Source organism: Streptomyces sp. NPDC051310 (genome assembly GCF_044455245.1).
Lineage (GTDB): Bacteria > Actinomycetota > Actinomycetes > Streptomycetales > Streptomycetaceae > Streptomyces.
Genome location: NZ_JBITEO010000013.1, coordinates 112,889 through 167,709 on the forward strand (window position 1 = coordinate 112,889; position 54,821 = coordinate 167,709).

Consider the following 54,821-nt stretch of genomic DNA (forward strand, 5'->3'; position numbering starts at 1 on the left):
GCGCGGGCCGCGGAGGACAGCCGGTGCGCGATGACGAGCCGGGTGCCCGGCCGGACCTCCCGGGCGAGCGCCCGCTCGACCTCCCGCTCGGTGAGCGTGTCCAGGCTGGACGTGGCGTCGTCGAGGATCAGCAGCCGTCCCGCGTGGGCGAACGCCCGCGCCAGGCCCAGGCGTTGCAGCTCCCCGCCCGACAGCGGCGCCTCGGTGAGCGGGGTGGCGTAGCCGTCGGGCAGCCGCCGTATGAAGCCGTCCGCGCCGGCCGCCCGCGCGGCCGCCCGCAGCGCGGGGCCCGTCGGTGTGTGCGCGCCGAAGGCGAGGGCGTCGGCGACCGTGGCGCCGAACAGGGCCGGCCGGGCGAAGGCGTACCCGACCTCGGCGCGCAGCTGTTGCCGGCCCAGGCGGTGCAGGGGGACGCCGTCGAGCAGGACGCTCCCCTCGTCCGGGTCGGTCAGCCGGCCGGCGACGGCGGCCAGCAGCGACTTGCCGGACCCCGAGCGGCCGACGACGGCCGCCCGCGTGCCGCCCGGCACCACGAGGTCGACGCCGCGGAGCACGGTCTCGCCGTCCCGTACGACGGTGACGCCGTGCAGTTCGAGCGTGCCCGGGCCGTCGGCGGGGAGGTCCCGGTCGTGCCGGTCCCCGCGCGCCGGTGCGGGCAGGGCCATCGGCCCGGCGGTACGGCGGGCCGCGCCGCGGCCGCGGACGAGCGCGCCCAGCAGCCCGGCGACCGCGCCGACGCCCGCGGCGAGCGCGGCGTACCGTGACGCCGCCAGCAGTTCGCCGACGCCCATCGCGCCGGAGGCGAGGCGCAGACCGCCCACGGCGAGGACGAGGCAGACCAGCAGCGGCATCAGCACGCCGCTGCGGGCGACGGCCCTGCCGTAGACCAGCCACATCGCCCGCCCTTCCGCGGCCAGGTCCGGCAGGGTGGCGAGGATGCGCCGCCGCTCGTGCGCGGCGGTGCCGGCGGCGGCGACGGTGCGGGCCCCCGCGAGGGCCTCGACGAGCCGGTCCGCGATGCCCGCCTGCACGGCCTGGTAGCGGGCGACGCTGTCGGCGGAGTGCGCGGCGAAGGCGCGCAGCAGCAGGAGCAGGAGCGGGACGCCGGCCAGGAAGGCCGTCGCGGTCCGCCAGTCGATGAGGAAGAGCGCGGCCAGGGCGCCCAGCGGCGGGAGCACGGACGCCACCGCGCTCGCGGCCGTCGCGGGCACGGTGCCGGCCTCCGTGGCGTTGGCGGTCAGCCGGGTCGCCAGGTCGCCGGGCGGGAAGCGGGCGGCGTGGTGCGGTGCGGAGCGCAGCAGCCGGTCGAGGCCGCGGGTGCGGAGCCAGGCGGTGGTACGGGCGTTGGTCACGCCGGTCAGGAGGGCGACGGCCGCGTCGAGCAGCAGGTCGGCGGTGATGAGGACCGCGGCCAGGGCGACCCAGCGCGGGGCGTCGGGGTCGCGGGCGAGGAGGAGGTCGAGGGTCCGGCCGAGCACGGCGGGCTCCGCCAGGGTGGCGGCGGCGGAGGCGAGGGAGCACGCGAGGATCGCCGCGGCGAGGCCCGCGCTGTGCCGGGCGGCCGCGAGGAGCACGCGATCGGCAGCACGCTCGGGAGGCATCGTGACGGTTCCTTCCTCCTCGTCCGGCCGGTACGCCTTCCGCGGCGGGTGTGCATGGTTCCCGGGGCCGGGCCCCGAAGGGCCCGGCCCCGGGCGGGGGTTGCCCGCCCGGGGCCGGGACCGGTCAGCCGCGTGATGTCGGCACCGCGCGGCCTGACCGGTACCGCGTCAGTTGCAGGTCGTGACGCTCAGGCTGCTGTCACCGCAGAGCAGCAGGCTGGCCCGGCTGCCGGTGGCGACGTCGCCCGTGGCCTCTTCCTTGGGGGTCTCCATCGACTGCAGGTCGAGAAGCGTCATGATCGATTCCTTTCCTTCATGGGGACGGTGTTCTTCTTCACGGTCCCTGGTTGGGACCGGCTCTGGGGCCGCCGGAGCGGCGGGAGGAACGGCAGGTGCGCGCGGCCGTCGGTCGCGGCGCTGCCGAGGGCCAGCAGACAGCCGGCGGTGCCCGTGGCGAGGTCCATGGACAGCCGCATCATCTGCTCGCCGGGGAAGGCCAGATGCCCCTGGTACGGCACGGCGTGCCGGGCGAGGGCGTCGATCTGGCGGCGTACGTCGGAGTCCTGCGTTCCGGGCCCGGGCACGGTGGTGCGGCTCAGGTACAGGACCATGCCGGCCGCTCCCCGGAACAGTCCGGGCTGGGCGTAGAACGTGGCCTGGGCGGCCCGTACGATCTCGCGCCGCGCCTGCTCGAAGCGCTCGTCGGCGCGGTGGGCGGCGAAGTCGTCGAGCACCATGCCGATGCCCACGCTCCCGGCGCCGAGGTACGGCATGGTCCGCCACCCCTCGTCGACCTGGAGCGTGCCGCCGGCGCCGTGGACGCAGCGGTCGAGGTCGCGGCGGAGCGCGTCGGCGGCGAGGTCCAGCAGGCCGGTGTCGCCGGTGCGTTCGTACAGGCGCAGGAAGAGCAGCGCGGGGCCGGTGGCGCCGTGGAGGAGCCCGGCGCGCGAGATGCGGGGCAGGGCGCGGGCGGTGAGGTCCGCGCAGCGCAGGGCCGCGTCCCCGAGGCCGAGGGAGTCGAGGGCGAGGCCGAGGCCCGCGAGCCCGCTGTGCAGGTCGGGGGCGATGTCGTCCCAGGGCGTGGCGAGGGTGAGTTCGGCCAGTTCGAGGGCGCGTTCGGGGTGTCCGAGCCGCTCCAGGGTCCAGGCGATGCCGGCGAGGCCGTCGTACAGACCGAGGGGGGTACCGGAGGGGGGCTCCTTGGTGCGTTCGAGGAGCCACTCCTCGGCGGCGGTCCCGCTCGGGGCGCCGGTCTCGGCGAGCGCGTACAGGACGCCGGCGGCACCGTAGCCGAGGGTCAGTCCGCCGCCTGCGGTGGCGAACTGGGCGATGTCGCCGGGGAAGAAGCGGTCTTCGCGGTCGGGCGTCGCCGAGGCGGTGACGGCGCGGACCATCGAGTCCCGGCTGCGGGGCCAGTCGCCCGGTTCGACGGGCAGGTACGGGCCGGTTCGTGCGCCGGGGCCGTCCTTGAGGATCTCCGTCACGGCCTCGTCGAGGAAGCGGCGCGGCACGGGGAAGTGGGCGGCCGCGATGTCGGCCAGGTGCCGGGCCTTGTGCGGGTCCAGCGGGAAGAGGCTGGTGAGCGGTATGAAGAGGGCGATCCGCAGACAGGCGAGCGCGTAGCGGTCGACGTCGAAGCCGCGCCGGTCGGCGGGGGCGACGAAGGCCGGGTTGGCGACGGTCTGCCGGCGGCCCTCGTCGATGTGCGCCGCGGCCTCGAAGTCGAGCAGCACGACGGACGACTCGTCCTCGGACACCATGATGTTGAACAGGTGCAGGTCGTTGAAGACGACGCCGCGGGCGTGGACCGCCTCGACGGCTTCCTCCACCAGCCGGTGGATCCGCAGGGCCCACTCGGTGTAGGCGGCGAGCGCCTCCGGGTCGGGGTCGGCCTCGATCAGGGGGTGGCGGCGGGCGAAGAAGGTGTTGAGGGGTCTGCCCTCGACGTACTCCATCGCGAGGAAGTGGTGGTCGCCGAGGACGAAGCTGTCGCGCACCTCGGGTGTGCAGGGCAGTCCGCCGAGCCGCTCCAGCGCGGTGCGCTCACGGTGCAGCCGGGTGACCGCGTCCGCGCCGTCGGCGGCCAGCCCGGCGTGCGGGCGGGCTTCCTTGAGGACGACCTGCTCGCCGGTGGCGGTGTGGCGGGCGACGTAGACGCCGCCGCCGTTGGAGAAGTGCAGGGCGCGCTCGATGGTGTACGGGATGTCGGCGAGGGTCACGGCGCGCCGGGCGTCGAGGTGCGGCTGGAGAAAGCCGGGCAGGCTCACCCAGGGCGGTGTCCGGAAGACGGGGCCGCGCAGGTCGGGGACGAGCCGCCCGTCGGGGTCCGCGACGGCGGGGACCAGGTCGCCCTTGTCGTCGTAGCAGTGGCGCTGGGTGAAACTGCCGTAGCGGAGGTGGACGGGGCCGTCGGCCCAGCGCAGGTCGCTGAGGATGTACGGGCCGTCCTCGCCGGCGAGGAGGGCGTCGAGGTCGCGGGCGACCCGGTGGCACTGCTCGTCGTCGGCGGGGTAGACGGTGATGAACTTGCCGCTGGCCGCGCGGTCGGCGTACTTGGCGTTGCGGGTGTGGAGCAGGTAGCGGCTCGGGACGAACTTGAAGGCGATCCGGTGGGTGAAGCAGTACTCCGCCACCCGCGCCAGAATCGATTCTGCGTTGTCCAGGCGGGCCGAGACGTGGATCTTCCAGCCCTGCGCGGGCAGCTCCTGCTCCAGCGGGCGCAGCGCCAGCCAGTCGCCGCTGCGGTGCCGCCGCCAGCCCTCCGGCACGGCCGCGAGCGCCGCCTCGTACAGCGCTCCTTTGGCCCCCTGGCCCTCCGCGGACAGCCGGTACGGTGCGTCGTAGAAATGGCGGTCCGCGTCGCAGAAGGTGGCGTATCCCTTGATCACACCTGCTCCCTCGTTCGGCGACGGGGAAGACGGTGCCATCAGTGGACGGGGGGCCAACAGTCACAGCTGTCAGCAATGACCCGTGCGGAACGCACGAGTAACCTCAGACGGCCGTCCGGCCCTCCCGGGCGGCGAGGGTGAAGGAGTGTCCGGCGGGGTCGGCATAGGTCCGCACGTCGCGCGGGCCGGAGTTGTCCTTGGTCTCCACGGGCCGGGCGCCCAGTCCGACCGCCTCCCGCTCCGCCTCGTCCATGTCGGCCTCGGCGACCAGGATGTGCAGGTGGGCCTGTTGCGAGTCGTCCGGCCGGGGCCAGCTGGGAGGTGCGTAGCCGTGGTCGCGGCGGATCGCCAGGCGGACGCCGTCCTGGCCGAGGACCTCGATGAAGTCGGGGTCGGTGCCCCGCTCCACTCGGGCGCCCAGCAGTCCGGCGTAGAACTCCGCGAGCGCCTCCGGTTCGGCGCAGTCCAGGACGAGGACACTTGTCTTCGATACCGTCATGAGGCCCTTGTGCCCCTCCTCGGGCGCGACACGCGCACCTCGACCGGTCGCCCTCCAGCGCCCCGGCGGGCTGGTAGAACGCACCTCCGAAGCGGATCCGGACCAGGTCCAGTAGGGAGCAATCCGTGTTCTATTACGTGCTCAAGTACGTGCTGCTCGGGCCGGTCCTCCGGCTCCTGTTCCGCCCGCGGACGGAGGGGCTGGAGCATGTGCCGGAGACCGGCGCGGCGATCATCGCGGGCAACCACCTGTCGTTCTCGGACCACTTCCTGATGCCCGTGGTGCTGAAGCGGCGCATCACCTTCCTGGCCAAGCAGGAGTACTTCACCGGACCGGGCATCAAGGGCCGGCTGACCGCCGCGTTCTTCCGCAGCGCCGGCCAGATCCCGGTGGACCGCTCGGGCAAGGAGGCCGGCCGGACCGCCATCCGCGAGGGGCTCGGCGTGCTGGCGAAGGACGAGCTGCTGGGCATCTACCCGGAGGGCACCCGCTCGCATGACGGTCGGCTCTACAAGGGCAAGGTCGGGGTGGCGGTGATGGCCCTGAAGGCGGGAGTCCCGGTGATTCCGTGCGCCATGGTGGGGACGTTCGAGATCCAGCCGCCGGGACAGGTCCTGCCGAAGATCAAGCGGGTGCGCGTCCGCTTCGGCGAGCCGCTGGACTTCTCCCGGTTCGCGGGGATGGAGGACCAGAAGGCGGTGCTCCGCGCGGTCACCGACGAGATCATGTACAGCATCCTCGCCCTGTCGGGCCAGGAGTACGTCGACGAGTACGCGGCCACCGTGAAGGCGGCGCAGGAGCCCGGACAGGGGCGCAGGTTCCCCCGGTTGCGGCACTGAGCGCGGCGGCCGGCCGCCCCGGCCGTACCGCGGGACCACCCCCGGCCGTACCGCGGGACCCGGTCGCGGGATTTTCACCCGGCAGGCATGGGACGGGCACACCGGGCAACACGGGCTTTCACATGTTCCCCCCAGAACAGGGAGAGTTCTCATGGCCGGTTACGGCACCAGCGGTACGCATGGGCACGCGGAGTCTCGTACGAACGGCCTGGCCATCGCCGGGCTGGTGTGCGGTGTCGTGGGTGTGCTCGTCTTCAATGTGATCCTCGGACCGCTCGCCATCGTCTTCGGTGCGCTCGGCCGGAAGCAGGCGCCGGTCAAGGGCGGCGCGGGCATGGCGAAGGCCGCCATCATCCTCGGTGTCGTCGACCTGGTGATCTTCGCGATACTCATGATGGTCGCGGCGTCGAACGGCGGCTTCACCTGGTACGTCGGCGGCTGACGCACCATCAGGACGTGAGCTCCGCCAGTGCTTCGTCCAGGACTCGCCGCAGGAGCAGCGCGTCCGGGGCGAGCGCGGTCACCAGCGCGGCGGGCCCGGCGAGCGGGGTGACGGCCGCGGTGTCCCCGAGGAGCCGCGGCCCGACGGGGCTGCCGTCCCATTCCGGGTCCACGACGAGGAGCTGACCGGAAGCCCGGTGTCCTCCCAGCACCGCTCCCCCGTCCCAGCCGCCGGGTGCCCCCGGACCACAGGCCAGTTCCTGGTCCAGCAGGGGGCGTCCGGCACGGCGGACGGTGAGGCGGGTGGCGAGGGTGCCGGGCTCCTCGCCGTGCCGGCCCAGGACCAGCTCCTCGCGCAGCACCAGCCGCGCCCCGGCCGCCAGTTCGACCGTCGTGCGCATCCGGAGACAGGAGCCGCACGCGGAGACCAGTTGCTCCGGCAGCCAGCGCAGCTCCGCCCCCTCGCCGACGGTCAGCCGCACGTCGTACGCCGCCGGCCCCGCTTCGCCCCGCCCCGGCAGCGCCACCGTCGCGGCCGCGGAGTCGACGGTGAGCCGCGCCCCGTCCCGTACCTCCGCCTCGATCGCGAGCCGGTCACCGCCCAGCGGGGCGGTCATCGCGCCGACGACGGTGACCCGGGTGTGCGGGGCGCCGCCCCGGACCGCCAGGGGCACCGCGCGGGTGCGGCGCAGGGCCAGCGGCCCGTCGCTCGCCAGCACCGGCAGACCGCCGTCCGCCTCGGCGACGATCCGGGCGGTGGCGTGGACGCTCATGAGGGTCATGGCGGTTACGCGGCCCAGGCGGCGAGCCGCGCGCGCACCCAGTCGGCGACGGGGCGCACGCCCTGGTCGCCGGTGAGCGAGGTGAAGGCCACGGGCAGCCCGCCGCGCTGCTCCGCGGCGTCGCGGGCCATCCGCTCCAGGTCGGAGCCGACGTAGGGGGCGAGGTCGGTCTTGTTGATGACGAGCAGGTCGGCGGTGGTGACGCCGGGGCCGCCCTTGCGCGGGATGTCGTCGCCGCCGGCGACGTCGATCACGAAGATCTGCGCGTCGACGAGCCCCTTGGAGAAGGTGGCGGTGAGGTTGTCGCCGCCGGACTCCACCAGGATCAGGTCCAGCGGGCCGACCGCCTCCTCCAGGTCCTCCACCGCTTCGAGGTTGGCGGAGATGTCGTCGCGGATCGCGGTGTGCGGGCAGGCGCCGGTCTCCACGGCCTGGATGCGCTCGGGCGGCAGGACCGCGTGGCGCAGCAGGAACTCGGCGTCCTCGCGGGTGTAGATGTCGTTGGTGACGACCGCGAGGGACAGCTGGTCGCGCAGGTCCCGGCACAGTGCGGCGACGGTGGCGGTCTTGCCGGACCCGACGGGCCCCCCGAGGCCGATGCGCAGGGCGCGGCGGGTGCCGTCGGGGCGGTGGGCGTCGGCGCTCACGGCGCCGGGGGCTTCCTTGTGGTGGGTGTGGTCGAGGTGCATGGCGTTCCTTGTCGGTGGTGAGCGGTCGGTGGACTCGGGGCGGTCGGTTGCCGGTCAACGGCCGTCGGTTGCCGGTCGTCGGCCGTCAGGAGGCGAAGAGGCGTACAAGCCAGGCCGCGTGCTGCTCGGCGGTGATGTCGAGCAGCGGCGCGGACGCGGCCGGCAGGGCGTCGATGCCCTGCCGGGCGGCGTCCTCGGCCCGGGCGGCCACCGCGTCCATGTCGGGTGCGAGCCGCGCCAGGACGGCGGTGGCCCGGAAGGGGTCGAGGCTCAGCAGGCGCACCGCCGCGGTGGCGGGCCCGCTGACCGTCTCGTACGCGACGCAGTGCGCCGCCTCGCCGGCACCCAGACCCGCCGCACGGGCGGCCAGTCCGAGGACGACGGGCTGGTGGACACCGCGCGGGAACGCCCGGGCCAGCGCGTCGAGTTCGGGGTTCGGCCAGGTGGCGCGGGCGGCCCGCAGCATCTGGCGGCCGAGCTTGCGCGCGGTGGCGCGCAGCGCGGGCGAGGGGGTGCGTGCGTCGGCGGCCTCGTCGAGCGCGACGGGGTCGAGGCCGACGGCGGCCGCGGCGGCCAGGGCCGCGGAGGTGAGGCCCGTGGTGTGCAGGCGGCCCCGGCAGAAGATCTCCAGGTCACCGGTGTCACGGATGCGACCCGCCGCGACGGCCGCCTCGGCACCGCCGGAGTGGGCGTGGCCACCGGCGGGGAACCGGCCGTCGGCGAGGACGAGAAGGGCAGCATGTGTCATGACCAGGGCCGTCAGAAGAGGAAGTAGCGCTGGGCCATGGGCAGTTCGGCGGCGGGAGCCGGGTCGACCGGGTCGCCGTCGATCGTCACCGTGAAGGTGTCGGCGTCGACCTCGACGCGTGGCAGGGCGTCGTTCTCGCGCATATCGGCCTTGGTCACGCCGCGGGTGCTCCGGATCGCGGTGAACTCCTTGCACAGGCCCAGCCGTTCGGGGAGGCCGTCGTCGAGGGCGGCCCCGGTGACGAAGTTCAGCGACCCGGCCGCCGCCGCCCGCCCGAGCGCGCCGAACATGGGGCGCGGCATGACCGGCTGCGGCGTCGGGATCGACGCGTTGGCGTCGCCCATCTGCGCGTAGGCGATCTGCCCGCCCTTGAGGACGGCCAGCGGCTTGACGCCGAAGAAGGCCGGCTCCCACAGGACCAGGTCGGCGAGCTTGCCCGTCTCGACGGAGCCGATCTCGTGGTCGAGGCCCTGCGCGACCGCCGGGTTGATCGTGTACTTGGCGACGTAACGGCGCACCCGGTGGTTGTCGGCGCGGCCGTCACCGGCCAGTACGCCGCGGCGCTTCTTCATCACGTGCGCGGTCTGCCACGTCCGCAGGATCACCTCGCCGACGCGGCCCATGGCCTGGGAGTCGGAGGAGATGATCGAGATGGCGCCCAGGTCGTGCAGGACGTCCTCGGCCGCGATGGTGGAGGGCCGGATGCGGGACTCGGCGAAGGCGAGGTCCTCGGGGACGGCCGGGTTGAGGTGGTGGCACACCATGAGCATGTCGAGGTGCTCGTCGAGGGTGTTGAGGGTGTGCGGCCGGGTGGGGTTGGTGGAACTCGGCAGGACGTACGGCTCGGAGACCACGGTGATGATGTCGGGCGCGTGCCCGCCGCCGGCACCCTCGGTGTGGTACGCGTGGATGGTCCGGCCGGCGATGGCGGCGAGGGTGTCGCCGACGAAGCCCGCTTCGTTGAGGGTGTCGGTGTGGATGGCGAGCTGGGCGCCGGTCTCGTCGCAGACGGTGAGGCAGGCGTCGATGGCGGCCGGGGTGGCTCCCCAGTCCTCATGGATCTTGAACCCCAGGGCTCCGCCCCGCAGTTGGGAGTGCATCGCCTCGCGCGAGACCGTGTTGCCCTTGCCGAGCAGTCCGATGTTGACCGGGTACGTCTCCAGCGCCTCGAACATGCGGGCGAGATGCCACGGCCCGGGTGTGATGGTGGTGGCCTTGGTGCCTTCGGCCGGCCCGGTGCCGCCTCCGACGAGGGTGGTGATGCCGGAGGTGAGCGCCTGGTCGACGACGGTGGGCGAGATGAAGTGGACGTGCGCGTCGATCGCGCCGGCAGTGACGATCCTGCCGTTGCCCGCGATGATCTCGGTCTCGGGGCCGATGACGAGGGCGGGGTGGACGCCGTCCATGGTGTCGGGGTTCCCGGCCTTGCCCAGCGCCGTGATGCGGCCGTCGCGGATGCCGATGTCCGCCTTGACGACGCCCCAGTGGTCGACGACGACGGCGCCGGTGATGACGGTGTCCGGAGCGCCTTCGGCACGGGTCGTACGGGCCTGGCCCATCGACTCGCGGATCACCTTGCCGCCGCCGAACACGGCTTCGTCACCCGCTCGTCCGGGGCCGCCGGAGCGGTCCTCCTCGATCTCGATCAGCAGGTCGGTGTCGGCGAGCCGGATGCGGTCGCCGGTGGTGGGGCCGAAGAGGTCGGCGTAGACGGGGCGGGCGAGCTCAGGCATCGAGGGCACCTCCGGTCCCGCCGCGCAGCCCGGGCACGATGCGCAGCCCGGCGAGCGGTACGAGTTCGACGTCCACCGGGATGCCGGGCTCGAAGCGCACGGCGGTGCCGGCGGCGATGTTCAGCCGCAGGCCGTGGGCGGCCGGACGGTCGAACCGCAGACCGGGGTTGGCCTCGGCGAAGTGGTAGTGCGACCCCACCTGGACGGGCCGGTCGGCGGCGTTGAGCACGGTGAGGCGGGTGACCGGGCGGCCCTCGTTGAGGGCCACGGGCTCGTCCGCATGGAGGGTCTCCCCGGGGATCATCGGTGGCACTCCCCCGTCAGACGATCGGGTCGTGGACGGTGACGAGCTTGGTGCCGTCCGGGAACGTGGCCTCGACCTGGACGTCGTGGATCATCTCGGGGATGCCCTCCATGACGTCGTCGCGGGTGAGTACCTTGCGCCCGGACGCCATGAGTTCGGAGACGGTGCGGCCGTCCCGTGCGCCCTCCAGGATGTGGGAGGTGATGAGCGCGACGGCCTCGGGGTGGTTGAGCTTCACCCCGCGCGCCCGGCGCTTCTCCGCCACGTCGGCGGCGACATGGATGAGCAGGCGCTCCTGCTCGTGCGGAGTCAGTTGCACGATTCACCTCACAGTTCCCGCCCGGTGCGGTCCCAGGCGCAGCGGGACCCTATCCGGCTTCAACACTCTGTTGACCTGCGGGAACGAGTGTGACGGAGAGATATTTCCATCTCGGGCGGAAATTTTTCCGGGAGGTTAACTGCCTCTTTGCATCCCCATGGAGGTCGGGGCGGCCCGCTCGGCCCCGAGCCGCCCCGGGCCCGGCGGAACCGGGTCCGGCGAAACCGCGCCCGGCCGGCCGGCGTGCTGCCGGCCGGCCGGGCGCTGCGGTGCGGGCCTCAGACCGCCAGGCAGCCCGTGCCGGGGAGGGCCGGGACCTCCGGGGGCACGGTGAGCGACGCCGGGTCGATGACAGTGGTCAGGTCGGTCGCGCTGGTGGCGACGCAGTCGACGACGGCTGTGGGGTCCGGGACTGCTACAGCCGAGGCGGTGGTGGCGGTGAACCCGAGGAAAGCGACGGTTCCGAGGACGACGGCCGCGATGCGACGCATACGGTTCCCTCCTGCAGCGTGGTGGTGGGGCCTGACTCACCGGATGGTTCGAGTCGGCCCCTGGCTACCCACGCCGTCCCCGCGGCTACGCGTCCCGTCACTCGTACGAGGCTGACGAAACGATCCCCCAGCGGGGCGCACGCAGGCCCGGCCCCCGCGCGGGTGGAGCGGCGGTGCGCGCCGGAGGCCCCGGACGCCGCCCGGCCGGTTCGTCGCGAGGTGCCGTCAGGCGCCGGGGCGGGGGTGCTGCGGGGGGCGGTGCTCCGCCGCGAGTCCGAAGCGGGGGCGTTCGCCGGGAGCGGACGTCAGCGGGTGGGTGGTGGAGACGGACGCCACCGCCGGGCTTTCCGTCTGCTCGGGCTCCGCTTCCAGTCGCTGCAGGTCGGCGGCTGACACCAGCGCCACGAGCGGCTTTCCGTGACGGGTCACGACCACGCGCTCACCGCCGTAGACGACGCGGTTGATCAGTTCGGCGAGCTCTGCACGGGCTTGCGTCACCGGGATCTCGTAGGCCATGGTTCCCATCATAGACGCCTGTACGTCCTGTACATTTTTTACAGAGAGGGAGGCACACGATGGAGCAGCGTCACGTCCTGCCCGACATCACCGAGCGGACCGGCACGGGCCACCGGACCATGGATCCCTACACCAAGCTGATGGAGGGCCGGATCGTCTTCCTCGGCGCGCCGATCGACGAGATCTCGGCGAACGACGTGGTCGCCCAGCTGCTGTACCTGGAGTACGCGGCCCCCGACCAGGACATCTCGCTCTACATCAACTCCCCCGGCGGCACCGTCGACGCCATGCTGGCGATCTACGACACGATGCAGATCGTCACGTGCGACGTGCAGACGACCTGCATCGGCCAGGCGGCCTCGACGGCCGCCGTACTGCTGGCCGCCGGCGCGCCCGGCAAGCGCATGGCGCTGCCCGGGGCGCGCGTGCTCCTGCGGCAGCCCGCCATCGCGCAGCCGCTGCACGGGCAGCCCAGCGACCTGGACATCCAGGCCCGCGAGATGCTGCGGCTGCGCGACCGGCTCGCCGGGACACTCGCGCACCACACCGGCAGGACCCCCGAGCGCGTCGACGCGGACCTCGAACGCGACACGGTGCTCGACGCGGCCGCCGCACAGGCGTACGGCCTCATCGACCATGTCGTCCCCAGCCGCAAGGGATGAGCGGATGCTGCCACCCGAACCGGCGCCGCTGCCGGCGCTGACCCGTGCCGAGGGCGCGTACATCGACAGCTACCTCGACATGGTCGACCTGCTGGGCCGGATCAACCCTGCGCGCGCCGCGCACACGTACAGTGCCCTGCGTGCGGCACAGGCGCTCGCAGGGCGCGCCGAGGCACTGCGCGACGCCCTGACGGCGATGCATGACCGAGGGGAGAGCGAGGTGCACTCCCGGACGCTGGCGCGTGCGCTGCGTGTTCTCGATGGCGAACGCCGGACAGCGCGGGTGACGCTCCCTCAGGAGCCCGTCAGCTGAGGGGTTTGCCGGGTGCACGAATGGACGCAGAAGGACGAGGAGGCACCCCCTCGTTCGGCGTACGCAAACGAGCGAATTCCGTACCGCACGAGTTGCGCCCCCGCTGTACGCAGCTGGCGGAACATCAGCTTCCGGCGCTGGTACGGGGATCCTCCACCGGTCGCCGCGATGCGCCAAAACACCCCTGTCCACCCGAACGGATCAGTCGTGAGGAGCCTCACATATCGCCGTTTCGGCTCGGAATTTCACCGCGACATGGGTCAAGATCCCTGACGACGACAAGCCCCCGCCACCCGAGGCGGGGCGGTCCGGGCGGACGCCGAGTCCTGCCGCCGTCCGGATGACTGGTCGACAGAAGTGGATCGGCAGGAGTGGAGGACCCGAGCAGTACGGAGCGAGCGCACCACGGTCGCTCCTTGGGGTGAAGCCGCGTCAGCGGCCGGGCAACTTCGCCAGCCCGAACCCGACAGGTCATCCTTCACAGGCGGCTGACGAAGGGTTGCGCCATGACCGCGCAGATTCATGTCCCGTCTCTGCTGTCCCGTGCCGGCGCCGTGTCGGCACTCACCCTCGCCGCCGTCGGCGGCACGATGCTGGCGCCCGGCGCCGTGTCGGAAGCCGAGGCCGCGCCCGCTCACGCCACCAAGGCGCTGAACGTGGCCGCCTCCAAGAAGGGTGCACCGTACAAGTACGGAGCGGCGGGCCCGTCCCGGTTCGACTGCTCCGGCCTGACGCTCTACTCGTACAAGAAGGCCGGCAAGACCCTGCCGCGCACCGCGCAGCAGCAGTACAACAAGACGCGTCACCTGTCGGCGTCGAGCCGGCAGAAGGGTGACCTCGTCTTCTTCCACTCCGGCGGCAGCGTGTACCACGTGGGCATCTACGCCGGCGGGAACAAGATCTGGCATTCGCCGAAGTCCGGATCGGTGGTGAAGCTCGACCGCATCTGGTCCAAGTCGGTGTATTACGGCCGCGTGCGCTGATCCCGCGCACCGACCGCGCATGATCCGCGGTACAGGGGTTACTCATGCCGGATGTACGAAGAGCGCCCCTGTACCGCGGGCACGGAGACACCGCCGCGACCGACCGCCACGAGTGACGCTCCGCGCGCTCCGGCGGGGCCCCGTGGGAGGCGCCGGGGCCGCCTCAGTTCTGGACGGCGACCGTCCAGGGCAGGGCGATCCACACGGTCTTGCCGCCCTCCCGGGTCGGGGTGACGCTGAGCCGTCCGCCGCGCTCGGCGGTGAGCCAGCGGATGATGACCATGCCGCGGCCGTTGTCCTGCTGGACGGCGGCGGGCAGCCGCTGCGGCCAGCGCGGATGGCTGTCGGTGACGCCGATGCGCAGGTGCTCGTCGCGCTCCAGCCGGAGGTCCACCGTGAAGGTGGGCGACTGCCCGAAAGTGTGCTGCACGGCGTTGGTGGCGAGCTCGGAGACGATCAGCCGGACGGTGTCCGCCGTATCGCTGTCGTCCGGAAGGCCCCAGTCGCGGAGGACGTCCGCCACGTATCTGCGGGCAGCGGAGACCGAGGCGGGATCGCTCGGCAGAGTGACGGATGCTTCCTGGTGGTCTGCCATGGCGATCTGTCCCTTTCCCACCGGGGCCGGGACTCCGACGAGGAGCGATGCACTGCGAGGCGGCCACGGTTTGCGCTTCGCGCCAGACTGCCACTTATGTCGCCCCCGGGTGCGGCGATCCCCCAAGATCTGCATATATCTGTCGCTCGAAGCGGTGAACCCTGCTACGCGAGAACGGATTCGTCCGGCAGACTGGCGGGTTGGTCCGCCCTGCGGACCGACGGCGGACCGACGGCGGGCCGGAGGAGGAGGCGGTCGTGCGGGGGACGCGACACGGACCGGCGGTGCGCCGCCGCAAGCTCGGCGAGGAGCTGCGCCGGCTGCGCCTGGGCGCCGGGCTCACCAGCCGGGACGCCGCCCGGCTCGTGGGCTGGCACCAATCGAAGATCAGCCGGATCGAGACCGGCGCGAGCGGGGTGACCGGCGCGGACGTGTCGCGGCTGCTCGACGCCTACGGGGTACGGGAACCGCGGCTGCGGGCCCTGCTGGAAGCGCTGTCCGGGGCGGCGGAGGGCGGAGGAGGCACCGGGTGGTGGCATGCCTACCGGGGTGTGCTCCCGCCGCAGTACCGCGACTTCATCAGCCTGGAGTCGCAGGCCTGCACGGCGCGCACGCTGGAGACCTCGGTGGTGCCGGGCCTGTTGCAGACCCCAGACTACGCGCGGGCGGTGACCCGGGCGGCCCTGCACGGGTTGCCCGCGGCGAAGGTCGACTCCCTGGTGGAGGTGCGGATCGCCCGCCAGGAGGTGCTGCACGGGGATCCCCCGCTGCGGCTGGAGGCGGTGCTGGACGAGGCGGTGCTGCGGCGGCAGGTGGGCGGCCCCGGTGTGATGCGGGCGCAGTTGCGGCGGCTGGTGGAGCTGGGGAACCTGCCGCACGTGCGGATCCAGGTGCTCCCGTTCACGATGGGCGGTTACGTCGGCCTCTCCGGCCCTTTCGTCATCTTCTCCTTTCCGGACATCTCCGATCTGGATGTGGTTGTTCTCGACCACTTGACGAGTAGCCTCCATCTCGAACGCATGGAAGACCTCGAGGCGTACTGCGCCGCTTTCCGCACCATGCAGGCGCACGCCCTGACGCCCGAGGAGTCGTCGCACCTCATCGCCGGTATCCGTGACGGCGCGTAGGGAGAGGCACCCCGCATGTCTGCTTACCTCGCACACCACGACGGCCCGCACTGGCGGCGCAGCAGCCGCAGCGTGGGCATGAACAACTGCGTCGAGACCGCCCGCCCGGACGCGGCGCACCTCGCCGTACGGGACTCCAAGGACACCGGCAGGCCGCCGCTGCGGTTCTCGGCGGCGGTCTGGTCCTCCTTCGTCAGCTCCCTGAAGGGGTCGGGCTGACGGACGGCGCCGTACGGACGATCGTCGCCACCGCCGTCTCGATCTGGCCTTCCGTCAGGTCGGCGCGCGCGGTCAGCCGCAGGCGGGAGATGCCGTCCGGCACCGACGGCGGCCGGAAGCAGCCGACCGCGAGACCCTCGGCACGGCAGTCGGCGGCCCATCGCACCGCCTGCTCCGGCGACGGAGCGCGCACGGAGACGACGGCTGCGTCCGGACGTACGGCGGTCAGGCCGGCCGCCGTCAGCCGTCCGTGCAGGGTGGCCGCGACCGTGCGCGCCCGCTCCGCCAGGCCGGGCTCGTCGCGCAGCAGCCGCAGGGCCGCCAGCGCGGCGCCCGCCGCGGCCGGGGCGAGGCCCGTGTCGAAGATGAACGTGCGGGCGGCGTTGACCAGGTGGTCGATGACCCGCGCCGGGCCGAGGACCGCCCCGCCCTGGCTGCCCAGGGACTTGGACAGGGTCAGGGTGGCGACGACGTCCGCGTCGCCCGCGAGCCCCGCCGCGTGCAGCGCACCGCGCCCGCCCTCGCCCAGGACACCCAGGCCGTGCGCGTCGTCGACGACCAGCGCCGCCGCGTGCGCCCGGCAGGCCGCGGCGAGTCCGCCGAGCGGCGCCGCGTCGCCGTCCACCGAGAAGACCGAGTCCGTCACCACGAGGGCGCGGCGGCCCGGGTGGGCGTCGAGCGTCTTGGCGACCGCCTCCGGGTCGGCGTGCGGGACGACCGCGGTCTCGGCGCGCGACAGCCGGCAGCCGTCCACGATCGAGGCGTGGTTGCCCGCGTCGGAGACGATGAGCGAACCGCGGGCACCGAGCGCGGTGAGGGCGGCGAGGTTGGCCGCGTACCCGGAGGAGAAGACCAGCGCCGCCTCGAAACCGCAGAACCCGGCGAGCTCCCGCTCCAGCTCGGCGTGGAGCTCCGTGGTGCCGGTGACCAGCCGGGAGCCGGTGGCGCCCGCGCCCCACCGGCGGGCCGCGCCGGCGGCCGCCCCGGTGATCTCCGGACGGCGGGTCAGGCCCAGGTAGTCGTTGCTCGCCAGGTCGAGCAGGTCCGGCTCGGCGGGCCGCGGGCGCAGTGTGCGCACCAGACCGGCCTCCGCGCGGCGGCGCGCCTCGGCGTCGGTCCAGTCGAATGGATCCTGCGGCATGGGCGTCCCTTTTGTCGTCGGTCCCTTTGTAGGCAGCGCACAGACCCTAGCCGGGGACGGCCACGGTCACAGTGTGGTCATACACACACCGCTGAGCGGCTCTCTTGTCCGGTTCCTCCTTGGCCAGCGGGCGGGCGGTAGGACAGGATCGGCGCCATGGACCTGTTGAACACGCTGGTGGACAAGGGGCTTCGGCGCGAGCTGCCGACCCGCGAAGAAGCGCTCGCCGTGCTGGCGACCTCGGACGACGAGCTGCTGGATGTGGTGGCGGCGGCCGGCAAGGTGCGGCGCGCGTGGTTCGGGCGCCGGGTGAAGCTCAACTACCTGGTGAATCTCAAGTCGGGACTGTGCCCGGAGGACTGTTCGTACTGCTCCCAGCGGCTCGGGTCCAAGGCGGAGATCCTCAAGTACACCTGGCTGAAGCCGGAGGAGGCCTCCAAGGCGGCGGCCGCCGGTGTCGCGGGCGGCGCCAAGCGGGTCTGCCTGGTCGCCAGCGGCCGCGGTCCGACGGACCGGGACGTGGACCGCGTCTCGCAGACCATCGCGGCGATCAAGGAGGAGAACGAGGGCGTGGAGGTCTGCGCCTGCCTCGGGCTGCTCTCGGACGGCCAGGCGGAGCGGCTGCGGTCGGCGGGGGCCGACGCGTACAACCACAACCTCAACACGTCCGAAGGGACGTACGGGGACATCACGACCACGCACACGTACGCGGACCGCGTCGACACCGTGCAGAAGGCGCACTCCGCGGGCCTGTCCGCCTGCTCGGGGCTGATCGCGGGCATGGGCGAGAGCGACGAGGACCTGGTCGACGTGGTGTTCGCGCTGCGTGAGCTGGACCCGGACTCGGTTCCGGTGAACCTCCTGATCCCCTTCGAGGGCACGCCGCTCGCCAAGGAGTGGAACCTGACCCCGCAGCGGGCGCTGCGCATCCTGGCGATGGTCCGGTTCGTCTGCCCCGACGTGGAGGTCCGGCTGGCGGGCGGGCGCGAGGTGCACCTGCGCACGCTCCAGCCGCTCGCCCTGCACCTCGCCAACTCGATCTTCCTGGGCGACTACCTGACCAGCGAAGGCCAGGCCGGCAAGGCGGACCTGGAGATGATCGCGGACGCCGGGTTCGAGGTCGAGGGCGCGGACACCACCACGCTGCCCGAGCACCGGGTGGACGCCGCCGCGTGCGGCACCGGCGGAGGTTGCGGTTCCGGTTCGGTGTGCTCCTCGGAGGAGCCCGCGGCCGAGGCCCCGGCGGGGACCCCCGGCGCCCGTCCCGACCTCGTGGCGGTACGCCGGCGGGGCGCCGGCACCGACCTGGCGCCCAATGCCTGAGCCGCTCTCCCCCGGTGAGCTGATCGCGCTGGACCGGGCCCACGTCTGGCACCCGTACGGCCCGATGCCGGGCCGCACCGACCCGCTGGTCGTGGAGTCCGCGTCCGGGGTGCGGCTGAGGCTCGCCGAACCGGTGCAGGGCCGGAGCGAGTTGGTGGACGGCATGTCGTCGTGGTGGTCGGCGGTGCACGGCTACAACCACCCGGTGCTCAACGAGGCGGCACGCGACCAGCTCGGCCGGATGAGCCATGTGATGTTCGGCGGGCTCACCCACGAGCCCGCCGTGCGGCTGGCCGCGCGGCTGGTCGAGATCACCCCCGAGCCGCTGCGGCACGTCTTCCTCTCCGACTCCGGTTCGGTGTCGGTCGAGGTCGCCGTGAAGATGTGCCTGCAGTACTGGCGCTCGGTCGGGCGCCCGGCCAAGCAGCGGCTGCTGACCTGGCGCGGCGGCTACCACGGCGACACCTGGCAGCCGATGTCGGTCTGCGATCCGGACGGCGGCATGCACGGGCTGTGGTCCGGCGTGCTGCAGCGGCAGGTCTTCGCGGGACCGCCGCCCGTCGCGTACGAGGAGGCCTACGCGGACGAGCTGCGCGGGCTGATCGCACGGCACGCGGACGAGCTGGCCGCGGTGATCGTGGAGCCGGTGGTGCAGGGCGCCGGCGGGATGCGGTTCCACGACCCGGCGTACCTGCGGGTGCTGCGCGAGGCGTGCGACGCGCACGACGTGCTGCTGGTGTTCGACGAGATCGCGACGGGGTTCGGGCGGACGGGCACGCTGTTCGCCGCGGAGCAGGCGCGGGTGGCACCGGACGTGATGTGCCTGGGCAAGGCGCTGACCGGCGGCTATCTGTCGCTGGCCGCCACGCTGTGCACCGCGCGCGTGGCCGACGGGATCTCGCGCGGCGAGGTGCCGGTGCTGGCGCACGGACCGACGTTCATGGGCAACCCGCTGGCCACCGCGGTGGCCTGCGCCTCGATCGACCTGCTGCTCGGCCAGGACTGGGCACAGGAGGTCAAGCGGATCGGGACGGGGCTCACCGAGGGCCTGGCGGCGGCCCGGGAGCTGCCCGGGGTCCGCGACGTGCGGGTGCTGGGCGCGATCGGCGTGGTCCAGCTGGACCATCCGGTGGACATGGCGGCCGCGACGGCGGCGGCGGTGCGCGAGGGCGTGTGGCTGCGGCCGTTCCGGGACCTGGTGTACGTGATGCCGCCGTACGTCACCGGCGACGAGGACCTGGCAAGGATCTGCCGCGGTGTGTGCGCGGCGGCAAGGGAGGGCTGAGATGACGGTACTGGTGGTCAGCGGCACGGGCACCGAGATCGGCAAGACGGTCGTCACGGCGGCGCTCGCCTCGGTGGCCCGGGCGGCGGGACGGACGGTGGCCGTGCTCAAGCCCGCCCAGACCGGGGTCGGCCCCGGCGAACGGGGCGACGCGGACGAGGTCGTACGGCTCGCGGGCGACGGCGTCACGCCCGTCGAACTGGCCCGGTTCCCCGAGCCCCTGGCGCCGGCGACGGCCGCCCGGCGGGCCGGGATGGCACCGGTCGGCCCCGGTGAGGTGGCCGACGCCGCGCGGAAGCTGGCACAGGAGCACGACCTGGTCCTCGTGGAGGGAGCGGGCGGGCTGCTCGTGCGGTACGACGAGGAGGGCTCCACGCTCGCCGACGCGGCGCGGCTGCTCCGGGCGCCGGTCCTCGTCGTGGCGCCGGCCGGACTGGGCACGCTCAACATGGCGGCGCTGACCGGTGAGGCCCTGCGGGCGCGCGGTCTGGTGCAGCGGGGCGTGGTCGTCGGGAGCTGGCCGGACGAGCCGGGCCTGGCGGAGCGGTGCAACGTGACGGACCTGCCCGAGGCGGCGGGCGCCCCGCTGCTGGGCGCGGTGCCGGCCGGGGCGGGCGCGCTGCCGGCCCGGGCCTTCCGGGAGCGGGCGGCGACGTGGCTGGCGCCCGAGCTCGGCGGTACGTGGCATGCGGGCGCGTTCGCCGCGGCCGTACGCTCGTGACCATGCGAGCTGTCGTCAGCGAGATCGTGTTCGACTGCGCCGGCCCGGCGGCGCTCGCCCGCTTCTGGGCGACGCTGCTGGGCGGCGAGGCCGTGGACCGGAGCCCGGAGTGGTCGTACGTCGATCCGCCGGGGTTCGCACGGGTCGCGTTCCAGCGCGTGCCGGAGGGCAAGGCGGTGAAGAACCGGCTCCACCTGGACCTGGAGGCGGGTGACGTCGAGGCCGCCGCGCAGTGGGCGGTCGGGCTGGGGGCGGAGCGGGTCGGCGGCATGGTGACGGACGACCACGGCGACTTCCAGGTGCTGCGGGACCCCGAGGGCAACGAGTTCTGCTTCGTGAGCGGCTGACACGGGGACACTGACGGTGTCTGGTCCTGCCCCCGCCCAGGAGGTCCGCGATGCGGGACACCGTTCACCACCCGCTGTTCGCCCGGTTCTACGCGCGCGTGAGCGTCGCCATGGACACCAGGGGCGGGGTCGCCGCGTACCGGGACGAGCTGCTCGACGGGCTGTCCGGCCGCGTCATCGAGATCGGCGCGGGCAACGGGCTGAACTTCGCCCACTATCCGGGCGCCGTCTCCGAGGTCGTGGCGATCGAACCGGAGCGGCGGCTGCGCCGGCTGGCCGTGAGCGCGGCGCTGCGGGCCGAGGTGCCCGTGGACGTGGCGCCGGGCGCCGCGGAGGCCCTGCCGGTGAAGAGCGAGGCCTTCGACGCGGCGGTGGCCTCGCTGGTGCTGTGCACGGTACGGGACGTGCCGCGCGCGCTGGCCGAACTGCACCGCGTGCTGCGCCCCGGCGGTGAACTGCGGTTCTTCGAGCACGGCCTGGCACCGGGGCGGGGGCTCGCCACGACCCAGCGAGTGCTGGACCGCACGGTGTGGCCGGCGCTGTTCGGTGGATGCCACACGGCGCGCGATCCGCTGGCGGCGATCGAGGCGGCGGGCTTCGAGATGGTGGCGTACCGCCGGTTCCGGCTGCCGGAGAAGGGGCCGCGGCTGCCGTCCTCGCCGTGCGTCCTGGGGGTGGCCCGGCGGCCGTGCGTTCCACGTTAGGGTGACCGTGTGTCTCATGAGCAGGAGCAGCTGTTCGCGGCGGTCGACGCGCTGCTGGAGCAGGCGGCGCAGGACGCGCTGCCCGAGCCGTCCGAGCGCCGACGCCTGCGCGAGGCAGCGGGTCTGAGCCAGGACCAGGTCGCGCAGGCGCTGTCGGTGCGCCGCGAGACGGTCACGTCCTGGGAGACGGGCCGTACGGACCCCCGTCCCCCGAAGCGCGCGGCCTACGCCCGTCTGCTGTCGGCCCTGGCGGACCGCTACCCGGCCCCGGGTCCCGGCACGGAGCCACGGGGGCCGGCCGCGGAAGTGACGGCCTCCGGCCCCTCGCCCGCTCCCCCGCGTCCGGCGCCGGGACTGCTGCCGGAACAGGCGGGCGGCCCGGCGGTACCGGAGGCGGGAAGCGGGGGTCCGGCTCCGGTTCCGGTTCCGGGTGAGGACCCGGTTCCGGTTCCGGGTGAGGATCCGGGTCCGGCCGCGGGTCCGCTTCCGGGTGAGGACCCGGTTCGGATCCCGGCGGACGTACCGGAGCTTCCGGCGGATGTACCGCGGCGAGGCCCCGACGACGGCGTGATCCGTTCCTCCGCGCCGCAGGCGCCGCCCGCCGGACCGGCCGCGGGCCGGAAGCCCGGTCGGCGCGAGGGCGGCGGCGCGGCGACGGTCGCCGTCGACGAGCGCTTCGCGCACGGCGCGGTGGCCGTGCTGGACGGGAACGGCAGCGCGTACTGCGCCGGCGGGCTGGTCCTCGACTGCCCGGCCGCCGACATCCCCTCGCTCGTCGAATGGGCCCTGGACGAGGCGCGGCTGGGCGCGCCCCGGTTGCACCGCAACGGACAGGACGCCGACCCGCTCGTGGTGCTGACGGAGCCGGCGGCCGTACGGCTCGGGCTGCCGGCCGAGCTGGCGGACCGGCGCGGGCTGCGGCTGCCCGACGACCACGAGGTCGTACGGCGGATCCGGAAGGCCGACTGGCTGCTGACGCGCCGCGGTTTCGGGCCGTGGGCCTGGGTGTACCGCCCGGCTCAGGGCAGCCGCCGCCGGTGCGTGCAGTTCGCCGTCCTGCCCTGGGGGGCGCTGGACGGCCGTACGTGGGGCGGCGCCGCCGGACTGCACCCGGCCGACCTGGCCGACACGCTCGCGACGTACGCCGCCCGGGTCATCACCCCGCGCGGGACCACCGCCGTCTGCGGTCTGCAGCTGATGACCGCGCTGCGCCCGCCGACGCGCGCGGTGAGGGACGAGGCCACCGGCTCCTGGGTGTCCGCGCCCAGCCCCGGCGCCCTCACCGAGGCCGTCGACCCGGCGCCGCCCGAGGCACCGGACGAGCACCCGGTCGTCGCGCGGCTGTACCCGCGGGGGCACCGGCGCACGCCCGACCAGGTCCTCGACGAGGAGGCGTACGACTGGATCCGCGACCCGGAACTGCTCACGGACGACGAGTGCGCGAAGCCGTACGCCGTCGGCATCGACGTCAACATGGCGTTCGCGGCCGCCGCGAACCGGCTGACGGTGGGGCTCGGCGCGCCGGTCCACGTGAAGGAGCCGGCCTTCGACCGCAGGACGCCGGGCTGCTGGCTGGTCGACCTCTCGTCCGTCGAGCTCGACCCGCGGCTGCCCAGCCCGTTCACGCCGCACGGCGGGCGGCCCGAGGGCCCGGCCTGGTACGCCACGCCGACCGTGGCGTACGCGGCGGAACTGGGCCTCGACGTCCGGCCGTCCGAGGCGTACCTGCGTCCGGAGCACGGACCGTACCTGGACGCCTGGTACACGCGACTGCGCGACGCCTACATGGTGACGATGGAGGAGCTGGGGGTCCGGGCCGGGATGCCGGAGGAGGAGTTCCTGGCCGCGATGGAGGCGGCCGACCGGCACACGGTGCAGGACCCGGGGCGGGCGGCGGTGCTGTCCGCCGTCAAGTCGACCGTCAAGGGCGGCATCGGCAAGCTCCGCGAGCGCCCGCAGGGCGCCGGCTACCGCCCCGGCGAGCGGTGGCCCGCCCTGGAACGCCCCACCTGGCGCCCGGACATCCGCGCGGCGGTGATCTCCGCCGCCCGGGTCAACATGCACCGCAAGATGCTGCGCCTCGCCGAAGGGGCGGGGCTCTTCCCGGTGGCCGTGCTGTCGGACTGCGCCGTGTACCTGTCGGACGGTCCCGGTCCGCTGGACTTCCTCCCGCGCACCCCGGAGGGCAAGCCGCTGCCGGGCGGGTTCCGGCTCGGCGTGTCGCCGGGGATGGTCAAGCACGAGGGCACGCAGTCCCTGATGTGGGCCGTGCGGCTGCTGGACGAGGGCCACAACCCGGCGCGGCACATCAAGGGCACGGACGCCGTGGCGGACGGGGAGTAGGGGCGCGTCATGGGCATGTTGGGCGACAGCCTCGACCGGGCGGCGGAGCACACGTTCACGCGGCCGATCCCGAAGACGGCCCCGGCGCAGGTCAGGTTCCTGGTCAGGAGCGAAAAGGGGTCCACGCGCGCGGTGGCCCGGCGTCTGGGCGTCTCGCAGCGCACGGTGGAGCGGTACGTCAAGGGTGAGATCAAGCAGCCGCGCCCCGAGCTCGCCGCCCGGCTCGTCGCCGAGGTCCGCAGGAGCTGGCAGCCGCGGGTCCGGCAGCGGGCACGGGAGGCGGCCGCGACGACCGGCGGCATCGTGATCGAGACGCGCGCCCGCTTCGGGTTCTCCGCGGCGCCCGGCTCGACCGACGACAGCCGCCTGCGCCTGATCACCCAGCACCTGCCGCCCGCGTACGCCGCACGCCTCTTCGAGGCCCGGGAGGCCGGCGCGACCGAACAGGAGCTGCGGGACATCGCCGCGGAGGGGCTCCAGGAGCAGTACTTCAAGGACGGCGGCCGCCGCGCGTCCGGCCTCCAGGTCGAGTTCACGGACATCGACTACGTGGAGCTCGACTACTAGAGCCTGTGTGACGTCGTGATCAATCTTGCCGATCCGGATCTGCGTGGAAGGCGGATCCGGTAGGAAGTCGGTCGTGACGCGCAGGCAACTCACCGACGAGCAGTGGAAGTTGATCGAGCCGTTTCCGCCGATAGGCGATTACGGCCCGTACCCCGAGCGGCTGCGGGAGCAGTTCGAGGGGGTGATCCGGCACTTCCGCACCAGCAGCCAGTGGCGGGAGATGCCCGGCGAGTTCGGCCCGTGGCCGACGGTCTACGGCCGTTTCCGGGTGTGGAGGGACGCCGGAGTCTTCGCCACACTGCTGGAAGGCGTGATCGCCGAGGCCGCACGCCAGGGGCAGACGGACTTTGCCCTGGTCTGACGGAGGCCCTGCTCGGCAGGTCCCGTGGTGGGCTGACGAGCAAGGTTCATCTCGCCGCGGACCGCAAGTGCCGTCCGTTGTCGTTCGTTCTGACCGCAGGACAGGCTGCTGACAGCCCGCAGTTCGTCCCCGTGCTGCAGAAGGTGCGGGTCCGTCTGCCTGTCGTCCCCGGACCCGGCCCGGCGCTGTCGCCGCGGACAAGGCCTACTCATCCCGCGCCAACCGCTCTTACCTGCACAAACGCAACATCAAGACAGTCATCCCGGAGAAGAAGGACCAGGCCGCCAACCGGAAGAAGAAGGGCAGCCTGGGCGGCCGGCCCACAGGTCACGACGCCGGTCTCCACAAGGAACGGAACACCGTCGAGCGCCTGATCAACAAGCTGAAGGCCTGGCGGGGCATCGCAACTCGATACGACAAGACGCCCGAAAGCTACCTCGCCGGCCTCCACCTCCGCGCCTCGATGATCTGGATCAATGACCTGCTGAAGGCAACCGGTTGATCACGACGTCACACAGGCCCTAGCCGCAACGCGACAGCGCCTCTCCCAGCGCTGTGCCACCGGACCCGGACCGTCAGCGCACTGACCCTTCGTCGGGGTGGGACGGACCGAGGCGGCGCACGAGTTGCCGACGCTGTCGGGCCGCCGTCGTTCCCCTCCTCCCGGACTGCTCCTCCTCTTCCGCCCGGTGTGCGCCCCCTGGCACGGAGGCGCACCATCGCGCCGCGACAATGCTTCAGTGCGCCCGGCCCCTCCCCAGCCCGAACCGCGCCATCAAGGGCACGGTAAGACGGCTAGCCCACTTGGCCGCTCCGGCTGGCCCTCCACATTCCGCGCCGCGACCCTGGGACGGGTGGGGGCAGCCAGAGGGTGTGAAGGGGCCGGTCGGCCGGCGGTTGTTCTACGCCCGCGCCCTGCTCCGCGTCCTGCCGGCCCGCCGACACGGTCCGCGTGTCGGAGAGTTCACCTGGAGGTCACCCGATGCACGTACGGAAAGCGATGCGCAGACGCGGAGCGATGGTCGTGGCGGCGTTGCTGCTGGTGGGGGTGGTGGGTGGGCTGCCCGCCCGAGCGCAGACCGCTGTCCCGCGGCCGGAGGACGACCCTTCGGTGATACGGGAGTGGGCGGAAAGGGTGTCCGAGACCGTCGACCCGGAGCAAAGGCTGACCACGCCGGAGGAGGCGGTGTGGCATGCATATGTGACCTTGGCCATGTACAACGCGGTGGTCGGCGTCGAGGGCCGCTACGTCCCCTACCGGTGGCAGGCGCGGGCTCCGCAGCAGGCGTCGGCCGAGGCGGCGGCCGCGACCGCGGCGTACCAGGTGCTCGTGACCGGGTTCCCGCAGGCCGGGCCGGCGCTGGAGAAGGCGTGGAAGACGTCGTTGGCGGCAGTCCCGGACGGTCCCGCCGAGCGGTCGGGCGTGGCGTTCGGCAAGCGGGCGGCGGAGCACGTCATGGGGCTGCGCGCGAACGACGGGCGGGAGGCCTCCGTGCCGTTCATACCCCGGCCGGCGCCCGGGGTGTGGCGGCCGGCACCGCCCGGCCACGAGGGCTTCACGACGGCGTGGATCGGCCGACTGCGCCCGTTCCTCATGGACAGCCCCAGCCAGTTCCGCCCCGGACCACCGCCTGAACTGGCCTCGGCCCAGTACGCGCGGGACCTGGCGGAGGTGAAGGCGTACGGTGCGAAAACTGGTTCGCGCCGTAGTGCCGGGCAGACGGAGACGGCGGTGTTCGTGGCACGGGTGGAAATCCAGCAGGCGCTGGGCGACCACGCGGCACGGCACGCTTTCGACATCACCGACACGGCCCGTCTGTACGCCGCCGCGAACACCGTCATGACCGACGCGCTGATCGTCGCCTGGGACGCCAAGCTCCACTACGGCAGGTGGCGGCCGATCACCGCCATCCACGAGGCGGACACCGACGGCAATCCGGCCACGACGGCGGACCCGGCGTGGGAGCCGCTGCTTTCCACGCCCGCGCACCCCGACTATCTCAGTGGCCACGCCACATGGTCGGGAGCCCTGATGCGAACCCTCGTAGGGGTGTTCGGCACCTCCCGTGTCGACCTCAACATCCCTTCGGCCAGCACCGGTACGACCCGGCACTACGAGTACGCCGAGGACTACATCCGCGACGTCATCGACGCGCGCGTATGGGCCGGAATCCACACGAGGACCGCGGACGTCGTCGGCAGCACTGTGGGAGAACGGGTGGCGGCATGGTCGCTGAGAAGGTACTTCCTGCGCACATGACCGAGGGTTGTCCGTCGAGACGGTCGGACAGCAGCCTGTAGCGGGAGAACTGGAAAAGGCCGACGTGTTGGAGGCCGTGTTCATCTTCTGCCAGCGGATCTACTCTGCGGTCCGGTGCCGCGCACAGTGTGCTGCGAAGAGGGCTGCCCCGGGCTGACGATGGCCTAGGCCGTGTATCGAAAGTGGATCTTGGGCCGTGAATGATCACGGTGCATGGGGCGGGGAGATCTCACGGACGAGCAGTGGGCGGTGCTGGGCCGTGTCCGCTACAGGGCTTCCGCTCGGCGGCCGGCCGGGGACGGGCAGGTCGTGCGCGAAGCGGCGGACCGCGTCCGTGAAGGCGTCGGGGGCGTCGAAGTTGGCGAGGTGCCGTGCGCGCGGGATCAGTTCGACGCGGGCGTGCGGGTGGGCGCGGGCGAAGTCCTCCTCCCCGGACCGGAACACCGTGTCCTTCTCCCCGTTCAGGATGAGCACCGGAGCCGCCACGTGGCGCATCGCGCCCGCGTCGAAGCGCCCGAGGACCTCGCCCCAGGCGGTGGGCAGGGTGTGGAAGGCGTAGCCGGAGCGGATGGTCGCCGCCACCACCTCGGGCGGGTAGAGGCGCCGCAGCATCCGGTCGTTCCACCGGGCGAGACGGTCCGCCGGAACGCGGGGCACGAGCCCGGCGATCCACCGGTACGGCGCCGCCCACGCGCCGCGGGTCGACGCGCTGGCCCCGGCGAGGACCAGGCCGCGCAGCAGCCCCGGGCGGCGCCGCGCGAACTCCAGGGCCGCGTAGCCGCCGAGCGAGTGGCCGACGACCAGGGCGGGGCCCCGGCCGAGCGACTCGACGGCTGTGGCGATGATCTCCGTCGCCGCGGCCAGGCTCCAGGGCTGGCGGGAGCGGGCGCCGTGGCCGGGCAGGTCGACGGCGGCCACCGGGAGCTCGTCCCGCAACGCCGCGAGTTGCGGGCTCCACTGTCCCGCGCTGAACCGTGTTCCATGGACGAAGACGATGGGCGGTGCGTCCGCCTGGTTCATTTTTCCTCCGAAGTCCCGCTCGGCACACGGCGATGAGGGCCCACGAGCACCGCGTACGAACGCCGGCTGCCGTCGCCCGGTGGCCGCACCCGTCCGTGCGCGCGGGGCCTCACAGGCTCCACTGGCGCAGCTCGTCCGCGATGGCCCGGACGTCCGCCTCGCCCGCCTTCACCAGGCGCGCCAGGTCCCGGACCTGCTCGGGCGAGGTGACCACCTTGAGGCCGCAGGCGACGAGGTAGCCGTATGCGACGGCCGAGGCGAACATGGCGTTGGAGTGCTCCAGGGCCGGGACGTGGAGCAGCAGTTGGAGGAGTGCGGCGGCGCGGGCGGGCGGGTCGGCGTAGACGGGGGTGCCGAAGATCCCGGCGTCGTGCCGTGCGACCGCCGCGACGAGTGCGCCCCAGTCGGTGACCTGGGGATCGCCGGGTGTCTTGTGCTCGGCGATCATGAGGAGCCAGGCCAGATCGATGGAGAGGCTCATCCGCGGACCGCCGCGGGCTCCTCCGCTACCGTGGACGCCGGGATCGCCCGGGGCACCCGCGGCACGGTGCTCCCCGGTGCGGCTCGGGTCACCGCTTGCCCTTCGGGCGGGACCTCCCGCCCCTGGCCTGCGCCGGGCGGTCGGCTTCGAACTCCTCGGCGAAGACCGCTTCGTACTGCTTCATGAAGTCGGCGGCCGCCTCCACGAAGGTGCGCCCCACCTCGCCCGCGTCCTGCTGGACGAGTTCCTCGATGTACCGGTTCACGCTGACGCCCCGCTGCTGCGCCCGGCGGCGGGCGGCTTCGGCGGTGGCTTCGTCCACGCGCACGTTCAACTGCGTCTTGGCCACCTCCTCACGCTAGCGCGGCCGCGCTAGCAGGGGCAAGAGCAGGCGGATGCGGGCTGGGCAGGGTGAGTCCCACGGAGGTGGGTTCACGACAGGAGAGTTCCGTTTCGGTGTGAACCTGGTGGCGCCCGCGGCGGGCGGTGACGAGGGGGAAGCGAAGTGCCGTCGCGCCGAGGAGCTCGGCTACGACGTCATCCTCGTGCCCGACCACCTCGGGATGCCGGCCCCCTTCCGGGCGCTCGCGGCGGCCGCGCGGGCCACGACGCGGCCGCGGGTCGGCGCCTTCGTCGTGAACGGCGCGTTCCTGCCGCTGGTCCCGCACCTGACCGAGGAACAGCTCCTCGACCTGCCGATGGTCGCGGTGGGAACGGTCCGGGGCATCGCCGAACAGCTCCGCGCCCGGCGGGAGCGCTACGGCTTCTCGTACCTCACGGTCCTGGATCCGTACATGGAGGCCTTCGCGCCGGTCATGGCGGAACTCCGGTCCGGCGGGCACCCGACGGGCTGAGCGGTGGGGGCGGCGCGGGAGAATCCGGAGGCATGGAGGAGAGGCGTGAAGGACCCGATGACGGCATGAACGATCTGGTGGTACGTACGGCGGGGCCGGGCGACCTCGACGCGGTTCTCGCGTTCTGGAGGACGGCCGCCGAGGGGACCAGCATCAGCGACGACCGCGACGGCGTCGGGCGTCTGATCGCCCGCGACCCGGAGGCGCTGATCCTCGCGGAGCACGCCGGCGAGCTCGCGGGCACCGTCATCGCAGGCTTCGACGGCTGGCGCTGCCACCTCTACCGGCTCGCCGTCCACCCCGGCCACCGGCGCCGGGGCATCGGAGCGGCACTCCTCGCGGCCGCCGAGGAGCGCTTCGTACGGCTCGGCGGGCGGCGTGGGGACGCCATGGTGCTGGACCGCAACGAACTCGGGCAGCACGCGTGGCGGGCATCGGGGTATGCGCGGCAGGAGGAGTGGAGCCGCTGGGTCAAGCCGCTCGGCGGCCCGCCCTCCTAGCACTTTGCCGATCCTTTACCATGGGTGGACTTCCGACCATGCACCACCGACCGAAAGGCGTGAGCGTCCGCCCATGGGCGAGCCTCCCAGTACTCGACATCGCGCGTTCCTCCCCACCCTGTCCGACGATGGGACGGAGGTGAACCGATGACCGAAGTGCTTCTGCTCGTCGTGGCGCTGCTGCTCTGCGTGGCCTGCGGCGCCTTCGTGGCGGCCGAATTCTCCCTCACCACGGTCGAGCGCAGCGAGCTCGAACGGGCCGTGGAGCGGGGTGAGCGCGGCGCGCCCGGTGCACTGAAGGCCGTGCGCTCCCTCACCTTCCAGCTCTCCGGTGCCCAGCTCGGCATCACCGTCACGAACCTGATCGTCGGCATGCTCTCCGAGCCGTCGATCGCCAAGCTCATCCGGGGGCCGATCCAGGACATCGGGCTGTCGGCGTCGACCGCGTCCTCGATCGCCCTGGTCCTGGGCACGGGCCTGTCCACCGTCGTCCTGATGGTCATCGGTGAACTGGTCCCGAAGAACTGGGCCATCTCCTCGCCACTGGCCGTCGCCAAGGTCGTCGCCACCCCGCAGCGGATCTTCAGCGCCGCGTTCCGGCCGCTGATCGGGCACCTCAACAACACCGCGAACCGGCTCGTGCGCCGGCTCGGCCTCGAACCCGCCGAGGAGCTCGCCTCGGCGCGCAGTCCGCAGGAGCTGGTGGCCCTGGCCCGCCACTCCGCCAAGGAGGGCGCGCTGGAGGCGGACACGGCCGAGCTGTTCGTCCGCACCCTGAACCTGGCCGAGCTCACCGCGGAGAACGTCATGACGCCACGCGTCCAGGTCACCGCCCTGGAGGCGCAGGCCACGGCCGAGGACGTCGCCAACGCCACGCGCGCGACCGGGCTGTCCCGCTTCCCGGTGTACCGGGGCGGCCTCGACTCCGTCATCGGGACGGCCCACATCAAGGACGTCCTGGCGGTGCCGGCCGAGGAGCGGCTGCACAAGCCGGTCACCGAGCTGCTGCGCGAGCCGCTCCTCGTACCGGAGTCGCTCACCGTGGACCGGCTGCTCGACCGGCTCTCCGGCAAGCAGACCATGGCCGTGGTCATCGACGAGTACGGCGGCACGGCCGGCGTCGTGACGCTGGAGGACATCGTCGAGGAGGTCGTCGGCGAGGTCCGCGACGAGCACGACCCGCACGAGACCCCGGACCTGGTACGGGCCGGCCAGGACACCGACGGGCGGCTGCTGTGGTCCGCGGACGGCGCCGCCCGCACCGACCAGCTGGAGACCATCGGGCTGCGCGCGCCGGAGGGACCGTACGAGACCCTCGCCGGGCTCATCGCCACCACGCTGGGCCGCATACCGGCCGTCGGCGACCGCGTCGAACTGGCCGGCTGGCGACTGGACGTCATGGACGCCACCGGGCGCCGGGCCGCACGGGTGCTGCTCCACGCGCCCGAGGAAGGCCCCGGCACGGACGGCGACCGCACGGGCGGTCCGGACGCCGCGTCGCACAGCCACAGCCACAGCCACAGCCACGAACGCGGGCACGAACACAGCCACCGTCGCAGCCGCCGGCGCGAGCGCGGGCAGGAAGACGGGCGGCTCGGGGAGCGGCAGACCGGCGCCGGACGCCGGAGCGACCGGAACGGGGAGGCGGGCCGATGACCGCGATCCAGCTGCTGATCGGTTTCCTGACGCTGATCGTCAACGCCTTCTTCGTCGGCGCGGAGTTCGCCCTGATCTCGGTGCGCCGCAGTCAGATCGAGCCCGAGGCCGAGGCGGGGAACCGCCGGGCCCGCAGCGTCATCTGGGGCCTGGAGCACGTCTCCGCCCTGCTCGCCGCGGCACAGCTCGGCATCACGCTGTCCACCCTGGTCCTCGGCGTGGTCGCGGAGCCCGCCATCGCGCACCTGCTGGAGCCGGTGTTCGACGCGGTCGGCGTGCCGCACGGGCTGGTGCACCCGATCTCGTTCGTGATCGCCCTGTCGGTCGCCACGTACCTGCACATGCTGCTGGGCGAGATGGTGCCGAAGAACATCGCGCTGGCCGAGCCGACGCGCATGGCCCTGCTGCTGGGGCCGCCGCTGGTGGCGCTGACCAGGGCGCTGCGGCCGGTGATCTTCACGATCAACGCGTTCGCCAACGCCGTCCTCAAGCTGCTGCGGGTCGAGACGCGGAACGAGGTCTCGGCGACCTTCTCGGACAGCGAGCTGGCACGGATGGTGACCGACGCCAGCCACGCGGGACTGCTGGACGACCGGGCGACCGAGCGGCTGCACGACGCACTGGAGCTGGGACGACGCCCGGTGAGCGATGTGGTGATGCCGGTGGAGCGCGTGGTCCACGCGCGGGTCGGCACCACCCCCGCGGAGCTGGAGCAGCTGTCGGCCGATTCCGGGTTCTCGCGCTTCCCGGTGGTGGACACCACCCGCGGCATCCTCGGTTACCTCCATGTGAAGGACGCGCTGGACGTCATGCCGCGCGACCTGCCGTTCCCGGTGTCGGCGATGCGGCCGATCGCACGCGTGCGGGCCGCCACGCCGCTGGACGACGTGCTCACGGCGATGCGGCGCAGCCGTACGCACCTGGCGGCCGTCCTCGACGAGAACGGCAAGCTGGCGGGGCTCGTCACGATGGAGGACGTGCTGCGGGAGCTGGTGGGCCGGCCCGCGGGCTGAGCTGGTACTCGCGTTCCGCGCCCGGCCCGTGGTCCAGGGCCCGGGTGGGGGCGCTAGTAACGCGTGGCCGTGGACCACGCGTCGACGAGCGTGCGGTCGCCGCGGACGATGAGCCGCCGCTCGTCGGCGCGGTACCGGCCGTAGAGGTACAAGAGCAGGTCACCGGCGGTCGCGCTCACCGTGGCGGTCGCTTCGGCGGCGGCGCGGGCCTGACGGCTCCAGGAGAAGCCGCCACCGCCGAGCGTGATCGTCCACGCGGATGCTCCGTCGGTGGCGCACAGCCGCAGCACGTCACCGTCGCGCCCGAGCTGCGACACCGGTTCGGCCACCCACGAGACGTACGGGAGGTTCTCCAGGAACTCCTCGACACCGTCGGCGGCGAGGCCAGGCTCGACGACGGGTTCCTCGCCCAGCGCCAGTTCGGCGTCGGCGAGGTGGACGACGGCCTCGAAGAGCAGCCGCCGCGGGAAGAACCGGACGTGCGGGTCGGCGCCGTGCGACCACATCGCGGCCTGCGGGTCGGCGGCGCGCAGGGTGCGCAGGCAGGCCGCCGCGCCGCGGGCGAGCCAGTCGGCGCGGGCGCCCGGCTCCCCGGGCAGGCCGAGCGGTACCTCGTCCGTCCGGACGCGCCGGGTGGCCCGGGTGCCCACCAGGTGCTCCGTCCAGCGGTGGACGGTGCCGACGTGCAGGACCAGGTCGGCGAGGGTCCAGCCGGGGCAGGTGGGCACGGGGGCCGCCGGGTCGGCGTCGCGCACGGTGGCGACGAGGCGTGCGACGTAGCCCTCGACCGCGTCGCAGTACCGCGCGTGCCGGCCGTCGTATCGGCTTTCGCGCAGGTCGTCGTATCGGCTTTCGCGCAGGTATTCGTACCGGTTGTCGTACCGGCCCCCGTGCCTGTCTTCGTCCCCGTACAGGCCGAGGCCGGCCGGCAGGTCCAGGAGGGCATCGCGTGTGGGGCCTTCCGGTTCGCGCAGGGCGACCTGCCGGAAGAGCGTGCCGAGGCGGTGCCGGCCGGCGGGGGTGAGCCGGCCGAGGACGCCGGCGGTGCGCTCGGTCCACGCACCGGCGGTGCGGGCGTCGAGCACCCCGTCGTCGCGGGAGCGGACGGCCGCCAGCAGATGCGCCAGCGCCCCGGCCAGTGCCTGCTCCACCTCCGGCGCCTCGTCCGGCGCCTCGCCCCACGCCTCGGCGGGCGCCGCCGCCCGCTCCCGCACCCGCTGCCGTACCTCGCTCACAGGCCCCGCTCCCCGATGCCCCGCGCTTGCGCGCCGACTCCCGGCTTCCTCCGGACCCGCGCGACCCTACGCGATACGATCACTCCGCCATGGAGATGAATGCCACGTACAACAGTTTTGTCGCGGTGGGCGACAGCTTCACCGAGGGGATGTCGGACCTGCTGCCCGACGGCTCGTACCGGGGCTGGGCGGACCTGCTCGCGGCGCGGCTCGCGGCCCGTACGCCCGGGTTCCGGTACGCGAACCTCGCCGTCCGCGGCAAGTTGATCGGCCAGATCGTCGAGGAACAGGTGGACCTCGCGGCCGCCATGAAGGCCGACGTGGTCACGCTGGTCGGCGGGCTCAACGACACCCTGCGCCCGAAGTGCGACATGGGGCGGGTGCGCGGGCTGCTGGAGGAGGCGGTGGAACGGCTCGCCCCGTCGTGCGGCCGGCTCGTCCTGATGCGCAGCCCCGGCCGCAACGGCCCGGTGATGAAGCGGTTCCGGCCGCGCATGGAGGAGCTCTTCTCGTACGTCGACGAGCTGGCGGCGCGGCACGGAGCGCTGGTGATCGACCTGTACGGCGCCGAGGTGCTCGGCGACCAGCGGATGTGGGACGTGGACCGGCTCCACCTGACCGCCGAAGGGCACCGGCGGGTGGCGGAGGCCGTGTGGCAGGCGCTGGGCCTGGCGGCGGAGGAGGACTGGCGGGCTCCGCTGCCGCCGGCCGTGCGGACGGGCTGGGTGAACCGGCGGGCGGCCGACGTACGGTTCGCGCGCCGGCACCTGGGGCCGTGGATAGGGCGGCGGCTGACGGGCCGCTCCTCCGGCGACGGGCGCCCCGCGAAGCGGCCGGAGCTGCTGCCGTACCTGCCGGCCGACGAGCCGGCGTGCTCGTAGCAAACCACAAACCGGACCGTGGCGCTGGCCTGCAGAAACCGCCAGTAGAATCTGGACACGTGACTGCTGTGTCTGCGAAGCCTCGCATCCCGAACGTCCTGGCCGGCCGCTACGCCTCCGCGGAGCTCGCCGTCCTGTGGTCCCCCGAGCAGAAGGTGAAGCTGGAGCGCCGCCTCTGGCTCGCCGTGCTGCGCGCCCAGAAGGACCTCGGGATCGAGGTGCCCGACGCCGCGCTCGCCGACTACGAGCGGGTGCTCGACCAGGTGGACCTGGCGTCGATCGCCGAGCGCGAGAAGGTCACGCGCCACGACGTGAAGGCGCGCATCGAGGAGTTCAACGCGCTCGCGGGCCACGAGCAGGTCCACAAGGGCATGACCTCCCGCGACCTGACCGAGAACGTCGAGCAGCTGCAGATCCGGCTGTCGCTGGAGCTGATGCGCGACCGTACCGTCGCGGTGCTGGCCCGGCTGGGCAAGCTGGCGGGCGAGTACGCCGAGCTGGTCATGGCGGGGCGTTCGCACAACGTCGCAGCGCAGGCCACCACCCTCGGCAAGCGCTTCGCGACCGCGGCCGACGAGCTGCTGGCGGCGTACGCGCGGCTGGAGGAGCTGCTGGGCCGCTACCCGCTGCGCGGCATCAAGGGCCCGGTGGGCACGGCCCAGGACATGCTCGACCTGCTGGGCGGCGATGCCGCGAAGCTGGCGGAGCTGGAGCAGCGGATCGCCGCGCACCTGGGCTTCGGGCACGCCTTCACCTCGGTCGGCCAGGTCTACCCCCGCTCGCTGGACTACGAGGTCGTCACCGCGCTCGTGCAGCTGGCCGCCGCGCCGTCGTCGCTGGCGAAGACGATCCGGCTGATGGCCGGGCACGAGCTGGTCACCGAGGGATTCAAGCCGGGGCAGGTCGGCTCCTCGGCGATGCCGCACAAGATGAACACCCGCTCCTGTGAGCGCGTCAACGGCCTGATGGTGATCCTGCGCGGCTACGCGTCGATGACCGGCGAGCTGGCGGGCGACCAGTGGAACGAGGGCGACGTGTCCTGCTCGGTGGTGCGCCGGGTGGCGCTGCCCGACGCGTTCTTCGCGCTCGACGGTCTGCTGGAGACCTTCCTGACCGTGCTCGACGAGTTCGGGGCGTTCCCGGCGGTCGTCGCCCGCGAGCTGGACCGCTACCTGCCGTTCCTGGCGACCACCAAGGTCCTCATGGCGTCGGTCCGCGCCGGCGTGGGCCGCGAGGTCGCGCACGAGGCCATCAAGGAGAACGCGGTCGCAGCCGCGCTCGCCATGCGGGAGCAGGGCGCCGAGCGCAACGAGCTCCTCGACACCCTCGCCGCCGACGACCGCATTCCGCTGGACCGTGCGGAGCTGGACGCCGCCATGGCGGACAAGCTGTCGTTCACGGGCGCGGCCGCCGACCAGGTGGGGGCCGTCGTCGCACGGATCGAGGAGGTCGCCAAGCAGCACCCGGACGCGGCCGGTTACGTGCCCGGTGCGATTCTCTGACCTCGGGGCACCCGAGCCGTATGACTCCTGAGGAACTCGAAGCCGCTCGCGACCGCGTCGTCCCCGATGTGATCGCGAGCGGCCTGTCCGTGTTGTTCTGCGGTATCAACCCGGGCCTGATGTCGGCCGCGACGGGCCACCACTTCGCCCGGCCCGGCAACCGTTTCTGGCCGGTACTGCACCGGTCGGGTTTCACCCCGCGCCGGTTGAAGCCGTCCGAGCAGGACGAGCTGCTGACGTACGGGCTCGGCATCACCAACGTGGTGGCGCGGGCGACCGCGCGGGCCGACGAGCTGAGCGACGAGGAGTTCCGCGAGGGCGGCCGGCTGCTGGCCGTCAAGGTGGCCGAACTGCGGCCCCGCTGGCTGGCGGTCGCCGGTGTCACCGCCTACCGCACGGCCTTCCACGACCGCACGGCCCGGATCGGCCCGCAGGAGCGCACGATCGGCGACACACGGATCTGGGCCCTGCCCAACCCCAGCGGTCTGAACGCGCACTGGACGCTCGAGACGATGGCGGAGGAGTTCGCCCGGCTGCGGGCCGCCGCGCAGGAGGATTCCGGCGTCCGCCGCTAGGCCCTGTCGTCACATTCCCGTCGTCGCCCGAAGGGCGGCCCTGCGGCGTCAGGTGCGTGCTCTCGGTGTGCCGGGCCCCGGCCCTCGTACTGGATGTACTCGGGTCCGGGCCCGGTGCGGCGAGAGTGCGTGCATGGCGTCGCGGGGCAGACGGGAATGTGACGACAGGGCCTAGGGGGTCCGTCCGGAGCAGGCACCGAGGGACTGCTGGGGGCCCGTGGAGGCGCACCCCTCAGGGCGGATCGACGTCCGTGACGACGGCCAGCAGCTGGAACGGCAGCTCCTTGTCCCACTGGGAGACCCCCAAGGCTATCCAGCGTTCCTCCGCGCGCCAGAGGTGGACGTCGGGCACGGAGGCGGCGAGGACGCTCCAGGGCTCGGGTATCTCCTCCCCTTCCATGCCGCGCTCCTGCAGCGACCAGAGACTGAAGATGTGGGGCTCCCCCCAGCGGGCGCCGAGCACTACCGCCAGCGCGTCGCGCTCGGCCTCGTACTGCTCCTCGACGAGTTCGCGCCGTGTGCCGTCGTCCTCCCAGAAGTCCTCGCTCGTGCTGAGCTCCGCGACGTGGTAGCCCGGTCCGCTGTCACCCGCGTCCGATCTGCCGCGCTGCCCGGGGAAGGGGCGGGAGCGCAGCAGATCGATGGTCGCCAGGTGCCGTGCGGTGGTCATGGATCCAGTAAAGCCCCGACCACTGACAATTGGCGTTCCGTCAGGGCTCCGGCAGGGGTCCCGTCAGGTGCTCCGTCGGGCGCCCGGTCAGGCGTCGCCGGCCACGAACGACACGATGCACGTCGTGCCGTACGGGCGGCACCCGGCGGCCGGGACCGCACCCGGGCGGTCGTCGCCGCCCACGGGTCCGGCTTCGTGTCGCCGTCCGGCGCGGCGGAGGGTGCGGGCGCCGGTCGCCGCCCGGCGGGCCATTGAGTACGATCCGGCAGACACGCGCTCGAGCTGGGAGGACACGGTGGGGCGGCTGACCGGCGGTGACCCGTCGTTGCTGCGGCGGATCAACTCCGCGGTGGTACTCCATGCGCTGCGGGGCTCCGACGCGCTCACGCTCACGGACCTGACGCGCATCACGGGTCTCTCCCGCCCCACGGTCGAAGGCGTGATCGAGGGGCTGATGGACAACGGCCTGGTGGTCGAGGCCGCGCCGGAGGAGGGCGAGGCGCGGCGCCAGGGGCGGCCGGCGCGGCGCTTCCGGTTCCGCACGGAAGCCGGGCATCTGCTGGGCATCGAGATCGGGCCGCACCGGGTCGCGGCGCTCATCTCGGGACTGGACGGGCGGATCATCGGCGCGGGGTCACGCGAGGTGTCGGAGACGGCGTCCGCGGACGAACGGCTGGAGCGGGTGCGGACGGTCGTCGCCGATGTGCTGCGGCGCACCGGGGTGCCGCGGAGCAGCCTGCGCGCGGTCGGCGTCGGCACGCCCGGCATCGTGGAGGCGGACGGGACCGTCCGGCTCGGGACCGCGCTGCCCGGCTGGACCGGTCTGGCGCTGGGCGAGCGGCTGCGGCGGTCGTTCCGGTGCCCGGTGCTGGTGGAGAACGACGCGAACGCGGCGGCCGTGGCCGAGCAGTGGAAGGGCGCCGCGACGGACTCGGACGACATCGTCTTCGTCCTGGCCGGGCTGAGCCCGGGGGCCGGATCACTGATCGGCGGGCGGCTGCACCGGGGCTTCGGCGGGGCCGCCGGGGAGATCGGCGCGCTGCACCTGCTCGGTCAGGGCGCCACGCCGGAGACGCTGCTGTCCACGACGGACGAGCCGCTGCACCCGCTGGACGAGCAGGCCGTCGCGGAGGTGTTCGCGCTGGCCCGCCAGGGCGACGCGCGGGCCGGGGCCGCGGTGCGGCGGTTCACCCAGCGGCTGGTCCACGACGTGGCGGCGCTCGTGCTGGCGCTGGACCCGGAGCTGGTGGTGATCGGCGGCTGGGCGGCCGGTCTGGACGGGATACTCCCGCCCCTGCGGGAGGAGCTGGCGCGGTTCTGCCTGCGCCCGCCGCGGGTGGCGCTGTCGCTGCTGGGCGAGGCGGCCGTGGCGACGGGCGCGCTGCGGCTGGCGCTCGACCACGTGGAGGAGCAGCTCTTCGCGGTGGAGGGCACGGTGACGGCCCGCCGCTGAGCCCATGCCGGGCTCAGGGTGCCGCTCACCCGCGGTCGGAGTCGTCCGGGACGCGCCGTACCGCCGCGCACGGCGCACCGGGCGCGGCGGGGGTACGGGTGTCAGGAGGCGATCCGGAGGTCCCCCGCGTCGCCGAAGGTCAGCCGGCAGGTGTCGGCGCGGTACGTGGCGACCGAGACGGCCGCGGTGCGGCCCTGCGCGAAGTACCGCGTGGTGACGACCAGTACCGGGGCGCCCGGGAGCCGGTCGAGTTCCCTGGCGTCGTCCGCGCGGGCGGAGCCGAGCTCCACGGCGCGGTCCTGGCCCTCCAGGGTGAGGTGCTGGAGTTCGCGCAGGACGCTGCGGGCGCGGGCCGGGCCGGACGGGGTGTCGATGGCGGTGAGGTCGGGGACCGAGGCGGCGGGGACGTACAGCTGCTCGGCCGCGACCGGCTGGCCGTGCGTCATGCGCAGGCGCCGCACCGTGTGGACGGCCTCGTCCGCGGCGGGGTCGAGATCGAGGAGGCGGGCCACCGCGGCGGGCGGCACGGCGGACGCGCACTCGACGGGCTGCCAGGCCTCCTCGCCGGGCCCGGGCCACTGCTGCTGGGTGGTGGAGACGTCGACGCCCATGCGCGGCGGGGCGACGGTGGTGCCGACGCCGCGGCGCCGCTGGAGGCGGCCTTCGAGTTCGAGCTGTTCGAGCGCCTGGCGGAGCGTGGCGCGGGCGACTCCGAAACGAGCGGCCAGCTCCCGCTCGTTGGGCAGGATCTCGCCCACCGCGAAGTCGGTGTCCAGTGCCTCACTGATCACTGTCTTGAGGTGCCAGTACTTCGGCTCCGGCACCGATTCCAGCTGCGTGGTCCCCACCCTGATCCTCCGCAATCGCCGTGTCCCCGGCGGCTTTCCGTGCCCTTGTTTATTAAAGGTTCCTGCACTAACTCTCCGACCGACCATAAGGCGGCCCCCACACTTGGTCAAGACCAATGCGCCGACCCCGCGTCCGGGGTCGGAGCGCGGGGCCGGCGGTGGCTCGGGAATGTGTGCGGCTGGGACCTGTCCTTCGGATCAGGGTGAACCGGAGGAGATTGGAAGACAGCCCTACGGCATGAAAGCGGACAGTTTGTCAGGGTTCCTTACGATGTAGATGCACTGGATGCGGCCGTCCAGGACGTCCACCTGGATGACGGCGTCGGGCTTCCCGTCCGCCAGCACGAGCATCGCGGGACCGCCGTTGAGCTCGACCAGGCGGGACTCGGACCCGGTGCGCGCCTCCTTGACCACGGCGAACAGGAACCGGCCCACCTTGTCGGCGCTCTGCATGATCCGCAGCGGCGCCTTGGCCTTGCCGCCGCTGTCGCCGATGAGCCGGACGTCCGGCGCCAGCAGCGCCAGCAGGTTCCCCAGGTCGCCGCCGGCCGCCGCCTCCAGGAAGCGCTCGGTGAGGTCGCGGCGCTCGGCCGGGTCCACGTCGTAGCGGGGCCGGCCCTCCTCGACGTGGCGGCGGGCGCGGCCCGCGAGCTGCCGTACGGCGGACTCGGACCGGTCCAGGGTCGCCGCGATCTCCGCGTACGGGAAGCCGAAGGCCTCGCGGAGCACGAACACCGCGCGCTCCAGCGGCGAGAGCGACTCGAGGACGACCAGGACGGCGAGCGAGACGGAGTCGGCGAGCACCGCGCGCTCGGCCGTGTCGGGGACGGTGGGCCCGAAGTCCGTGGTGACGGGTTCGGGCAGCCAGGGCCCGACGTACGACTCCCGCCGGGACTGGACCTGGCGCAGGCGGTCGATGGCCAGCCGGGTGGTGATCCGTACGAGGTACGCGCGCGGCTCGCGGATCTGCGCGCGGTCGGCGCCCGTCCAGCGCAGCCAGGCCTCCTGGACCACGTCCTCGGCGTCGGTGACCCGCCCGAGCATCCGGTAGGCGACGCCGGTCAGGACCGGCCGGTGCGCCTCGAACACGTCGGTGGCGTCGGTGTCGGTGTCGGTTGCCACGGATGCCATCCCAGCCGACGGGGACGCCCGTGTCCAGGAGGGACGGCTGCGGCACGGACCACACTCGGACGGCCCCCGGTCGGCCGCGCCCCTTGAACTCGGGTCTGTCCCGCGGCCATTGTTGCTGACACGGCGTCTACCTCACGGCTGGGAGCAGCAGCATGGCCGCACAGGTCTCCTTCACCATCGAGTCCCTCCACGGGCCCCGCAGGCTGTCGCTGGAGTACGAACGGGTCGGCTCCGGGGAACCGCTTCTGCTGCTGCACGGCATCGGACACCACTGGCAGGCGTGGCGGCCGGTCATGGACATCCTGGCCGCCGAGCGCGATGTGATCGCCGTCGACCTGCCGGGCTTCGGCGCCTCCCCCGCGCTGCCCGACGGGTTCCCCTACGACCTCCCCACCGTCGGCCGGGTGCTCGGGGCGCTGTGCGAGAGCCTGGACGTCGACCGGCCGCACGTGGCGGGCAACTCGCTCGGCGGGCTGCTGGCGCTGGAGCTCGGGCGCGAGAAGCGGGTGCGGTCGGTGACGGCCCTGTCCCCCGCCGGCTTCTGGGTGGAGAGCGAGCGGCGGTACGCCTTCGCGACCCTGCGCGCCATGCGGGCGGGCGCCGAATCCCTGCCCCTCCCGGTGATCGAGCGGATGTCCCGCACGGCGGCCGGGCGGGCCGCGCTGACCAGCACCGTCTACGCGCGGCCGGGACGGCGGTCACCCGAGGCGGTCGTCGCCGAGACGCTGGCGCTGCGCCAGGCGCCCGGATTCCATCAGACCCTCGCCGCCGGGCGTGACGTCCTGTTCACGGACGACCTCACGGGCCTGCCGGTCACCATCGCGTGGGGCACCCGCGACCGGCTGCTGCTGCGCCGTCAGGGCGTCCGGGCCAAGCGGGTGGTGACCGACGCCCGGCTGGTGCGGCTGCCGGGGTGCGGACACGTGCCGATGAACGACGACCCCGCCCTGGTGGCGCGCGTGCTCCTCGACGGCAGCCGCTGACCGGCTCAGGGACCCGCGGGAGCCGGGCCTGCGGAACCCGGAACCCGTCATCCGGGAGCTCAGCATCCGCGCGCTGAGGAATCCGGAGGCCGACATCCGGGGGCTCCGTACGCGCGCGCTCAGGAAGCCGGAACCCAGGGCCACGCCCGCGCCGACGAGCGCGCTGCCGACGCCCTGGGCGACGCCGTACGAGCCGGTCGCGACGAGCGGTGCCGTCATCGCCGCCGACACCGGGATCAGCCCCGAGAAGAGGGTGGCGCGCTCGGCGCCGATCCGTTGCATGCCCCGGTACCAGCAGAGGAAGCCCACGACGGTGACGACTGCCGCCTGCCACAGCAGCGCGACCGCCTCCTGGGGGGTCGGTACCCGCAGCACCTCGGTGCCGTCGAGCACGACACCCAGCGCGGCGGACTCCAGCGCCGCCACACCGCAGACGGTGGCCGTCAGCAGCCTGGGCCCGAGCGGCTTCAGCACGGGTACGGCCAGTACGGCGAAGCCCACCTCCCCGACGAGGGCGGCGACCGACCAGGCGATGCCGGCCGCGTCCGTACGGCCCCAGCCCTGCACGGTGAACGCCCCCACGGCGACCAGCAGCGCCCCGTACAGCACCGGGCGGGCGGGTCTGCGGCCGCCCAGCAGGGGGACGAGCACCGCGACGACGACGGGCGCACAGCCGACGAACACGCCCGGGACGGCGGGCTCCGCGGTGCGTTCGGCAGCGAGCACGGCGAGGTTGAAGCCGACCATGCCGACGGCGGCGAGAACGGCGAGGCGACCCCAGGCGCGGGCGGGCAGGGCGCGCAGGGGGGCCGTGCCGCCGCGGCCGAGGAGGGGCAGGAGCAGCAGGCAGGCGAGACCGTAGCGCAGTGCCTGGCCACCCGCGTGGGGATAGGCGCCGAGCATGCTGTTGGCGGTGAAGGAGGCACCGACGAGGACGCAGGCGAAGGCCGCGAGCAGCGCTCCGCGGGGGGAGGTCACGTTCATGGAACCGACGCTAGGGAGGTGGGCGGTCCGGTTCGGGGTCCACTTTCCCGCCGGGTTCGGGGACCACTTCGGCGGTACCCGCTCCGGGTTTGTAGGGTCCGGGACATGGCGGAAGCGGGGGGCGCGCGCACGGGCGCGGAATGCGCGGGGGCGGAATGCGCGGGGGCGGAATGCGCGGGGACGCAGCGCGCGGCGACGGGAAGCCCGGGGGCAGGAAGCGCGGGGGCGGGGCAGGCGGCACCGGAGGGCGCGGGGCATCGGACCGCGGGCGCGCCGGGCCGGTGCGGGGAGCGGTCGTCCGGTGCCGCCTGGGAGTTGCTGCTCCCGGCGGCTGCCGCACCGCCCCGCCGGAGGGGCCGGACGCTGCAGGAGGCACTGCGCGAGGCGGTCCGCTCCGGGCGGCTCGCGGCGGGTACGCGGCTGCCGTCGAGCCGTGAGCTCGCGGCCGACCTCGGGGTGTCGCGGGGCCTGGTGACCGACGCCTACGAGCAGCTGACGGCCGAGGGGTACCTGCGCAGCAGCCGGGGCGCGGGCACGTGGGTCGGCGACGCGGTCCGGGCCCCCGGCGCGGGCGCGGGCCCGACGCCCGCCGCGGGCGGTACCCGGGCGGTCGCGGAACCGGCGCGGACGCCCGCCGCGGGCGGTACCCGGGCGGTCGCGGAACCGGCGCGGACGCCCGCCGCGGGCGGTACCCGGGCGGTCGCGGAACCGGTGCCCGGTGCCCCCGCGGTGCGGGTGGACTTCACCCCGGGGACGCCCGACCTGTCGCTGTTCCCGCGCGCCGCCTGGGCGGCGGCGCACCGGACCGTGCTGTCCCGGCTGCCGCACGCGGCGCTGGGTTACCCCGATCCACGCGGTCTGCCGGAGCTGCGCGCGGCCCTGGCGGCCCTGCTCACCCGGCGGCGCGGCGTGGTGGCCGCCCCGGAGCGGGTGGTCGTGTGCTCGGGGGTCGCCCAGGCCATGACGCTGCTCGGCTTCGTCCTGCGCGGACGCGGGCTGCGAACGGTCGGGGTCGAGGACCCGGGCAGCCCGGAACACGGCACCCTGTTCGCGTCGGCCGGGCTGCGGGCGGTGGGGCTGCCCCTGGACGGCGAGGGGCTGGCTCCCGGGCCGCTCGTCGCGTCCGGGGTGCGCGCCGTGGTGACCACGCCCGCGCACCAGTTCCCCTCCGGTATCGCCTGCTCGCCCCGGCGCCGTACGGAACTGCTCGACTGGGCGCGGACGGTGGACGGCTACCTGATCGAGGACGACTACGACGGCGACTTCCGCTACGACCGGGCCCCCGTCGGCGCCCTGCAGGGCCTGGACCCCGCACGCGTGGTCTACACGGGCTCGGTGAGCAAGTCCCTGGCGCCCGGGCTGCGGCTCGGCTGGATGGTCGTGCCGGAGCCGCTGCTGGAGGAGGTGGTGGACCGCAAGCGCACCATGGACCTGGGCAATCCCTCGCTCGACCAGGCGGTGCTCGCCGAGGTCGTTACGGCCGGCGGCTACGACCGGCAGCTGCGGCGGTGCCAGCGGGCCTACCGCCGGCGGAGGGACGCGCTGGTGACCGCGCTGGCCGAGTTCCTGCCCGGTACGCAAGTCAGCGGCATCGCCGCCGGACTGCACGTCATCGCGCGCGTGCCGGGGCGTCACGGCCCGGAGGGGGCGTTCCTGGCCCGGGCCGCCGCGGCCGGAGTGGTGGTGCGACCGCTCTCCGGCTACGGGACGGCGGCGCGGGACGGCGGGGACGTACCCCTGGTCCTCGGTTACGCCCATCTGTCGCCGTCCGACATCGCCCTGGGGGTACGGAGGATGGCCGGCGCCTGACGACCGCAGCGGGGGGTGCGGGGCTGGTGGCGGGGCGCCGGGGAGCTTGTTCACCCGGCGTTCGCGTGGGCGCCGTCACCGGACGCTAGGGAGTGTCTTGTCGATCAGGCGGATCAGTGCCGGGCGTCGCGAGCCCGGCGTGATCGGCACGACACCCCCTGGGCATGCCCCGGCACCCCCGTTACCCCTGGAGACGCACCGATGCAGCCGTACCGCCCGAGCCCGTCACCCGCCCGCCGCACCGTCCTGCGCGGCTCCCTGGCCGCGTCGGCGGCCGTGTCCCTGGGGGCGCGCCCAGCGCCCGCGCAGGCCCGTTCCGGGCGGCCGCGCGCCGCCTGGGGCGTGCAGACGGGGGACGTCACGTCCTCGTCCGGTCTGGTGTGGGTGCGGTCGGACCGGCCGGCCCGGATGGTCGTCGAGACCTCGGCCACCGAGTCCTTCCGCCGCCCCCGCCGGTGGGAGGGCCCGCTGCTGGGGCCGGACACCGACTGCACGGGGACGACCGCGCTGCGCGGCCTGCCGCCCGGCACGCAGATCCACTACCGGGTCACGCTCGCCGACCCGGACGACCCGCGCCGCACCGGTGAGCCGGTGTACGGCACGTTCCGGACGGCGCCCGCGCGGCGCCGGGACGGGGTGCGGTTCCTGTGGTCGGGCGACATCGCCGGACAGGGCTGGGGCATCAACCCGGACATCGGCGGCTTCCGCGCCTACGAGGAGATGCGCCGCCTCGACCCGGACTTCTTCCTGTGCAGCGGCGACACCGTCTACGCCGACGGGCCGCTCCTGCCGAGCGTGACCCTTCCGGACGGGCGGGTCTGGCGCAACGTCATGACGGAGGAGAAGGCGAAGGTCGCCGAGACGCTCGACGAGTACCGCGGTGTCTTCCGGTACAACCTGCTGGACCACAACGTCCGCGCCTTCAACGCGCAGGTGCCGTCGATCGTGCAGTGGGACGACCACGAGGTGCGCAACAACTGGTACCCCGGCCAGATACTGGACGACCCGCGCTACGGCGAGAAGGACGTGGATGTCCTGGCCGCCCGCGCCAGGCGGGCGTTCGGCGAGTACTTCCCCGTGCAGGCGCCGTCCGCCGGCCGGATGCACCGGGTGGTGCGCCACGGGCCGCTGCTCGATGTCTTCGTCCTGGACATGCGTACGTACCGCAACGCCAACTCGCCGGGGCGGCAGCCGGACGACACGACCGGCATCCTCGGGGCGGAGCAACTGGCCTGGCTGAAGCGCGAGCTGGCGCGGTCGCGCGCGGTGTGGAAGGTGCTGGCCGCAGACATGCCGCTCGGGCTGGTCGTGCCGGACGGCGCGGTGGACTTCGAGGCGGTGGCGCAGGGTGATCCCGGGGCGCCGCTCGGCCGGGAGCTGCAGATCGCCGGGCTGCTGCGGTTCATCAAGCACCGGCGCATCACCGGCACGCTGTGGCTGACGGCGGACGTGCACCACACGTCGGCGCAGCACTACCTGCCGGAGCGGGCGGCGTTCCAGGACTTCGCGCCCTTCTGGGAGTTCGTGTCCGGTCCCCTGGCGGCGGGCGGGTTCCCGGCGAACGCGCTGGACGGCACGTTCGGGCCGGAGCGGGTGTTCGTGCGAGCCCCGCAGCGGGCGAACGTCTCGCCGATGGAGTCGCCGCAGTACTTCGGCGAGGTCGACATCGACGGGGACAGCGGTGAACTGACCGTGCGGCTGCGGGCGGAGGGCGGCACGGTGCTGTTCAGCCAGGTGCTCCGGCCGGGGCGCGTCGGCCAGTGAAGCCGGTGCCCCGCCCGCCGTCTTGCCGGGCGGGGCACCGGCAGGGCGCGCGACGGGGGGCGGGGTTGGGCAACGCGGGGTGGTGTTCCGCGGCGGAGAGCGGGGGCCGGGGCCGGCGGTGCGGTCCGGGGCGGCGGCTCGGCCCGGGGCCGTTGTCAGTGGTGGGTCCTACCGTCTTTTCCATGACGCGATCCGTGCAGGCACTCGCCTATTCCCGTCCGTCCGCCCTGGCATCGTCCCAGGCCGGACGGCTGCTCGGCCTGGAGACATCGGGCGGGCTCACGCCCGCCGGCGCCGAGGCCCATCCCCGGTTCTTCGCCGGCTTCCTGACGTCGCCGCAGACGGCGGCGCGCGGGCTGCTGGCGGTCGCGGACGTCGCGGCGGCCCGGTACTACCAGCGGCTGCGGCCCGCGTCGCTGGACCCGGTGGTGACGGGGAACGGCGACCGCCTGCGCTTCGAGTCCTTCTCGGGCTGCGGCGGCGTGTACGCACGGCTGGACGTGCTGAGTGAGGGCCTCGACGGCGCCGCGACCGGGCACGGGACGACCAATGTGGACGTCAACGACCCGCTGCGCGAGGCGCTTTCGCGGCTGACCGGCGACGATCCCCTGCACCTGCGCGTCGGCCCGGAGGAGATGACGGTGACGACGCTGGGCGGCGCGGTGGTGGAGAAGAAGGTGCCGCTGCCCGACCGCTGGCTGCGCGGTTTCGCCGAGGCGCAGGTGGCGTGCGCGGGGTTCGACCTCCGCGCGGAGCTGTCCGCCGCCGAGGCCGTACGGTTCCTGCGCGCGCTGCCGCGCACGCCGGGTGCCACGGCCCGCGGGCCGCTGTGGGTGGCGCCGGCCGGGAAGACCCTGCGGCCGACGACCCGGCCGGTGCCCGGCGCGGTGTGCCTGCCGGGTCCGGAGCGATTGGCCGCGCTCCAGCGGGTGCTGCGGCACGCCACGGCGCTGCGGGTGTACGGGCCGGTGCCGGACGGCGCCGCGACGGCGAGCGCCTGGGAGGTGGCACTGCCCGGGATGCGGCTGACGCTGACGCTGTCACCGGACGCGTCGCGCGGCTTCTCCGGGGAGGGCGGCGTGCTGGAGGCGCTGGCCACCCCGGAGGCGGCGGAGGACGCCGAGCTGGTGTCGGTGCTCCTCGCGTGGGAGCCGCGGATCGACCTCGCCGACCTGGCCACGCAGGCCGGGCTGTCGGTGGAGCGGGTGCGGGCGGCGCTGGTCCGGCTCGGAACGGCGGGCCGGGTGGGCTACGACGTGGCGGAGGCCGCGTACTTCCACCGGGAGCTGCCGTACGACGCGGATCGCGCGGAGCGGCACAATCCGCGGCTGGTGGCGGCGCGGGAGCTGGTGGCCTCGGGTGCGGTGCAGCTGCTGCCGGACGGCGAGCCGGCGCTGGTGACCTCGGGTGAACGCCGCTACCAGGTGCGGTGGTCGGAGGGGCGTGTGCTGGGCTGCACCTGCCGGTGGTGGGCGGACTACCGGGGCCGCCGGGGTCCGTGCAAGCACGCGCTGGCGGTACGGATGGCGCGGCGCGGCGCCGGCGAGCCCGTCCACGGCCGCGGAACCGACAGCGTCGCGGCGGTCGCCGGGGGTGCCCGGTGACGCGTACGGAGGAGCTCACGCGGAAGGCGACGGAGCCGGAGGTACTGCTGGCGGCCGTGCGGGAAGGGCGGCGCGACGACGTGCCGGGGCTGCTGGAGGCGCTGGGGCCCGCCGGGCGCAAGACGGCCCTCGGGGAGCTGAAGGCCCTGCGCAAGGAGCTGCGCGGCTGGGGCTGGGAGCGCTGGACGGAACGGCGGTCCGTCTCGCGGGCGCTGCTCGTGGCCGGGGCCGGCTGTCACACCGGGGCCGCGGCGGCGGCCGCCTGGATCGGCTCCCGCGATCTGCGGGACTGGGAGCGGCTGCCGTGCGGCATGCTCCTGGACCTGCTCGCGGACCGGGGGCCCGAGTGGCTGGGCGACGTGGCGCACCGGCTCGCCGGGCGGGCCGCGACGGCCGAGGAGGACTACCTGCTCATCGCCGGGCTCGTCCGGGCGTCGGGCTGCCCGGTGCCGGTGACGGACGGCTTCGTGCACGGCTGGGCGGACGCGGTCGCGAGCGGCGACATCCTGGCCGCACTGCGCACCGACCCGCACACGCGGGTGCTGGTGCCCCGGCTGTTCGCGACGGCCGAGCCGGCCGCCACGCTCACCTGGCGCGACGAGGACTGGCAGGCGGCGCTGGTGGCCCTGGCCGCCGAGGGCGCGGTGGACCGGGAGGAGCTGGCCGACGCGTGCGTGGCGCGGCTGCTGCGTGGCGGCAAGCCGGGCGGACACCGGTTCTTCCTCGCGCTGCTGCGGCGGCTGGAGCTCACGCCCGCCGAGGAACGGGCGCGTACGGCCGACTGGATGGGCATGGCGGCCGATGCCACCTCGACCGTGGCCGGGCACGCCCAGGGCGTGCTGGCCCGCCTGGCCGGGGCGGGAGACCTGTCCGCGCGTGAGCTGGCCGAGATGTCCGCCTCGGTGCTGTTCCGCACGGAGAAGAAGCTGGTGCGGGCGCAGTTGGTGCTGTTGGGGAAGGCGCTGCGGCGGGGCGGGCCCGACATCGCGGCACAGCTGCTGCCCGCGGTCGCCGAGGCGTTCGGGCACGAGGACTCCGAGGTGCAGGGGCGCGCTCTGAAGCTGGTCCGCCGCCACCTGCCCGCGGTGGGCGAGGGGACGCGGACCGAGCTGGCGGAGGCGGCCGCGTTGCTCGGCCCGGCGCACCGGGCGGCGGCGGCCGAGCTGTTCGGCGGCGCGTTGCCGCCGGAGACCTGGGAGGCCGGGCCGTACGAGGAGCTCCTGCCGCCGGCACCCCGGCCGCAGCGGGTGGCCCCCTCCGCGGGGAGCCTGCCGGAGCTCGTCGAGGACCTGGCGGCCCTGCTGGTGTCGGACCACGACGTCATCGGCGTGGAACGGGCGCTGGACGGACTCGTCCGGTACGCGCACCGGGACGGGGACGCGCTGCGCGAAGCCCTCCTGCCGCTCGCCACCGGCCTGTGGTGGTACAAGCGCGACACGGACCTCATGCGGCATCTGGGGCCGCTGGACACCGTCGTCGGTGCGGTGGTGGGGAAGGTGACGACCGGTCACCTGTACGCGGCGCTGCGGGCGCAGCCGGTGCACTCCTGCGTGCACCAGGCTCTCGACCGGGTCCTGCAGGCCCGGGTGCGGGAGGTCGCGCTGTCGGTGCTGGAGGGGCCCGTGCCCTTCCTGCTCGCCACGCCGACGTGGCACACGGGCGCGCTGGACGCCGGCGAGCTCGTCGAGCGGCTGACCGCGTACCGGCGGCTCGGCGTGCGGGCGGGTGAGGTGGACTTCGCGCAGGCTCTGCTGCGGGTGCGGCGTTCGGGGCCCGGTGCGGAGGAGGCGGCCGGAGCGGCCGCCGGGCTGGGCACCCCGGAGGGAGAGCGCCTCGCGGAGTGGCTGACCTCCCCGGAACCGGTGGCCCCCGCCCTGCGCACGGTCGCCGGTGCCGAGGACCCGGACGGCGACGGCCACACCTCCTGGGGGCGTGCGCTGCTGCGGCGGGTCGTCCGGGCGCCCCGGGCACACCGGGTGATCGAGCGGGACTTCCCGCCCGCGTTCCACTGGCTGGGCCGCGCGCGGACGGCCACCGACGGGAACTGCTACCACTGGGGAGGCTGGGAGGCGCACTGGACGGCCGTGCTGCCGGAGGACCGAGAGACGCTCGCGGCATGGCTGCTGCCGATCGCCACCTCCGCCGCGGACGACCTGCGCGGGGGCGCCCGTGCCCTGACGCAGCTGGTGGAGGCGGGCGGCGAGGCGGGCCCCGCCCTGCATCTGGCGCTGGCCACCGGGCTGGGCGCGCGACACGTGGAGGACCGCCTGGCGGCGGTCGACGCCCTGCTGGTGCTCGCCGCGCGCGGCGAGCTGGACGCGGCTCTGCTCGGCAGGGACCTCGCGGAGCTGGTGCGGCTGGGGACCGTGAAGCCCAACCGGCTGGCCGACTCGGTCCGTACGGCGGCCGCGACGGGGGCGTACGCCACCACGTGGGCCGTCCTCGGCAGCGCCCTGCCGGGCCTGTTCCCGGGTGGGGAGCCGGTGCGCGGGCTGGGAGAGATACTGGGGGTCGCCGCCGACTGCGTCGAGCGGTGCGGAGCGGCACCGCACAGCACCGGCGCCGCCGGCACCGGTACTTCGGCTCCGGGCGCTGCGGCCGCGCGGGACGGGACGGACGGCATGGAGGCGGTGGACGCGCTCGCGGCTCGTCGCGGCTCCTCGCAGCTCGTCTCGCAGGCGAAGCGGCTCGTGAAGGCACTGGCGAACACATCGGTGCACGAGAATGACCATGCGATGCCAGAACTAGTTGAAAATAGTCATTAAAGGGCCAGATGCATCCTTAACCCATCAGTCACAAAGGGTTCGTGATCACGCAACAACACTGGGTCACAGTGATGCCATGACTGATGTGACTTCTGCGAAGAGCACCCGCCGCCGGCCCCACCACTGGCGGCGGGATCTCGTGGAGCTGGCCGCCCTGTTCACCGCCGTCGCCGTCGCGGACGCGGTGGCGAACACCATCGCGCACGGCCCCGACGGCCCGTACCTGCTCGCCGTCTCGGCGGTCGCCCTGGTCGCCACCGCGACGTTCCACACCTGGTGGGCACGCCGCCACAGCCATGCGCCGCCCGCCGGGGCGGAGAGCGATACCGGCGGCGCCGCGACCTCGGCCGGCGGGTCCGGCGCGGTGCGGCCGGCCGACGGTACGCCCCCCGTCGCCGACCCGGCCGCGACGGCGCTGTGGCGCATGCGCACCACCGTGCGCGACGCGCCGGGCAGCCTGGCCGCCCTGTGCACGGCGCTCGCCCACCTGCGGGTCGACATCCTCACCCTCCAGACGCACCCGCTGGCCGAGGGCACGGTCGACGAGTTCCTGCTGCGTGCCCCCGCCTCGCTCCAGACGTCGCGGCTCGCCCGGGAGATCGCCGCGGCCGGCGGCGAGTCCACCTGGATCGAGCGTGCCGACACGCACGACCTGGTCGACACCCCGGCCCGGGTGCTGGGCCTGGCGACCCGTACCGCGCTCGACGCCGCCGAACTGCCGCTGGCCCTGCGCCAGTTGCTCGGCCGGTGCACCATCCACTCCCTGCCGGCGGTCTCGCTGACGGGACGCCCCACCGGTGAGACCGCCCCGGTCGAGGGCGCCCTGGAGGAGGGCGAGACGGTGATGCGCATGCGCGACCCGAACGGCGGGGTGATCAGCATCGAGCGGCCGTACCTGCCGTTCACGCCCACCGAGTTCGCCCGCGCCCGCGCGCTGGTCGAGCTCGACGCCCGGCTCGGTCCCCGCATCCCCCGCAGCCAGGACGTCCTCACGCTCCCCGAGGGCAACGAGATCACCGTCCGCCGCGCCGACCGGGGCGACCTGCGCGCCGCCCGGGCCATGCACGACCGGTGCTCGGCCCGCACCCTCGGGCTGCGTTACCACGGTCCCGTCGCCGACGCCGACCGCTACCTCAACCACCTGCTCAGCCCGCGCTTCGGCCGCACCCTGGCCGTCGAGACGGCGGCCGGCCGCCTCGTCGCCCTCGGCCACCTCCTGTGGGACGGCGACGAGACGGAGGTCGCCCTGCTCGTCGAGGACGACTGGCAGCGCCGCGGCATCGGTTCGGAGCTGCTGAGCCGCCTGGTGGGCCTGGCCGTGGAAGCCGGCTGCGAGAGCGTCTACGCCGTGACGCAGTCGTCCAACACCGGCATGGTCGCGGCCATGCGCGCCCTCAACCTCCCCCTGGACTACCAGATCGAGGAGGGCACCCTGGTGATCACCGCCCGGCTGAGCGGGGTTCCCGCCCACCATGGCGATCACCATTCGGACCGGCACTCCGACGAGCACCGGGACCGCCACTCGGACCAGCACCGGGACCGGCGCTCCGGCCACCACTAGGACCGCCGGCCGGACGGCCGCGCCGATGCGCGTCCCCACGGCCGTCGCCCAGGGCGCCGACGGGCCCCGCGCTCAGTGCCTCCGTCAGGTCCCGCCACAGGTCCTCGACGTCCTCCAGACCCACCGACATCCGCAGCAGCCGGTCGCTGACACCCGCGGCCCTCCGGTCCGTCTCGTCCACGATGCGGTGGCTGATGGAGGCGGGGTGCTGGATCAGGGTGTCCACGCTGCCGAGGCTGACCGCCGGAGTGATCAGCCGCACTCCGGCGATCACGGCGTGCGGGTCCCCGTACACCTCGAACGAGACCATGGCGCCGCCGATGTCCGGGTAGTGCACCCGGGCGATGCGGGGGTCGGCCGACAGGCGGCACGCCAGCTCGGCGGCGGACGTGGAGGCGGCCCGCATCCGCACCGGCAGTGTGGACAGGCCCCGCAGCAGCAGGTAGCCCGCCATGGGGTGCAGGATCCCCCCGGTGGCGAACCGGACCCGCCGCAGCAGGCCGGCGAACTCCTCGTCGCAGGCCACCACGCCGCCCATCACGTCGCCGTGCCCGCCCAGGTACTTGGTGGCGCTGTGCAGCACGATGCGCGCGCCGTGCTCCACGGGCCGCTGGAGTACGGGGGTGGCGAAGGTGGAGTCGACGAGCAGCGGCACCGAGCCGCAGGCGTGCGCCACCGCCCGGATGTCGACCTCGGCGAGCGTGGGGTTCGCGGGCGTCTCGACCATCACCAGCCCGGTGTCGGGCCGGATCGCCCCGGCGATGCCCGCCGGGTCCGTCCAGGTCACCTCCGTGCCGAGCAGCCCGGAGGTGAGCAGGTGGTCGCTGCATCCGTACAGCGGCCGCACCGCCACCACATGGCGCAGGCCCGCACTCGCCCGGGCCAGCAGGACCGCGGTGAGCGCGGCCATGCCGCTGGCGAACGCCACCGCGCTCTGCGTGCCCTCCAGCCGGGCGAGCGCGGTCTCGAACCGGGCGGTGGTCGGGTTGTCGAGCCGGGCGTAGACCGGCGGCCCCTCGGGGCGGGCTCCGGTGGCGGCGAACTCGTCGATCCGGGCGGCCTCGCCCCGGGTGTCGTACGAGGGGTAGGTGGTGGACAGGTCGAGGGGAGCGGCGTGCAGGCCGAGGGCGGCGAGGTCCTCGCGCCCGGCGTGCACGGCTTCGGTGGCCGGCGCCCGCGGGGTGGTGCGGGTCGTGATCGAGGCGACGGAGTCGGTGTGATCGGCGCGATCCATGGCATCCATGGCGGAACTGTGAACACTGGCCGGAACTACCGGGGGAAACGCCGTGCTACGTTCGCCGCATGGCCGAATCTGTCGTACTGGACACGGTTGATCTGCACATCCTGCGCCTTCTGCAGAACGACGCCCGGACCACGTACCGCGAGCTCGCCGCCGAGGTGGGGGTCGCGCCCTCCACCTGCCTGGACCGGGTGGCGCGGTTGCGCCGCACCGGTGTCGTCCTGGGCCACAAGCTACGACTCGATCCGGCCAAACTCGGACGCGGCCTGGAAGCGCTCCTGCTGGTGCAAGTACGCCCGCATCGGCGGGAGCTGATCGGTCCGTTCGTGGAGCGGATCCGGGGCCTGCCGGAGTCCCGGGCCCTGTTCCATCTGACCGGTCCGGACGACTACTTGGTGCACGTGGCCGTGTCGGGCCCCGCTGACCTGCAGCGACTCGTGCTGGACGAGTTCACCTCACGGCGTGAAGTGGCGCGCGTGGAGACGCGGTTGATCTTCCAGCAGTGGGAGTGCGGGCCCCTGCTGCCGGCCGCCGCGAGCGCTCATGTGTCGGCCGACTGAGATCGGATGAGGGTGACGACGAGGCCCCTGGCATACCAGGATGGCCTCATGCCAGAGACCTCCAGCAGCGCTCTTCCGCGCCAGGTGGCCGACGCCTATGTCGACGCCCTCATCGCACTCGACCCGATCACCGGAACCTACCTGGGCGTCAGGGAAAGCGCCGGACTCCTTCCGGACCTCACACCCGCCGGCCAGGAGGAGCTCGCCGCGCTGGCCCGCGAGACCCTCGCGCGGCTCGACGAGGCCGAGCGCCGTCCCGGCGCGGACAGCGACGCCGAGCGGCGCTGCGGACGATTGCTGCGCGAGCGCCTGACCGCCGAACTGGCCGTCCACGACGCCGGTGAGGGGCTGTGCGCGGTGAGCAACATCCACTCCCCCGCGCACAGCGTGCGGATGGTGTTCACCGTGATGCCCACCGAGACGGACGAGGACTGGGCGGCGGTCGCGGAGCGGCTGCGCGCCGTGCCGGCCGCGCTGAAGGGCTACCGGGCCTCGCTCGAACTGGGCCTGGAACGGGGCATGCGGGGCGGTCCGCGGGCCACCGCCACGTTCATCGACCAGCTCACCGAGTGGACCGGCACCGACGGTGCGCGGGCCGGCTGGTTCGAGGACTTCGTGACCCCCGGGCCCGCCGCGCTGCGCGCGGAGCTGGACGCGGCGGCCGGAGGCGCCAACCGGGCGCTCGTCGAGCTGCGCGACTGGATGCGCGAGGTGTACGCACCCGCGGTGCAGGACGCGCCGGACACGGTGGGCCGTGAGCGCTACGCCCGCTGGTCGCGCTACTACAACGGCACGGACTTCGACCTGGACGAGGCGTACGCGTACGGCTGGGACGAGTACCACCGCCTCCTCGGCGAGATGAAGACGGAGGCCGGGAAGATCCTGCCGGGCGCGGACCCGTGGGAGGCACTCGCCCACCTCGACGAGCACG

The 54,821-nt window shown here is 73.9% G+C and carries 52 protein-coding genes, 3 pseudogenes and 1 riboswitch (2 of these 56 running past the window's edge); of the genes and pseudogenes, 32 read left to right on the top strand and 23 right to left on the bottom strand.

The genetic code is table 11. The features are described 5' to 3' along the window. From ACIA79_RS20485 to ACIA79_RS20500, 4 genes are all read right to left on the bottom strand, one after another. A protein-coding gene (locus ACIA79_RS20485) for an ABC transporter ATP-binding protein (RefSeq protein WP_399429748.1) crosses the window boundary here: on the bottom strand, positions 1 to 1,601 show its 5' portion. 121 nt of this gene lie to the left of the window's left edge; the window shows 1,601 of its 1,722 coding nt (coding positions 1–1,601); its start codon is at positions 1,599 to 1,601; the stop codon falls past the left edge of the window. Positions 1,602 to 1,769: 168 nt separating this feature from the next. Continuing rightward, positions 1,770 to 1,898, bottom strand: coding sequence for a SapB/AmfS family lanthipeptide (locus tag ACIA79_RS20490; RefSeq protein ID WP_058940762.1), 129 nt, complete (start codon positions 1,896 to 1,898; stop codon positions 1,770 to 1,772). Next, positions 1,895 to 4,489, bottom strand: a complete 2,595-nt coding sequence (gene lanKC, locus ACIA79_RS20495) for a class III lanthionine synthetase LanKC (RefSeq protein WP_399429749.1) — start codon at positions 4,487 to 4,489, stop codon at positions 1,895 to 1,897. The genes ACIA79_RS20490 and lanKC overlap by 4 nt, the downstream gene beginning before the upstream one ends. Positions 4,490 to 4,592: 103 nt before the next feature. Further along, on the bottom strand, positions 4,593 to 4,988 hold the full coding sequence (locus tag ACIA79_RS20500) for a VOC family protein (protein ID WP_399429750.1): 396 nt from the start codon (positions 4,986 to 4,988) through the stop codon (positions 4,593 to 4,595). A 125-nt stretch (positions 4,989 to 5,113) separates the two neighbouring features. On the opposite strand from ACIA79_RS20500, the gene ACIA79_RS20505 reads away from it, so the two are divergent. Both ACIA79_RS20505 and ACIA79_RS20510 read left to right on the top strand, forming a co-directional pair. Continuing rightward, positions 5,114 to 5,827 carry a lysophospholipid acyltransferase family protein gene (locus tag ACIA79_RS20505; protein WP_399429751.1) on the top strand — a complete coding sequence of 238 codons (714 nt, stop codon included), beginning with the start codon at positions 5,114 to 5,116 and terminating at the stop codon, positions 5,825 to 5,827. A gap of 151 nt (positions 5,828 to 5,978) precedes the next feature. After that, positions 5,979 to 6,269 (top strand): DUF4190 domain-containing protein, encoded by a 291-nt coding sequence (locus ACIA79_RS20510; protein ID WP_399429752.1) that lies wholly within the window; start codon positions 5,979 to 5,981, stop codon positions 6,267 to 6,269. A 7-nt stretch (positions 6,270 to 6,276) separates the two neighbouring features. On the opposite strand, the gene ACIA79_RS20515 is transcribed toward ACIA79_RS20510, so the two are convergent. The 8 genes from ACIA79_RS20515 to ACIA79_RS20550 all read right to left on the bottom strand — a co-directional run bounded on the left by ACIA79_RS20515 (position 6,277) and on the right by ACIA79_RS20550 (position 11,850). Further along, on the bottom strand, positions 6,277 to 7,041 hold the full coding sequence (locus ACIA79_RS20515) for an urease accessory protein UreD (RefSeq protein WP_399429847.1): 765 nt from the start codon (positions 7,039 to 7,041) through the stop codon (positions 6,277 to 6,279). A gap of 14 nt (positions 7,042 to 7,055) precedes the next feature. Further along, on the bottom strand, positions 7,056 to 7,739 hold the full coding sequence (ureG, locus tag ACIA79_RS20520; RefSeq protein ID WP_399429753.1) for an urease accessory protein UreG: 684 nt from the start codon (positions 7,737 to 7,739) through the stop codon (positions 7,056 to 7,058). An 85-nt stretch (positions 7,740 to 7,824) separates the two neighbouring features. After that, on the bottom strand, positions 7,825 to 8,487 hold the full coding sequence (locus ACIA79_RS20525) for an urease accessory protein UreF (protein ID WP_399429754.1): 663 nt from the start codon (positions 8,485 to 8,487) through the stop codon (positions 7,825 to 7,827). Between the two features lie 11 nt (positions 8,488 to 8,498). Then, positions 8,499 to 10,220 carry an urease subunit alpha gene (locus tag ACIA79_RS20530; RefSeq protein WP_399429755.1) on the bottom strand — a complete coding sequence of 574 codons (1,722 nt, stop codon included), beginning with the start codon at positions 10,218 to 10,220 and terminating at the stop codon, positions 8,499 to 8,501. Further along, positions 10,213 to 10,524 carry an urease subunit beta gene (locus tag ACIA79_RS20535; RefSeq protein ID WP_399429756.1) on the bottom strand — a complete coding sequence of 104 codons (312 nt, stop codon included), beginning with the start codon at positions 10,522 to 10,524 and terminating at the stop codon, positions 10,213 to 10,215. The genes ACIA79_RS20530 and ACIA79_RS20535 overlap by 8 nt, the downstream gene beginning before the upstream one ends. A 16-nt stretch (positions 10,525 to 10,540) precedes the next feature. Next, positions 10,541 to 10,843: an urease subunit gamma gene (locus ACIA79_RS20540; RefSeq protein WP_399429757.1), complete on the bottom strand. Its 303-nt coding sequence runs from the start codon at positions 10,841 to 10,843 to the stop codon at positions 10,541 to 10,543. A 278-nt stretch (positions 10,844 to 11,121) separates the two neighbouring features. Continuing rightward, positions 11,122 to 11,334 (bottom strand): hypothetical protein, encoded by a 213-nt coding sequence (locus tag ACIA79_RS20545; RefSeq protein ID WP_399429758.1) that lies wholly within the window; start codon positions 11,332 to 11,334, stop codon positions 11,122 to 11,124. 225 nt (positions 11,335 to 11,559) lie between these two features. Further along, the gene (locus ACIA79_RS20550; RefSeq protein WP_399429759.1) at positions 11,560 to 11,850 is read right to left on the bottom strand and encodes a type II toxin-antitoxin system Phd/YefM family antitoxin; all 291 of its coding nucleotides are present in this window, start codon (positions 11,848 to 11,850) and stop codon (positions 11,560 to 11,562) included. A 59-nt stretch (positions 11,851 to 11,909) separates the two neighbouring features. On the opposite strand from ACIA79_RS20550, the gene ACIA79_RS20555 reads away from it, so the two are divergent. The 3 genes from ACIA79_RS20555 to ACIA79_RS20565 all read left to right on the top strand — a co-directional run bounded on the left by ACIA79_RS20555 (position 11,910) and on the right by ACIA79_RS20565 (position 13,808). Then, complete coding sequence (locus ACIA79_RS20555; protein WP_399429760.1) at positions 11,910 to 12,512, top strand: ATP-dependent Clp protease proteolytic subunit; 603 nt, start codon at positions 11,910 to 11,912, stop codon at positions 12,510 to 12,512. Positions 12,513 to 12,516: 4 nt separating this feature from the next. Continuing rightward, on the top strand, positions 12,517 to 12,825 hold the full coding sequence (locus ACIA79_RS20560) for a hypothetical protein (protein ID WP_399429761.1): 309 nt from the start codon (positions 12,517 to 12,519) through the stop codon (positions 12,823 to 12,825). A gap of 320 nt (positions 12,826 to 13,145) precedes the next feature. Beyond that, positions 13,146 to 13,327, top strand: a riboswitch (cyclic di-AMP (ydaO/yuaA leader). Positions 13,328 to 13,331: 4 nt separating this feature from the next. Beyond that, positions 13,332 to 13,808 carry a C40 family peptidase gene (locus ACIA79_RS20565; RefSeq protein ID WP_031071328.1) on the top strand — a complete coding sequence of 159 codons (477 nt, stop codon included), beginning with the start codon at positions 13,332 to 13,334 and terminating at the stop codon, positions 13,806 to 13,808. Between the two features lie 163 nt (positions 13,809 to 13,971). Here ACIA79_RS20565 and ACIA79_RS20570 read toward each other — a convergent pair whose 3' ends face one another. Further along, on the bottom strand, positions 13,972 to 14,403 hold the full coding sequence (locus ACIA79_RS20570; protein ID WP_399429763.1) for an ATP-binding protein: 432 nt from the start codon (positions 14,401 to 14,403) through the stop codon (positions 13,972 to 13,974). Between the two features lie 257 nt (positions 14,404 to 14,660). Between ACIA79_RS20570 and ACIA79_RS20575 the strand changes: the two genes are divergently transcribed. Further along, complete coding sequence (locus tag ACIA79_RS20575) at positions 14,661 to 15,530, top strand: helix-turn-helix domain-containing protein (protein ID WP_399429764.1); 870 nt, start codon at positions 14,661 to 14,663, stop codon at positions 15,528 to 15,530. 15 nt (positions 15,531 to 15,545) lie between these two features. Beyond that, complete coding sequence (locus ACIA79_RS20580; RefSeq protein WP_399429765.1) at positions 15,546 to 15,749, top strand: DUF397 domain-containing protein; 204 nt, start codon at positions 15,546 to 15,548, stop codon at positions 15,747 to 15,749. Here the strand turns inward: ACIA79_RS20580 and ACIA79_RS20585 are convergent. Then, on the bottom strand, positions 15,724 to 16,890 hold the full coding sequence (locus ACIA79_RS20585) for an 8-amino-7-oxononanoate synthase (protein ID WP_399429766.1): 1,167 nt from the start codon (positions 16,888 to 16,890) through the stop codon (positions 15,724 to 15,726). The genes ACIA79_RS20580 and ACIA79_RS20585 overlap by 26 nt on opposite strands. Positions 16,891 to 17,046: 156 nt before the next feature. Here ACIA79_RS20585 and bioB point away from each other — a divergent pair, with 156 nt between their 5' ends. The 9 genes and pseudogenes from bioB to ACIA79_RS20630 all read left to right on the top strand — a co-directional run bounded on the left by bioB (position 17,047) and on the right by ACIA79_RS20630 (position 26,801). Then, positions 17,047 to 18,213 carry a biotin synthase BioB gene (gene bioB / locus ACIA79_RS20590; RefSeq protein ID WP_399429767.1) on the top strand — a complete coding sequence of 389 codons (1,167 nt, stop codon included), beginning with the start codon at positions 17,047 to 17,049 and terminating at the stop codon, positions 18,211 to 18,213. Continuing rightward, positions 18,206 to 19,498 (top strand): adenosylmethionine--8-amino-7-oxononanoate transaminase, encoded by a 1,293-nt coding sequence (locus ACIA79_RS20595; RefSeq protein ID WP_399429768.1) that lies wholly within the window; start codon positions 18,206 to 18,208, stop codon positions 19,496 to 19,498. Before bioB ends, ACIA79_RS20595 begins: the two co-directional genes overlap by 8 nt. A gap of 1 nt (position 19,499) precedes the next feature. Then, entirely contained in the window at positions 19,500 to 20,219 is a 720-nt protein-coding gene (bioD, locus tag ACIA79_RS20600; RefSeq protein ID WP_399429769.1) for a dethiobiotin synthase, read from the top strand. Between the two features lie 2 nt (positions 20,220 to 20,221). Then, positions 20,222 to 20,566 (top strand): VOC family protein, encoded by a 345-nt coding sequence (locus tag ACIA79_RS20605; protein WP_399429770.1) that lies wholly within the window; start codon positions 20,222 to 20,224, stop codon positions 20,564 to 20,566. Positions 20,567 to 20,616: 50 nt separating this feature from the next. Beyond that, on the top strand, positions 20,617 to 21,270 hold the full coding sequence (locus tag ACIA79_RS20610) for a class I SAM-dependent methyltransferase (protein ID WP_399429771.1): 654 nt from the start codon (positions 20,617 to 20,619) through the stop codon (positions 21,268 to 21,270). Between the two features lie 9 nt (positions 21,271 to 21,279). After that, positions 21,280 to 23,613: a telomere-associated protein Tap gene (tap, locus tag ACIA79_RS20615; RefSeq protein ID WP_399429772.1), complete on the top strand. Its 2,334-nt coding sequence runs from the start codon at positions 21,280 to 21,282 to the stop codon at positions 23,611 to 23,613. 9 nt (positions 23,614 to 23,622) lie between these two features. Then, on the top strand, positions 23,623 to 24,180 hold the full coding sequence (gene tpg / locus ACIA79_RS20620) for a telomere-protecting terminal protein Tpg (RefSeq protein ID WP_399429773.1): 558 nt from the start codon (positions 23,623 to 23,625) through the stop codon (positions 24,178 to 24,180). 73 nt (positions 24,181 to 24,253) lie between these two features. Then, positions 24,254 to 25,043 (top strand): annotated as a pseudogene (locus ACIA79_RS20625) (IS5 family transposase). 498 nt (positions 25,044 to 25,541) lie between these two features. Continuing rightward, the gene (locus ACIA79_RS20630) at positions 25,542 to 26,801 is read left to right on the top strand and encodes a vanadium-dependent haloperoxidase (protein WP_399429774.1); all 1,260 of its coding nucleotides are present in this window, start codon (positions 25,542 to 25,544) and stop codon (positions 26,799 to 26,801) included. A gap of 204 nt (positions 26,802 to 27,005) precedes the next feature. Here the strand turns inward: ACIA79_RS20630 and ACIA79_RS20635 are convergent, their stop codons facing one another. The 3 genes from ACIA79_RS20635 to ACIA79_RS20645 all read right to left on the bottom strand — a co-directional run bounded on the left by ACIA79_RS20635 (position 27,006) and on the right by ACIA79_RS20645 (position 28,651). Continuing rightward, positions 27,006 to 27,821: an alpha/beta fold hydrolase gene (locus ACIA79_RS20635; RefSeq protein ID WP_399429775.1), complete on the bottom strand. Its 816-nt coding sequence runs from the start codon at positions 27,819 to 27,821 to the stop codon at positions 27,006 to 27,008. Between the two features lie 109 nt (positions 27,822 to 27,930). Next, entirely contained in the window at positions 27,931 to 28,302 is a 372-nt protein-coding gene (locus ACIA79_RS20640) for a fic family toxin-antitoxin system, toxin component (RefSeq protein ID WP_399429776.1), read from the bottom strand. A gap of 88 nt (positions 28,303 to 28,390) precedes the next feature. Beyond that, positions 28,391 to 28,651 carry a toxin-antitoxin system HicB family antitoxin gene (locus ACIA79_RS20645; protein WP_399429777.1) on the bottom strand — a complete coding sequence of 87 codons (261 nt, stop codon included), beginning with the start codon at positions 28,649 to 28,651 and terminating at the stop codon, positions 28,391 to 28,393. Positions 28,652 to 28,697: 46 nt separating this feature from the next. On the opposite strand from ACIA79_RS20645, the gene ACIA79_RS20650 reads away from it, so the two are divergent. From ACIA79_RS20650 to ACIA79_RS20665, 4 genes are all read left to right on the top strand, one after another. After that, the gene (locus ACIA79_RS20650; protein ID WP_399429778.1) at positions 28,698 to 29,156 is read left to right on the top strand and encodes an LLM class flavin-dependent oxidoreductase; all 459 of its coding nucleotides are present in this window, start codon (positions 28,698 to 28,700) and stop codon (positions 29,154 to 29,156) included. Between the two features lie 65 nt (positions 29,157 to 29,221). After that, the gene (locus ACIA79_RS20655; protein WP_399429779.1) at positions 29,222 to 29,656 is read left to right on the top strand and encodes a GNAT family N-acetyltransferase; all 435 of its coding nucleotides are present in this window, start codon (positions 29,222 to 29,224) and stop codon (positions 29,654 to 29,656) included. Positions 29,657 to 29,803: 147 nt separating this feature from the next. After that, positions 29,804 to 31,312, top strand: coding sequence for a hemolysin family protein (locus ACIA79_RS20660; RefSeq protein ID WP_399429780.1), 1,509 nt, complete (start codon positions 29,804 to 29,806; stop codon positions 31,310 to 31,312). Further along, positions 31,309 to 32,325 (top strand): hemolysin family protein, encoded by a 1,017-nt coding sequence (locus ACIA79_RS20665; RefSeq protein ID WP_399429781.1) that lies wholly within the window; start codon positions 31,309 to 31,311, stop codon positions 32,323 to 32,325. The genes ACIA79_RS20660 and ACIA79_RS20665 overlap by 4 nt, the downstream gene beginning before the upstream one ends. A 53-nt stretch (positions 32,326 to 32,378) precedes the next feature. Here the strand turns inward: ACIA79_RS20665 and ACIA79_RS20670 are convergent, their stop codons facing one another. After that, positions 32,379 to 33,560 (bottom strand): maleylpyruvate isomerase family mycothiol-dependent enzyme, encoded by a 1,182-nt coding sequence (locus ACIA79_RS20670; protein ID WP_399429783.1) that lies wholly within the window; start codon positions 33,558 to 33,560, stop codon positions 32,379 to 32,381. A gap of 89 nt (positions 33,561 to 33,649) precedes the next feature. Here ACIA79_RS20670 and ACIA79_RS20675 point away from each other — a divergent pair, with 89 nt between their 5' ends. The 3 genes from ACIA79_RS20675 to mug are packed head-to-tail and all read left to right on the top strand — an operon-like array spanning position 33,650 to position 36,518. Continuing rightward, on the top strand, positions 33,650 to 34,441 hold the full coding sequence (locus tag ACIA79_RS20675; protein ID WP_399429784.1) for an SGNH/GDSL hydrolase family protein: 792 nt from the start codon (positions 33,650 to 33,652) through the stop codon (positions 34,439 to 34,441). Between the two features lie 59 nt (positions 34,442 to 34,500). Next, on the top strand, positions 34,501 to 35,943 hold the full coding sequence (gene purB / locus ACIA79_RS20680) for an adenylosuccinate lyase (protein ID WP_399429785.1): 1,443 nt from the start codon (positions 34,501 to 34,503) through the stop codon (positions 35,941 to 35,943). Between the two features lie 20 nt (positions 35,944 to 35,963). Continuing rightward, entirely contained in the window at positions 35,964 to 36,518 is a 555-nt protein-coding gene (mug, locus tag ACIA79_RS20685) for a G/U mismatch-specific DNA glycosylase (protein WP_399429786.1), read from the top strand. 232 nt (positions 36,519 to 36,750) lie between these two features. Here mug and ACIA79_RS20690 read toward each other — a convergent pair whose 3' ends face one another. Next, complete coding sequence (locus tag ACIA79_RS20690) at positions 36,751 to 37,188, bottom strand: hypothetical protein (protein ID WP_399429787.1); 438 nt, start codon at positions 37,186 to 37,188, stop codon at positions 36,751 to 36,753. Between the two features lie 295 nt (positions 37,189 to 37,483). Between ACIA79_RS20690 and ACIA79_RS20695 the strand changes: the two genes are divergently transcribed. Then, positions 37,484 to 38,641 (top strand): ROK family protein, encoded by a 1,158-nt coding sequence (locus ACIA79_RS20695; RefSeq protein ID WP_399429788.1) that lies wholly within the window; start codon positions 37,484 to 37,486, stop codon positions 38,639 to 38,641. Positions 38,642 to 38,742: 101 nt separating this feature from the next. Here the strand turns inward: ACIA79_RS20695 and ACIA79_RS20700 are convergent, their stop codons facing one another. Together ACIA79_RS20700 and ACIA79_RS20705 are read right to left on the bottom strand one after the other, a co-directional pair. Further along, positions 38,743 to 39,489: a GntR family transcriptional regulator gene (locus ACIA79_RS20700; protein ID WP_399429789.1), complete on the bottom strand. Its 747-nt coding sequence runs from the start codon at positions 39,487 to 39,489 to the stop codon at positions 38,743 to 38,745. A 231-nt stretch (positions 39,490 to 39,720) separates the two neighbouring features. Beyond that, entirely contained in the window at positions 39,721 to 40,611 is an 891-nt protein-coding gene (locus ACIA79_RS20705; protein ID WP_399429790.1) for an RNA polymerase sigma-70 factor, read from the bottom strand. 161 nt (positions 40,612 to 40,772) lie between these two features. Here ACIA79_RS20705 and ACIA79_RS20710 point away from each other — a divergent pair, with 161 nt between their 5' ends. Then, positions 40,773 to 41,603 carry an alpha/beta fold hydrolase gene (locus ACIA79_RS20710; protein WP_399429791.1) on the top strand — a complete coding sequence of 277 codons (831 nt, stop codon included), beginning with the start codon at positions 40,773 to 40,775 and terminating at the stop codon, positions 41,601 to 41,603. 195 nt (positions 41,604 to 41,798) lie between these two features. Here ACIA79_RS20710 and ACIA79_RS20715 read toward each other — a convergent pair. Continuing rightward, positions 41,799 to 42,587 (bottom strand): annotated as a pseudogene (locus ACIA79_RS20715) (DMT family transporter); the annotation flags it as partial. A gap of 105 nt (positions 42,588 to 42,692) precedes the next feature. Here ACIA79_RS20715 and ACIA79_RS20720 point away from each other — a divergent pair. The 5 genes and pseudogenes from ACIA79_RS20720 to ACIA79_RS20740 all read left to right on the top strand — a co-directional run. After that, on the top strand, positions 42,693 to 44,396 hold the full coding sequence (locus ACIA79_RS20720; RefSeq protein WP_399429792.1) for a PLP-dependent aminotransferase family protein: 1,704 nt from the start codon (positions 42,693 to 42,695) through the stop codon (positions 44,394 to 44,396). A gap of 201 nt (positions 44,397 to 44,597) precedes the next feature. Beyond that, complete coding sequence (locus ACIA79_RS20725) at positions 44,598 to 46,160, top strand: alkaline phosphatase D family protein (protein ID WP_399429793.1); 1,563 nt, start codon at positions 44,598 to 44,600, stop codon at positions 46,158 to 46,160. A 182-nt stretch (positions 46,161 to 46,342) separates the two neighbouring features. Then, complete coding sequence (locus ACIA79_RS20730) at positions 46,343 to 47,764, top strand: SWIM zinc finger family protein (RefSeq protein ID WP_399429794.1); 1,422 nt, start codon at positions 46,343 to 46,345, stop codon at positions 47,762 to 47,764. Beyond that, positions 47,761 to 50,529, top strand: coding sequence for a DUF6493 family protein (locus ACIA79_RS20735; RefSeq protein ID WP_399429795.1), 2,769 nt, complete (start codon positions 47,761 to 47,763; stop codon positions 50,527 to 50,529). The genes ACIA79_RS20730 and ACIA79_RS20735 overlap by 4 nt, the downstream gene beginning before the upstream one ends. A 76-nt stretch (positions 50,530 to 50,605) precedes the next feature. Next, positions 50,606 to 51,997, top strand: a pseudogene (locus ACIA79_RS20740) (GNAT family N-acetyltransferase); the annotation flags it as partial. Here the strand turns inward: ACIA79_RS20740 and ACIA79_RS20745 are convergent. Continuing rightward, positions 51,969 to 53,324 carry a trans-sulfuration enzyme family protein gene (locus ACIA79_RS20745; protein WP_399429848.1) on the bottom strand — a complete coding sequence of 452 codons (1,356 nt, stop codon included), beginning with the start codon at positions 53,322 to 53,324 and terminating at the stop codon, positions 51,969 to 51,971. The pseudogene ACIA79_RS20740 and the gene ACIA79_RS20745 overlap by 29 nt on opposite strands. A gap of 68 nt (positions 53,325 to 53,392) precedes the next feature. On the opposite strand from ACIA79_RS20745, the gene ACIA79_RS20750 reads away from it, so the two are divergent. Further along, on the top strand, positions 53,393 to 53,890 hold the full coding sequence (locus ACIA79_RS20750; RefSeq protein WP_399429796.1) for an Lrp/AsnC family transcriptional regulator: 498 nt from the start codon (positions 53,393 to 53,395) through the stop codon (positions 53,888 to 53,890). 48 nt (positions 53,891 to 53,938) lie between these two features. Next, positions 53,939 to 54,821 carry the 5' portion of a DUF885 domain-containing protein gene (locus ACIA79_RS20755; RefSeq protein ID WP_399429797.1) on the top strand. It continues 809 nt past the right edge of the window, so only the first 883 of its 1,692 coding nucleotides appear in the window; its start codon is at positions 53,939 to 53,941; the stop codon falls past the right edge of the window.

Excerpts from the sequence above, each read along its gene's own strand:
- ACIA79_RS20545 (WP_399429758.1), bottom strand. The coding sequence starts at position 11,334 with ATGCGTCGCATCGCGGCCGTCGTCCTCGGAACCGTCGCTTTCCTCGGG.
- ACIA79_RS20665 (WP_399429781.1), top strand. The coding sequence starts at position 31,309 with ATGACCGCGATCCAGCTGCTGATCGGTTTCCTGACGCTGATCGTCAAC.
- ACIA79_RS20710 (WP_399429791.1), top strand. The coding sequence starts at position 40,773 with ATGGCCGCACAGGTCTCCTTCACCATCGAGTCCCTCCACGGGCCCCGC.
- ACIA79_RS20525 (WP_399429754.1), bottom strand. The coding sequence starts at position 8,487 with ATGACACATGCTGCCCTTCTCGTCCTCGCCGACGGCCGGTTCCCCGCC.
- ACIA79_RS20750 (WP_399429796.1), top strand. The coding sequence starts at position 53,393 with ATGGCCGAATCTGTCGTACTGGACACGGTTGATCTGCACATCCTGCGC.
- tpg (WP_399429773.1), top strand. The coding sequence starts at position 23,623 with ATGGGCATGTTGGGCGACAGCCTCGACCGGGCGGCGGAGCACACGTTC.
- ACIA79_RS20570 (WP_399429763.1), bottom strand. The coding sequence starts at position 14,403 with ATGGCAGACCACCAGGAAGCATCCGTCACTCTGCCGAGCGATCCCGCC.
- ACIA79_RS20675 (WP_399429784.1), top strand. The coding sequence starts at position 33,650 with ATGGAGATGAATGCCACGTACAACAGTTTTGTCGCGGTGGGCGACAGC.
- ACIA79_RS20650 (WP_399429778.1), top strand. The coding sequence starts at position 28,698 with ATGCGGGCTGGGCAGGGTGAGTCCCACGGAGGTGGGTTCACGACAGGA.
- ACIA79_RS20635 (WP_399429775.1), bottom strand. The coding sequence starts at position 27,821 with ATGAACCAGGCGGACGCACCGCCCATCGTCTTCGTCCATGGAACACGG.
- ACIA79_RS20535 (WP_399429756.1), bottom strand. The coding sequence starts at position 10,524 with ATGATCCCCGGGGAGACCCTCCATGCGGACGAGCCCGTGGCCCTCAAC.
- ACIA79_RS20530 (WP_399429755.1), bottom strand. The coding sequence starts at position 10,220 with ATGCCTGAGCTCGCCCGCCCCGTCTACGCCGACCTCTTCGGCCCCACC.
- ACIA79_RS20640 (WP_399429776.1), bottom strand. The coding sequence starts at position 28,302 with ATGAGCCTCTCCATCGATCTGGCCTGGCTCCTCATGATCGCCGAGCAC.
- ACIA79_RS20585 (WP_399429766.1), bottom strand. The coding sequence starts at position 16,890 with ATGCCGCAGGATCCATTCGACTGGACCGACGCCGAGGCGCGCCGCCGC.
- ACIA79_RS20500 (WP_399429750.1), bottom strand. The coding sequence starts at position 4,988 with ATGACGGTATCGAAGACAAGTGTCCTCGTCCTGGACTGCGCCGAACCG.
- ACIA79_RS20720 (WP_399429792.1), top strand. The coding sequence starts at position 42,693 with ATGGCGGAAGCGGGGGGCGCGCGCACGGGCGCGGAATGCGCGGGGGCG.
- ACIA79_RS20510 (WP_399429752.1), top strand. The coding sequence starts at position 5,979 with ATGGCCGGTTACGGCACCAGCGGTACGCATGGGCACGCGGAGTCTCGT.
- bioD (WP_399429769.1), top strand. The coding sequence starts at position 19,500 with ATGACGGTACTGGTGGTCAGCGGCACGGGCACCGAGATCGGCAAGACG.
- bioB (WP_399429767.1), top strand. The coding sequence starts at position 17,047 with ATGGACCTGTTGAACACGCTGGTGGACAAGGGGCTTCGGCGCGAGCTG.
- ACIA79_RS20655 (WP_399429779.1), top strand. The coding sequence starts at position 29,222 with ATGAACGATCTGGTGGTACGTACGGCGGGGCCGGGCGACCTCGACGCG.
- ACIA79_RS20490 (WP_058940762.1), bottom strand. The coding sequence starts at position 1,898 with ATGACGCTTCTCGACCTGCAGTCGATGGAGACCCCCAAGGAAGAGGCC.
- ACIA79_RS20565 (WP_031071328.1), top strand. The coding sequence starts at position 13,332 with ATGACCGCGCAGATTCATGTCCCGTCTCTGCTGTCCCGTGCCGGCGCC.
- ACIA79_RS20560 (WP_399429761.1), top strand. The coding sequence starts at position 12,517 with ATGCTGCCACCCGAACCGGCGCCGCTGCCGGCGCTGACCCGTGCCGAG.
- ACIA79_RS20725 (WP_399429793.1), top strand. The coding sequence starts at position 44,598 with ATGCAGCCGTACCGCCCGAGCCCGTCACCCGCCCGCCGCACCGTCCTG.
- ACIA79_RS20580 (WP_399429765.1), top strand. The coding sequence starts at position 15,546 with ATGTCTGCTTACCTCGCACACCACGACGGCCCGCACTGGCGGCGCAGC.
- ACIA79_RS20555 (WP_399429760.1), top strand. The coding sequence starts at position 11,910 with ATGGAGCAGCGTCACGTCCTGCCCGACATCACCGAGCGGACCGGCACG.
- ACIA79_RS20515 (WP_399429847.1), bottom strand. The coding sequence starts at position 7,041 with ATGAGCGTCCACGCCACCGCCCGGATCGTCGCCGAGGCGGACGGCGGT.
- ACIA79_RS20730 (WP_399429794.1), top strand. The coding sequence starts at position 46,343 with ATGACGCGATCCGTGCAGGCACTCGCCTATTCCCGTCCGTCCGCCCTG.
- ACIA79_RS20660 (WP_399429780.1), top strand. The coding sequence starts at position 29,804 with ATGACCGAAGTGCTTCTGCTCGTCGTGGCGCTGCTGCTCTGCGTGGCC.
- ACIA79_RS20595 (WP_399429768.1), top strand. The coding sequence starts at position 18,206 with ATGCCTGAGCCGCTCTCCCCCGGTGAGCTGATCGCGCTGGACCGGGCC.
- ACIA79_RS20605 (WP_399429770.1), top strand. The coding sequence starts at position 20,222 with ATGCGAGCTGTCGTCAGCGAGATCGTGTTCGACTGCGCCGGCCCGGCG.
- ACIA79_RS20610 (WP_399429771.1), top strand. The coding sequence starts at position 20,617 with ATGCGGGACACCGTTCACCACCCGCTGTTCGCCCGGTTCTACGCGCGC.
- ACIA79_RS20690 (WP_399429787.1), bottom strand. The coding sequence starts at position 37,188 with ATGACCACCGCACGGCACCTGGCGACCATCGATCTGCTGCGCTCCCGC.
- ACIA79_RS20745 (WP_399429848.1), bottom strand. The coding sequence starts at position 53,324 with ATGGATCGCGCCGATCACACCGACTCCGTCGCCTCGATCACGACCCGC.
- mug (WP_399429786.1), top strand. The coding sequence starts at position 35,964 with ATGACTCCTGAGGAACTCGAAGCCGCTCGCGACCGCGTCGTCCCCGAT.
- ACIA79_RS20630 (WP_399429774.1), top strand. The coding sequence starts at position 25,542 with ATGCGCAGACGCGGAGCGATGGTCGTGGCGGCGTTGCTGCTGGTGGGG.
- ACIA79_RS20550 (WP_399429759.1), bottom strand. The coding sequence starts at position 11,850 with ATGGCCTACGAGATCCCGGTGACGCAAGCCCGTGCAGAGCTCGCCGAA.
- ureG (WP_399429753.1), bottom strand. The coding sequence starts at position 7,739 with ATGCACCTCGACCACACCCACCACAAGGAAGCCCCCGGCGCCGTGAGC.